This is a genomic window from Rhizobium rhizogenes NBRC 13257 (genome assembly GCF_000696095.1).
Lineage (GTDB): Bacteria > Pseudomonadota > Alphaproteobacteria > Rhizobiales > Rhizobiaceae > Rhizobium > Rhizobium rhizogenes.
In genome coordinates this window covers 1-55496 of sequence record NZ_BAYX01000009.1, presented here as the reverse complement: position 1 = coordinate 55496, position 55496 = coordinate 1, and the positions used below count along the sequence as shown (strand labels likewise).

Here is a 55496-nt window from a genome sequence, read left to right as displayed (position 1 = left end):
GCGAAAGCGGCTTTGCCCGCCTGATGACGCAGAAGGCTCGCGAAATCGGCATGCGCCGCACCGTTTTCATGAACGCTTCGGGCCTGCCGAACATGCAGCAGGTGACCACCGCCCGGGATATGTCGACGCTGGCCGTCGCGCTCATCAACAATTACCCCCAGGAATACCGGCTGTTCTCGCAGACCGGCTTCACTTACCGCGGCCAGCGCGTTCGCGGCCACAACAATTTAATGTATCGCTATGAAGGCATGGACGGCATCAAGACCGGCTACACCAATGCGTCCGGCTTCAACCTTGTCAGCGCCGTGCGCCACGGCAATCGCCGCGTCATCGGCGTTGTCATGGGTGGCGCGACGGCCCGTGGCCGCGACGCGCTGATGGCTTCGCTTCTCGATCGCTACGTGCCAAAGGCCGCATCCAGCTCGACATCGCGCCTTGTGGCGAGCATCGGCGGCGGCAAGGTCAAGCAGGTCGAAGTGGCTTCCGCCTCGAACGATGTTGCCATGGAGGTCGACACGCAGACCACGGCAACGACCCGCAAGCGTACGGACACCGCTCCGGTATCCGCACCGCTCGCCTATGCGGCCGTCCCGAACGTTACCGTGCCGATGGATCGCCCGGTGGCAATGGATGAGATCCTGAATGCCGGCAAGCCGGCGACTGGCCGCTGGCAGGTGCAGATCGCCGCGACCCCGACCGCGCAGGCGGCCAAGGACCTGCTCTCCGCGGCCCAATCCAAAGCCGGCAATGCGCTCGCCAATGCCTCGCCCTATACCGAAGCCGTAGGCAAGGGCAGCGGAACCGTCTACCGCGCCCGTTTCGTCGGTTTCGGCAGCCGTGACGATGCGAATTCCGCCTGCGCCGCGCTGAAGCGCAACGATTTCGACTGCCTGCTTCTGCCGCACAAGAGCTGATCGAAAATCAAAATCTGGAACGATCGAGACGGCGGGGCGCAAGCTCCGCCGTCTCGACATTTGGGGAAGAATCGTTCACTGATGTCTGGAACATACAGGGAACGATATCGATGCTTTCCGACCTGATCCAGCAATTCGAAAAAGCCTCCGCCACTTACGCCGCTGCCAATGGCGTCGAGCGCGACGACGATTGGTTCGTGCTCAAACTGCAGGAAGAGGTGGGCGAGCTTACCCAGATCTGGAACAAGAAGACCGGCCGTGGCAGGCGTAAGGGCATGACGGATGAGGAGCTGGCGACCGCGCTGGCGGACGAAACGGCCGACGTGCTCGGCCATATCCTGCTCTTCGCCCACCGCAACGGTCTGGATCTAGCCGCCGCCGTGGAGCGGAAATGGCGCTTTCGTCCGGAGGAGGGGTGAGCGGCAGACAGGTCTTACGTCTTCGTCCCGCCGACCGTGACCTGATCCATCCTGAGATGCGGCTGGCCGACGCCGACGGGGACCCATTGACCGGCCTTGCCGCAATTGCCGATGCCGGTGTCGAGTTTCATGTCGTTACCGATCATCGAGACCCGCTTCATGGCGTCCGGGCCGTTGCCGATCAGCATGGCGCCCTTGATCGGCGCGCCGACCTTGCCGTTCTCGATCAGATAGGCCTCCGTGCAACCGAAGACGAACTTGCCGGAGGTGATATCCACCTGGCCGCCGCCGAAGGAAACGGCATAGACGCCCTTCTTTACCGAAGCGATGATTTCTTCCGGCGTCTTGTCGCCGCCGAGCATATAGGTGTTGGTCATGCGCGGCATCGGTGTGTGGGCATAGCCTTGGCGGCGACCGTTGCCGGTCGCCTTCATGCCCATCAAGCGGGCATTCTGCCGGTCCTGCATGTAGCCGACCAGCTTGCCATTCTCGATCAGGACATTGTAGGCCGAAGGTGTGCCTTCGTCGTCGACCGTGATCGAGCCGCGGCGGTTTTCGATCGTGCCGTCATCGACGACGGTGACGCCGGGCGCGGCGACCATCTGGCCCAAAAGTCCGGCAAAGGCCGAGGTCTTCTTGCGGTTGAAATCGCCTTCCAGCCCGTGGCCGACGGCTTCGTGCAGCATGACGCCCGGCCAGCCGGAGCCGAGAACGACATCCATCGTGCCGGCCGGCGCATCGATCGCTTCGAGATTGACGAGCGCCTGGCGCAGCGCCTCGTCGGCACCACGGCGCCAGTTCTCTTCCGTGACGAAATCGCCGAAGCCGACGCGGCCGCCGGTGCCGAAGGAGCCGGATTCCTGCCGGTCGCCATCGCCGACCATGACGGAGATGTTGATGCGGGTCATCGGCCTGATGTCACGGACGCGATGGCCGTCGGCGCGAAGAATATCGACCACCTGCCAGCTCGCGGCGACGGAGGCCGTCACCTGACGCACCTTGCCGTCCTTGTCGCGCAGATAGCTGTCGATCTGCTGCAGGAGCTTCGCCTTGTCCTCGAAGCTCGGCGCTCCGATCGGGTTCTCGTCGCTATAGAGCACTTTATTGGTGCGCTGGGGCGCCGCTGCATAGGAGCCGGCATAACCGGAGGTAACCGCACGCACCGCGTCGGCGGCGCGCTTCAGTGCCGCTTCCGAAAGATCGCCCGCATGAGCATAACCGACCGCTTCGCCGGCGACGGCGCGCAGGCCAAAACCCTGTTCGGTGTTGAAGCTGCCGCCCTTCATCCGCCCGTTGTCGAAGGTCAGCGATTCCGCCTGGACATGCTCGACGAAAAGCTCGCCGTCGTCGGCGCCGGCAAGCGCCTCTGCGACGATGGCGCGCAGCTTGGTTTCGTCGGCATCGAACAGGGTAAGCAGATCGGTATTCATGGGTCAGGTGCTCCGTTCAGAGCCGATGTAGGCGTCGCACGACGAGAGGGCAAGCCCTGCCGACTTACGGAAGCGCGTCGTAGCCGTCGGCAAAGCCCTTGAGGTCGACGGGAATGCCGATGCCTTCTTCCGGCGATTGGAAGACGATGAAGGTCGCCGTGGCACCGCTGCGCAGCGTCTTCAGCAATTCGTCCTCAAGCACCACTTCGGCATAGCAGCCGTCGGAGAAGCAGCGGACGAAATAGGCGCGGCCGATATCCTTGCCATCAATGTTGAGGCCAAGGCCGTTCGGCAGCAGAACGCCGAGCGGGGCGAGCACGCGCAGGATCTTCGATTTGCGATCAGCGGTCTTCAGCACGACGACCGAGAGGCCGACTTCCGGCCGGTCCTCGGCGATGACATTCTGCATCAGCGCGCACTGCTCGGTGGCGGCACCCGCCGGCTTGTCGCAGACCACGGACCATGCGCCATGGCTCGAGCGCACCGTACCCGGCGGTTGTGGAACCTGGGTGGTGGGGACTTGCTGGGTATGCGTCGGCGGCTGCTGACCCTGCTGCGGTTGCAACTGTTGGGCCTGCGGCGCCGGCTGTGCCTGTTGCGCTGAAACGGGCACGGCAACCGCGACAGCGATGCTGGCGGTGGCAAACCAAAGCCGCGCGAGGGAACGAAAACCCATGGAAACCTCTAGATTCGAATCAGTGCCGCTATTGTTGAAGCCCAGCCCGGCAAATGAAAAGCCCCGCCTGCTGAATTCCAATCGAGTGCGGCGGAAATACGACCTCTATCCTATTTTGTCACGGCGATACGATGGACCGTCATGCAATTTTTCGTATGATGATGAAATGCTTGTCATGTTTAGACGGGTCGGGGGAGTATATTTCGCGCAAAAATGCCGCACGGACAAATGTTGTGAGTTGTTGCGGTGTGCCCCAAACTGTGGTTTGAAGCGCAGAGGACTGTAGGGATACTGCGTTTGAGGTTGATCTGGGATCAAACGCTGGAGGGAGAGACATCGTGATTAAGAGGGCTTACGCAGCTCTGGCGGCTATCGCCTGTCTGCTTTTTGCGACCGGCAGCTATGCCGATCAGCCAAAACCATGGGAAACCGGTCTGCAGGAGGCGGCGACCGGCAACATGCATGAAATTCGCTGGTTCGAAGCATACACGCTTTGGTTTATCATTCCGGTTACATTGCTGGTGCTCGTCCTTCTGATCGTCGTCATGGTCAAGTTCCGGGCCTCCAAGAATCCGGTGCCCTCCAAGACGAGCCACAACACGGTGATCGAGGTGATCTGGACGGTGGGTCCGGTTCTCGTTCTCCTGTTCCTGGCCGTTCCGTCCTTTGAACTTCTGACCAAGCAGCTCACCTTTCCGCAGAATCCCGACGTGACCGTCAAGGCGACGGCGACGCAGTGGCAGTGGAACTACGAGTATGAAAACAGTGGAAATAACCCGCTGGCTTTCGATTCCTTCATGCTGAAGGAGCCCGATCGCGCGGCGGCCGGCAAGGAAGACAAGTCTAAATATCCGCGGCTTCTCGCCGTCGACAACGAGCTGGTGCTGCCCGTCAACAAGGTCGTGCGCGTTCTCGTCACCGCGGCACCCACGGATGTCATCCACTCCTTCGGCATGCCGTCCTTCGGGCTTAAGATCGACGCCGTTCCGGGCCGTCTGAACGAGACCTGGTTCAAGGCCGACCGTGAAGGTCTGTACTACGGCCAGTGTTCCGAGCTCTGCGGCAAGGACCATGCGTTCATGCCGATCGCCATCCGCATCGTCTCCCAAGATCAATACCAGCAGTGGCTGACCACCGCCGCCGGTGATCTGACCAAGGCGAACAAGGCCCTGATGGCCGCCGTCGATCAGCCGGCTACCGTCAATGTCGCTGAAAACGTCGCGAAGTAAGAGGGATTAGGGACAATGGCTGGATCCACGGCACACGACGATCACTCGCACGATCATCACGACGCCCACGCGCATGACGATCACCACTCTCACAAGCCCAGTTTCGCAAACCGCTGGCTTTTCTCGACGAACCATAAGGACATCGGCACTCTCTACCTGATCTTCGCGATCTTCGCCGGCCTTATCGGCTTCCTGCTGTCACTTGCCATCCGCATGGAATTGCAGGAACCCGGCATCCAGATCTTCAGCGGCCTGGCCTCCATGGTTTATGGCTATTCGGGCGATGCTTCCATCGATGGCGGCAAGCAGATGTATAACGTCTTCGTCACCGCCCATGCGCTGATCATGATCTTCTTCATGGTCATGCCGGCGATGATCGGCGGTTTCGCCAACTGGATGGTGCCGATCATGATCGGCGCGCCGGACATGGCGTTTCCGCGCCTGAACAACATCTCCTTCTGGCTGATCGTTCCGGCCTTCCTGCTCCTGATCCTGTCGATGTTCGTCGAAGGCCCGGCCGGTGCTTATGGCGCGGGCGGCGGCTGGACCATGTATCCGCCATTGTCAGGCATAGGTGGGCATCCGGGACCAGCGGTCGACCTGGTGATCTTCGCGCTGCATATCGCCGGCGCATCCTCGATCCTCGGCGCGATCAACTTCATCACCACGATCCTCAACATGCGCGCTCCGGGCATGACGCTGCACAAGATGCCGCTCTTTGCCTGGTCGGTGCTGATCACTGCCTTCCTGCTGCTCCTGTCGCTGCCGGTTCTGGCGGGCGCCATTACCATGGTGCTGACCGACCGTAACTTCGGCACGACCTTCTTCGCGCCTGAAGGCGGCGGCGATCCGATCCTTTACCAGCACCTGTTCTGGTTCTTCGGTCACCCGGAAGTCTACATCCTGATCCTGCCCGGCTTCGGCATGGTCAGCCACATCATCTCGACCTTCTCGCGCAAGCCGATCTTCGGCTATCTCGGCATGGCCTACGCCATGGTCGCGATCGGCGCTGTCGGCTTTGTCGTCTGGGCCCACCACATGTACACGGTCGGCCTGTCGCTCGACACGCAGCGTTACTTTGTCTTCGCGACGATGGTCATCGCCGTTCCGACCGGCGTGAAGATCTTCTCCTGGATCGCAACGATGTGGGGTGGCTCGATCGAGTTCCGCACGCCGATGATCTGGGCGATTGGCTTCATCTTCCTGTTCACGGTTGGTGGCGTCACCGGCGTGCAGCTCGCCAATGCCGGCCTCGACCGCGTATGGCACGACACCTATTACGTCGTGGCACACTTCCATTACGTGCTGTCGCTCGGCGCCGTCTTCGCCATCTTCGCCGCCTGGTACTACTGGTTCCCGAAGATGACCGGCTACATGTACAATGAGAAGATTGGCAACCTGCATTTCTGGGTCACCTTCATCGGCGTCAACATGGTGTTCTTCCCGCAGCACTTCCTCGGTCGTGCCGGCATGCCACGCCGCTACATCGACTATCCGGATGCGTTCGCCGGCTGGAACTTCGTTTCCTCCATGGGCTCCTATGTCGCAGCCGTGGGTGTGGTCATCTTCCTTTATGGCGTTTATGACGCCTTCGCCAAGAAGCGCGTTGCCGGCGACAATCCTTGGGGCGAGGGCGCGACGACGCTCGAGTGGCAGCTGTCATCGCCGCCGCCGTTCCACCAGTGGGAAGAGCTGCCGCGCATCAAGTAGCCTATTTCCGGACGCCGTGATAAGCGGCGTCCGGCTCAACTGACATTGGAAGAAAGAATGACGGTCATCGACAATCACGAAGCGCTTGCGAAGGAAGGCGATAACGGCCTCTCGGAAGCGGGTGCGCGCGATTATTTCGAGCTTCTGAAGCCGCGTGTCATGTCGCTGGTCGTCTTCACCGCCTTTGCCGGTTTGGTTCTGGCGCCGGGGCATATCAACCCGGTTCTCGGCCTGATCGCCATTCTCTGCATTGCCGTCGGCGCCGGCGCGTCGGGTGCGCTGAACATGTGGTACGACGCCGATATCGACGCGATCATGACCCGCACGGCGAAACGTCCGATCCCGGCTGGCCGCGTGGCGCCTTCCGAGGCGCTGGCTTTCGGCCTGGTGCTGTCGGGCTTCTCGGTGACGATCCTCGGCCTCGCCGTCAATTGGCTGTCGGCCGCGATCCTCGCCTTCACCATTTTCTTTTATGCCGTCGTCTACACGATGTGGCTGAAGCGCTCGACGCCGCAGAACATCGTCATCGGTGGTGCCGCCGGTGCTTTCCCGCCGGTCATCGGCTGGGCCTGCGTGACCGGCAATGTGACGATCGAAAGCGTTGTGCTTTTCCTGATCATTTTCCTCTGGACACCGGCGCATTTCTGGGCGCTGGCGCTGTTCAAGATGGGTGACTACGAGGCCGTCGGCGTGCCGATGTTACCGAACGTGGCGGGCGTGCCCACCACGAAGAACCAGATCGTCGCCTATGCCGTGCTGACCGCGATCATCGGCGTCGTGCCGTCCTTCATGGGCTTTGCGAGCCTCGGTTACGGTGTTGTCGCCACCGTTCTCGGTGTGATCTTCGTTCACTGTTCCATCTCTGTCTGGCGCATGCCCGATGGCGATGTGAAGATGGTGCCGGCGAAGAAACTTTTCGCTTTTTCGATCTTCTATCTCTTCGCAATCTTTTCGGCGCTCTTGATCGACAGGCTCGTTGCCGTGCTGATGTCGGGCGGCGTGGGGGGCTGGCTATGATCGAACTTGTCAAGCTTACGGACAAGCAAAAGAAATCACGGCGAGGGCGCAATATCGCGCTCGGCCTGGTGCTCGCTGGCCTGGTGATCCTGTTCTACGCGATCACCATCATCAAGGTCGGCACCGGACACGTTTGAGGAGGCGTGATGGAGGAGGGGACAACGAACAAGGTGAGGACGGCAGGCCGCAACAACGGCCTGGTAGTCGCCATGTGCCTGAGCTTCGTCGTCGGCATGAGCGCCATGTGCGCCGCCGCCGTGCCGCTCTATCGCATCTTCTGCGAGGTCACGGGGTTTAACGGCACGACGCAGCGCGTCGACCAGGCATCCAGCATCATTCTCGACAAGCCGATCAAGGTCACCTTCGACGCCAATGTCGCTCCAGGCGTGCCCTGGGACTTCAAGCCGATGCAGAAGGAAGTCAATCCGAAGATCGGCGAGACGATCGAGATCAAGTTCGTGGCCGAAAACAAGTCCGATCAGCCGACGCGCGGACAGGCTATTTTCAATGTCTCGCCGGTGGAAGCAGGCGCCTATTTCAACAAGGTGCAGTGCTTCTGCTTCAACGAGACCGATCTCGCGCCGGGGGAAAAGCGCGAGATGCCGGTGGTCTTCTACGTCGATCCTGAGATCACCAAGGCGGAAGAGACGAAGACGATCACGGCGCTGACGCTGTCCTACACCTTCTACCCACGCGATGGTGCAAAGCCGGTCGCGTCGAACGAGGGCGCGGCGACGAAGGCGGCGGAAAAGAAACTTTGATGGAGAGTGCTTTTCGGCTCGGCCGGAAGCAATATGGGAAAAAGTCATTCGGGGATTGCTGACATGGCAGAGGCGCATCAGAAGAAACACGACTACCACATCATCGACCCGAGCCCGTGGCCGCTGCTGGCAGCCATTGGGGCCTTCATCATCACCTTTGGTGGCGTCGGCTTCATGCGCTATCTCAACGGCGGCTCGCTGCACCTGTTCGGCCTCGATTGGGCGCATCCATGGCTGTTCTTCATCGGTCTGGCTCTGATCCTCTACGTCATGTACGGCTGGTGGTCGGACACGGTGAAGGAAGCGCATGAGGGCGCACATACACGCGTCGTCTCGCTGCATCTGCGCTACGGCATGATCATGTTCATCGCCTCCGAGGTGATGTTCTTTGTCGCCTGGTTCTGGGCCTATTTCGACGTCAGCCTCTTCCCGAACGAGGCGATCCAGGCATCGCGTACGGCCTTCCTCGGCGGGCAATTTCCGCCCAAGGGCGTCGAAGTCCTCGATCCCTGGCATCTGCCGATCTACAACACCATCATCCTGCTGCTGTCGGGCACGACGGTCACCTGGGCGCACCATGCGCTGCTGCATAATGACCGCAAGAGCATGATCCAGGGCCTGACGCTCACGGTTCTGCTCGGCGCGTTCTTTTCCTGCGTGCAGGCCTATGAATACGCCCATGCGCCCTTCGAGTTCAAAAACTCGATCTACGGCGCGACCTTCTTCATGGCGACCGGTTTCCACGGCTTCCATGTATTGATCGGCACGATTTTTCTGCTGGTCTGCCTGATCCGCGCGATCAAGGGTGACTTCACGCCGAAGCAGCATTTCGGCTTCGAGGCGGCCGCCTGGTACTGGCATTTCGTCGACGTCGTCTGGCTGTTCCTGTTCTTCTGCATCTACATCTGGGGCAGCTGGGGCGCACCGATCGCACACGGCTGACCGACCGCTGCTCCGCGTTCGGCCTTTGGTCGAAACGAACAATGCTTGCCGCCGCAAAATCTGGCCTGGTCCGGAACGTTTGCGGCGGCATTTTTTCGACATGGCATGCAACATCATGTTTGCCCTCCACCTCCAGGATCGCCTGTCCGCTCATAAGGGATCGCTCCGTTGCCCATCTGGATTTGCAAGACATGTGGCGCGCATACCGCGTTAAGCGCCGTCCCGCCTCCGACTTGTTCCATTTGCGAAGATGAACGACAGTTCGTTCCCGAAGGCGGCCAGGAGTGGATCGCCCGGGAAGCGCTAATCTCCACCCACGCGAACGAATGGAGTGAGCTGGAACCGAACTTGATTGCCATCGGTGTTTCACCAGCAATCGGTATCGGCCAGCGGGCACTTCTGGTGCTTACTCCGCATGGAAATGTCCTGTGGGATTGCATCCCTGTTTTGGACGGCCAGACGCGGAGCCGCATTTTAGAGCTCGGCGGCATCAAGGCCATCTGCCTGTCCCATCCGCATTTCTATACCGGCATGGTGGAATGGAGCGAAGCCTTGGGCGGCGTGCCGATCCTGTTGCCTGAGGCCGATCTGGCCCATGTCCTGCGCCCGAGCGAGCATATCCAGCCTTGGCGGGGAGACCGCCGCGACGTGTTGCCCGGTATCGTCCTTCACCGGCTGGGCGGGCATTTCGAGGGGAGTAGTGTCCTGGAATGGCAGGCCGGCGCGGACGGAAATGGCGCGCTGCTCGTCGGCGACACCATGCAAGTGGTTCCGGCGAAGGGATGGGTTTCCTTCATGTATTCCTTCCCCAACCTGATCCCTCTGCCGGCGCGTGAAGTCCGGCGTATTGCGAATCGCGTTGCAGAGATAGGCTTCGATCGCATCTACGGCGCCTGGCGCGAAAAGTTCATTGCTAGCAAGGCCAAGGATAGCGTCGCCCGCTCCGCCGAACGCTATATCCGGCTGCTCGAATCGCAGCCGTAGGGTTCCACCGAAAAACCACGCTGAGATTTGTCGCAGGAGCCAGGTCGGATGAGGCATACCGCTCGACCATCCGGCGCGAGTGGGTGAAGGCTGGAAGATGGTCATTCACCGGGCTCAGGACCTATTAAACCGGATTGCGGATCAATTGATTCATTGCGGCGCGAGGCGGCATTGCAATCCATACCAATCAATTAGTATTGACTCATTAATTAGTATGGGCTATTGATTTCCCATGACCGAAGCCGCTCCCATCAATGCCGTCATGCGCGCACTTGCCGATCCCACACGGCGGGCCGTGTTTGAGAAGGTCGTCAGCTCCGACGAGATTACCGTCGTCGAACTGACGCGAGGAAGCGGAGTGACTCAGGGCGCCATTTCTCAACACCTCAAGGCTCTGAAACAGGCCGGCCTGGTCGCCGAGCGCCCCGAAGGCCGGAAAGTCTATTACCGTGCCCAGCCGGAAGGCCTCGATCCGCTGGTCGAGTGGATGAGCCATTATGGCGTCTTCTGGCGCGAACGTTTTGTAAATCTCAGGACGCTGCTGAAGGAGATTGATCCATGAACGACGCCGTATTGGAGCCCAACACGCAGGACATAGTGGTCGATGAGGTTTTTCCGCATACGCCGGAGGCGATTTGGAGAACGCTGACCACGGCCAGTTTGATGGGCCGGTGGTTGATGATGCCGGCTGGCTTCGAGCCCGTGGAAGGCAAACATTTCACCTACCAGACCACGCCGGCCGGCGCATGGGACGGCACCATTCATTGCCAGGTGCTGGAGGTGAAGCCGTACGAGCGTTTGGCTTATGCCTGGAAAGGCGGACACGCGAAAAATGTCGGATACGGCTCACAGCTCGACACTGTGGTCACGTTCATCCTTTCCAAGGTTGAAGCCGGCACGCGCCTCCGCCTCGTCCATTCCGGCTTCGTCGTGCCGAAAAACGATACCGCCTTCAACAAGATGAGCGAAGGTTGGAAGAAAGTAGTCCAGAACATTGGCGCTATCGTCGACGGGAAAGACTGACGCGACAGAAGCGTCGTGGCCGATGAAGCGCTTAACCAGGAGAGAGACATGAACAAGCCTTACACCGGCGGATGCGCCTGCGGTGCGATCCACTATGAAATCTCGGCTGAGCCGATCGCGATGAACGACTGCCAGTGCCGCGACTGCCAGAGTACGAGTGGCACCGGGCATGGATCCTATTTGACCTTCCCGAGCAGGGAGGCGGTGAAGCTCGAAGGCGAGGCGACGCATTGGGATATGGTCGGCGACAGCGGGAACGTGAAGACGCGTGGCTTCTGTCCCGCCTGCGGATCGCCCGTCTATCTGACCTTCGCGGCCATGCCGGACCTCTTCACCATTCACGCCGCGAGCCTCGACGATCCAGGCCGATACAAGCCGCAGATGGTGACGTACACGGTGCGCGGTCATGCTTGGGACCGGCTCGACCCGGCCGTGCCGAAATTCGAGAAGATGCCGCCGATGTGAAGCTAGGCTCAGGACTTATTGCTCAGCGCCGTGTCTCAGCGGTCCGCCGCAAGCCGCTCGAATGCCGTCGGGCGCGAAATGCCCCGGTCCATCAGCTGCCTGATCTCCTCGGCGCAGGCCTCAGCGCTCCTGACCGAAGTATCGACCTCCAGATCATAGATCCCCGGCTGGTGCACCTCTTGCTGCCAGGCAAGCACCGGTGCCGGGATCGGCTCGCCGGCGGCAACGCCGACATAGGTGCCGCTCCGTTCGGGGCCTTCCGCCAGACGCCGCTGCATGATGGTCTCGATCGGGCATCGCACGCCGATGAAAAGGACGGGCAGGCCGGCCAGTTGCCGGGCGCAGTCCTGCAAGATGCCCAGTGGGCGCGAATGGGCGTCATGATGACCGAACTCGGCGACGACGTTCAGCCCCAGCCGGCTATGGGCGGCGATGGAGGCATAGAGCGCGGCATAAAAGCGCGGCACAAGCGCTTCCATATCCGGTCGCTCGCCGCCGGGGCGCAGGCCGATGCCTGGCCAGTAGCGTTGCGGCGTGGCGTGGCGGACATAGGTGTCGACGCCGAGATTCATCCAGGGGCCGTCGAAACCGGCCTGAATAGCCTCGACAATGCTGGATTTTCCGGATCGCGGCGCACCGTTCAGGATGATGATCCGGCCGGCTTCGTGGTCTTGATCGAGTTCCATGGGCCTCCTCGGGGGCGTCTGTATTGTAGCAGGCCCGCCGCGCTTACCAAGCTTTTGGATTGGACGGACGGCCGCATCGCGGTTACTGATGATGCAGGGGACGAGAGGTGGAGCTCGTCCGGGATGATGGATCGATCGAGACCAAACTTTGAGCTCAGAGCAAGACAAAACCCCGCATGATGGGGCAAGCAGCGACAGCGCCCTGTTTCCGCCGGTCGATCCCTTCAAGGTCGGTATCCAGGGATGTTGCCCGCGTTGTGGAAATGGCAAGCTCTTCGATGGGCTTTTGTCGCTGAAACCGCGCTGTGCCGCCTGCGATCTCGACTATGCCTTTGCCGATGCCGGCGACGGGCCGGCGGTCTTTGTCATCCTCATCGTCGGCTTTATCGTCATCGGTGCGGTCCTGTGGCTGCAGGCCAATTACGGGCCGCCGATCTGGGTGCATATCCTCCTGTTTGCGCCGCTGACCATCATCCTGTCGCTTCTGTCGCTGCGCTGGTGCAAGGGCATTCTGATCGCTCTGCAATACCGCAACAATGCCAGCGAAGGGCGTATTCACCGTGACTGAGGCCGCTATCCCCGCTCGCCGGCCGAATGTTTTCTGGCAAATCTGCAAGGCGCTGATCCTGCTCGTTGCGCTGGGCATCCTGCTGGCGCTCGGCACTTGGCAGGTTCAGCGGCTGCACTGGAAGGAAGGCCTGCTGGCCGACATCGCCGAGCGTCAGGCCGCTGCTCCGCTGCCGCTGTCGGCGATCGAGACCATGGTCGCATCCGGCGGCGATATCGAATATCGCGTCGTCACGGCATCGGGCCATTATCTCAACGACAAGGAACGGCATTTCTTCACCACCTACGAAGGCGATGCCGGCTATCATGTCTATACGCCCTTGCAGCTTGCCGACGGGCGCTATCTCTTCGTCAACCGGGGTTTCGTGCCCGATGTCGACAAGGCGCCGGAAAAGCGCATGCAGGGGCAGTTGACGGGCGAGCAGACCGTCACCGGCCTTGCCCGCGCCAAGCTCGCCGGCCAGCCCTCCGGCATACCGGACAACGATCTCGCCAAGGATATCTTCTACTGGAAGGACCTCGACGCCATGGCGACGAGCGACGGGCTGCCGAAGGACAAGGTGTTGCCCTTCTTCGTCGATGCCGGCAAGGCTCCGAACCCCGGCGGCCTGCCGATCGGCGGCGTCACCATCGTCGACCTGCCCAACAGCCATCTGCAATATGCCGTGACATGGTACGGTTTGGCGGCGGCGCTCACCGCCATCGTTGCGATCTCCTGGTGGCGCAAACATCATCCGGGCGCGCCTCAGCAATAGAGGCATGCAATAGAATAGCTTCATTTCGATGGAATATTCGGCTAGAGCATGATCCCAAAAGTGCGCAGCGATTTTTGGATAAGATCATGCGGACGAGTGGGACAAGCGGCAAGGCGAACCTATCTATTGCTTTGCCATCGTCCCGGATTTCGGAAGAGACATGAACATAGCAGTTTCCAAACCTGACCTGACCATCCGGCTCTGCGGCCCGCGCGGCTTTTGCGCCGGCGTCGATCGCGCCATCCAGATTGTCGTGCTGGCGCTGAAATCCTATGGTGCGCCGGTCTATGTCCGCCATGAGATCGTGCACAATCGCTACGTGGTCGAAGGGCTGGAAGCCAAGGGCGCCATCTTCGTCGAGGAGCTGGATGAGATTCCGGCGGAACATCGCGCTCAGCCGGTGGTCTTCTCCGCCCATGGCGTGCCGAAGGCTGTGCCGGAGGATGCGGATGCCCGCAATCTCTTCTATCTCGACGCCACATGCCCGCTGGTTTCCAAGGTGCACAAGCAGGCCATGCGCCACAATCGCCTCGGCCGCCACGTCGTCCTCATCGGTCATGCCGGCCATCCGGAAGTGATCGGCACCATGGGCCAGCTTCCCGAAGGCACGGTGTCGCTGATCGAGACCGTCGAGGATGTCGACGTCTATGAGCCCGCCGATCCGGATAATCTCGGCTACGTTACGCAGACGACGCTCTCGGTCGACGACACCGCCGGGGTCATCGCGCGGCTGCAGGAGCGCTTCCCGAACCTGACAGCGCCATCAGCCGATTCGATCTGTTACGCCACCACCAACCGCCAGGAAGTGGTGAAGCAGGCGGCTCCCGGCTGCGATCTCTTCATCGTCGTCGGCGCACCGAATTCGTCCAATTCCAAGCGTCTCGTCGAAGTGGCGCTGAGGGCAGGGGCGACGAAATCCGTGCTGGTACAGCGCGCCGCCGAGATCGATTGGGACGATATCGGCGATATCAAGACCGTCGGCCTGTCTGCCGGTGCATCTGCGCCAGAGGTTATCGTCAACGAGATCATCGAAGCCTTCCGCGACCGCTATAGTGCGGTGGTGGAGCTGGCCGAGACGGTCAAGGAGACCGAGAATTTCCTCGTCAATCGCGAGCTGCGCAACATCGAATTGACGACGGCCGACATGGCTTTCGTCAACGGCGAATAATCAAATCCCTTAAAGCATTTTCCAGGAATAATTCGTGGCCGTTTATACCGATATTACCGAAGACGATCTGAAGTGGTTCCTGACGGAATATGATGTCGGCACATTGCTCTCCTACAAGGGCATTGCCGAGGGCGTCGAAAACTCCAATTTCCTGCTGCACACCTCGCGCGATCCGCTGATCCTGACGCTCTATGAAAAGCGCGTGGAAAAGAACGACCTGCCGTTCTTCCTCGGTCTGATGCAGCACTTAGCGAGCCGTGGCCTTTCCTGCCCGCTGCCGCTGCCGCGCAGGGATGGCGAGCTGCTCGGCCATCTCTCCGGCCGCCCGGCGGCGCTGATCTCCTTTCTCGAGGGCATGTGGCTGCGCAAGCCCGAGGCTAAGCATTGCCGTGAAGTCGGCAAGGCGCTGGCCGCCATGCATGTTGCGGGCGAAGGTTTCGATATCAAGCGGCCGAACGCGCTTTCGCTGGCGGGCTGGCAGGGGCTTTGGGAAAAGTCCGAGGCCCGCGCCGACGAGGTCGAGCCCGGCCTACAGGATGAAATCCGTGGCGAACTCGATTTCTTGGGCAGCCATTGGCCGAAGGACCTGCCGGATGGCGTCATTCATGCCGATCTCTTCCCGGACAACGTCTTCTTCCTCGGCGACGAGCTGTCCGGCCTGATCGACTTCTATTTCGCCTGCAACGACCAGCTCGCCTACGACGTCTCGATCTGCCTCAACGCCTGGTGCTTCGAGAAGGACGGCGCCTATAACATCACCAAGGGCATGGCGCTGCTGGAGGGCTACCAGAGTGTGCGTCCGCTGAGCGACGCCGAAATCGCCGCCCTGCCGACGCTGTCGCGCGGCTCGGCGCTGCGCTTCTTCCTGACCCGCCTCTACGACTGGCTGACGACGCCGGCCGGCGCCATGGTCACCAAGAAGGACCCGCTCGAATATCTGCGCAAGCTGCGCTTCCACCGCCAGATCGCCTCCAGCGACGAATACGGGCTGAAGGCATGAAACAGGTCGATATTTTTACCGACGGCGCTTGCTCCGGCAATCCCGGCCCAGGCGGCTGGGGTGCTGTGCTGCGCTATGGCGATAAGGAAAAGGAATTGTTCGGCGGCGAGGCCGAGACGACCAACAACCGCATGGAACTGATGGCGGCGATCTCGTCGCTCAACGCGCTGAAGAGCCCTTGCGAGGTCAACCTCTATACCGATTCCAAATATGTGATGGACGGCATCTCCAAGTGGATTTTCGGCTGGAAGAAAAACGGCTGGAAAACCGCCGACAAGAAGCCGGTGAAAAACGCCGAACTCTGGCAAGCGCTCGAAGAAGCCCGCAACCGCCATCAGGTGACGCTGCACTGGGTCAAGGGCCATGCCGGGCACCCGGAGAACGAGCGGGCCGATGAACTGGCGCGCAAGGGGATGGAGCCGTTTAAGCGGAAATGAGGGTTGGGGTGGGCCAATGTGCGGACATTGTCCTTTGGCAGGCAACAGGTCAGCCTCGGTCAGATTGGCGACAAGACGGCTTCGTGATAGCAAAGTAACCTATGATCCGTCCGCGTAGAGTTACGCGGCGTTAAGGTCTTGGGGACGTCGGAACTCGTATGAACGCAAGGGTTGCTCTTCTAAGGCGACGCAGGCATCTTATCGGTTGTCGGTAGTTCAACTTTTGCATTGAGGTCAGGCGTGAAGCACAAATCAATTGATCTCGCATCTGAAGTAAAGCGGGCGACGTTACCTGACGGCTTAGAGGGCTTCCTTTTTCCTCTTTACGAGGCTGTGTCTAATTCCTTCCACTCACTAGAGGGGCGATGACGTCGAAGAAAAAGGACACATCGAGATCGAATTCGATGTCGATGGCCAGGAAATCCTAATCGCCGATAATGGTGTCGGGTTCGACGACAAAAACTTGGGCGCCTTTCTCACTCCCCTTACCGGTAATAAATACGAGCGAGGGGGGAAGGGCTTCGGAAGATTTATCGCGTTCAAAATCTTCAAGGAGGTCTTCTACTCTTCTCGGCAGACCGGTTCAGACGGCTGGACTTCTAGCGGCTCTTATAGATATGAGCCGTTCGCAACCGATGATAATCTTATCGAGGTTTCCCCGGACGTAGGAGCCGGAGCCCATCGTTTCGACACGGGCTTGACCGCGCTAATGAAGTCGCCGCTGCCAGAGTCGCAAGACTTCTTTGACTTGGATGGAGAGCGGTATTTCGAAGATGGGCAGGAAGCAATAGCTTCAGCGCTGTTGGATCACTTCCTAATCGAATTCATCCAGAAGAAAGTACCGCAGAACTTTTTCCTTACAGTTCAAGGGCTTCGAGTCAACCTTCACGACTATTTCCACAAATCGCTTTCAATTGGGGGCTCCAAGGTCGAGAATCTTGAAATCGGGCAGGTCGATAGGCTATTTGAATTCAGCTACTTCAAGGTAGGTGAAGCGCAAGCGAAGAAGCACCGACTGTATTTTTACGCGAACAACCGGGCTGCCAGCGACCTCGAAAATATCTCTTCTGGCCTGAACGACAAGCCATTTTCCGAAATGGGAGAGGATGGCCTACGCCGGTATTTCTATCTTGTTGCGGTCTCAAGTGACTTCTTTGTATCTTCTCAATCGCGTGACAGGATCACAAATCTGCATGCAAAAATCGAGTATGACGGTAAGAGAAAGTCCATTAAAGATCACCTGATCGCCTTGGCAAAACAGCACATTTTGGAGATCGAGAACGCCTACACTGCCGAACGAAGAGCCAAGATGGCCGCAGATGTTGAACATCTTATTGCGATCGATCCTCTCTTGCGGCGCGGTCTAGGTGATAAGTCCGCCGCAGACTTTGTGCGAAAGCGCGCGATCACGGAAACGCGGGAGCAGCTCGCACAGGACCTATTTGTCGAGAGATTCCGCAAGAAGTTTGATTTCACAAAACTAGATGGTAACGCGAGCATCGATCAGCTCGTCCACCTTGTTAAGACGCAAATTCCTGAAGACGCGAAGGAAGCTCTGGCGGTTTATGTAGCATACAGAAACCATGTAATTCGGATTTTTCGCGAGTTGTTGAAAAAGGAAGAGGATGGCCTTGCAACGGAAGACAAGGTGCACCAGCTGATCTATCCGCGCTACAAAGACAGTGAGGAAGTAGATTATAGCTCGCATAACCTCTGGTTGCTAGATGACGATCTTGCTTACGCTCAGTATATCTCCAGTGATCGGACGCCGGACGGAAACTATCGGGCCAAAGGTCAGTACGCGCACGATCTCCTTATAAATAACGAAAACGAATTGATGGTCGTCGAGATGAAGCGGCCTCAGAAGACCGGGTACGCCGCTGACAGCGATAGCGCCACGAACGACCCCGTGGACCAGCTAAAAAAGCAGATTTCGGATATCCGTAAGAAGGGCAAGGTCAAAACCTCAAGCGGACGAGAGATCACCATCTCTCCCGACACGATGGTGCGGGGATATGTCCTGGCCGATTGGAACGATAACCTACAAAGCTATCTGGAGATGGAGGATTTCATGATCACCAACTACGGTGGCCGGATGGCATATCGGTATTACAAGACGTTGAACCTCATGCTCGAAGTTGTTGCGTTCGACCGGTTGGTGGATCGTGCTAGCAATCGGAATGAGGCCTTTGTTCAGATGCTCGAAGGTCGTTCAACATTTGATCGAAAGCCAAAAGGTACACTTTTGAGCCTTAGCGACGCGGCGAGCGTACCGCATCGTTAAGCTCCTGCTGACTGAGACATTGGTAATCACGGCAGGAACCACCTTAACCCGGGAAATTTCAACTACTGCTGCCTTTGAGGCACTTCGAAACTGGATAAGACTTTTGGGGTAAGCCATCAGGTTCTACGTCCGCAATAGAGCGAAAACGGTCATTGTAGGTGATCACCCAAAAGCCCAAACATCGCGACTCTGCATCTTGCCCCATCCCCCTTTCCCTCTATGCTGCCCCCAACATCCAGGGAGGCTGTATCCATGATCCTGCATTGCGTTTTCTTACGGCTCAAATCCGCCATGACACAGGATGAGAAGAAAGCGCTTTTCGAATCCGTGGCCGCGTTGCAGCAGGTCATTCCCGGCATCGTCGATATCAAATACGGGCCGAATGTCTCGCCGGAAGGGTTGCATGGCGGCTTTGTCGATGGGTTTGCGGTGACGTTTGAAAGTGCCGAGGCGCGGGATGCCTATCTGGTGCATCCGGAGCATGTTGCCGTTGGCGAGCGCATCGTCTCGTCGACCGATGGCGGGCTTGCCGGGCTGCTGGTCTTCGATCTCAATCTCTAAATAAAAGTAGGGCCGCGGGTGGGTGCCCGCGGCCCTCTCTGTCCTGATATCTCAGCTCGATTTCGCCATCGCGGCGGCGAGCTGGTCAACGTTATAACGGAACATTTTTTCATATGTCGGAGCCGGGCCGTTGGCCTTGGAGAGGGATTCGACATAGAGCTCGCCGCCCGGCTCGGCGCCGGTGGCCTTGGCAACCTGCTTGACCAGGCGCGGATCGTTCGAGTTCTCGAAGAAATAGGTCTTCACATGCTCGGTCTTGATCTGCTCGATCAGCTTGGCGACGTTGGCGGCCGAGGCTTCGGTCTCGGTGGAAACGCCGAGCGGCGACAGGAAGCTGACATTGTATTCGCGGCCGAAATAGCCGAAGGCGTCATGGCTGGTGAGCACCTTGCGGCGGTCGTCGGCAATCTTGTCGAACTTGCCGTGGGCATAGGCGTCAAGCTCGGTGAGCGTCTTGGTGTAGCGCTCGGCATTGGCCTTGAAATCGGCGGCGTCGGCCGGGTCGGCGGCGGACAGCGCCTTTTCGATGTTGGCGACCCAGATCTTCACATTGACCGGGCTGTTCCAGACATGAGGATCGGTAACCGTCTTGCCGTCGTCGACCATGGTGCGGGTGTTGATGCCTTCCGAGGCGACGACTGGCGTGCCCTTGTAGCCCGAGGCGCTGATCAGCCGGTCCATCCAGCCTTCCAGGCCTTCGCCGCTGACGAAGGTGACCTTGGCGGCATTCAGCTTCTTGGCGTCGGCCGGTGAGGGCTCGAATTCATGGGGGTCGCCGTTCGGGCCGACGAGACTCGACACCTTCACATGGTCGCCGCCAACCTGCTTGACGACGTCGGCAAGCACGGTGAAAGAGGCGACGACGTTTAGCGTTTCGGCGGATGCGGGAGCCGCGACGCCGAAGGCGACGAAGGCGGCCGCAGCCGTGGAGAGAAGCAGTCTGTGTTTGCTCATGAATGTCTCCTTGATGTATTGATGGAAATTAGCCCCTGAGATGGGAACGGGGGAGGAACCGGCGGGCAATGCCCGAGGGTGCGAAGAGAATGGAAAAGCCGTAGATGATGCTCGCCGTGATGATGATGGTCGGGCCGGAGGCGAATTCGAGATGGTAGGAGGCGATGAGGCCGATATAGCCCGAGGCCGCCGCCGTTGCCGTCGCGATCGCCATCATCGCCGGCAGGCTGCGCGACCAGAGCTGCGCGATCGCCGCCGGCAGCATCATCAGCCCCACGGCCATCAGCGTGCCGAGCGCCTGGAAGCTGGCGACGAGGTTGAGCACGACGAGCAGCAGAAACAGGAAATGATAGACCGGCCCGCGTCCGCCGACCGCGCGCAGGAAGCCGGGATCGAAGCACTCCATCACCAGCGGCCGGTAGATGACCGCGAGCATCAGCAGCGTCACTGTGGTGATCGCGCCGATCTGATAGAGGGCAGGGGCGTCGATGGCGAGGATCGTGCCGAACAACACATGCAGCAGATCGATATTCGACCCGCGCAGAGAGACGATGAGCACGCCGAGCGCCAGCGACGTCAGATAGAAGCTGGCGAAACTCGCATCCTCCTGCAGCACCGTCATGCGGCTGACGAGCCCGGAGAGCAGCGCCACGGAGAGCCCCGCCACCAGCCCGCCAAGCCCCATCGCCGTCAGCGACAGCGAGCCGGCGATCAGATAGCCGATGGCCGCACCGGGCAGCACCGCATGGCTCATAGCATCGCCCATCAGGCTCATGCGCCTCAGCATCAGGAAGACGCCGATCGGGCCGGAACCGAGGCCCAGGCAAAGGCAGGCGATCAGCGCGCGCCGCATGAAGCCGTAATCGGCAAAGGGCGCGAGGAAAATATCATAGGCCGTCATTCGGCCGGCTCCCGCTTCACCAGTTCGTGGCCGGCATGATCCGGCTCGGGCGAGCAGCTTTCGGCGTCTTCGTCCCAGCTTTCGGCCATGGCTCGCGCCCGGATGAGGTTGGCGGGGCTCATCACATCCTGCGTCCGGCCCCAGCCGACCAATTCGCGGGCTATCAGCAGCGTCTCGGGAAAATGCGCCCGCACCTGATCGAAATCATGCAGCACGGCAATGACCGTGCGCCCGTCGCCATGCCAGCGCAGCACGATGTCGAGCAGGTCGCGCGTCGTGCGCTGGTCGATGGCGGTAAAAGGTTCGTCGAGCAGGATGACGCGGGCGTCCTGCAGCAGCAGCCGGGCAAAGAGCACGCGCTGGAACTGTCCGGCCGAGAGCGAGCCGATATGCCGGCGCTCGAAACCGGAAAGGCCAACGGCGGCCAGCGCATCGCGCGCGCGCTCGGCGTCCTCGCGGGAAAAGCGGCCGAAGGCACCGGAATTCTTCCAGGCGCCGAGCATGATCGTATCGGCAACCGAAATCGGAAAGCGGCGGTTGACCTCCGCCGCCTGCGGCAGATAGCCGAAATCATTGCGCGTCAGCTGGCCGCGATCGATCGAGCCCTCAGCGACCCGGAGCTCGCCGATGATCGCCTTCAAAAGCGTCGATTTGCCCGCCCCGTTCGGCCCGGCAATCGCCGTCAAGCTGCCCGCCTGGAAGGCGCCGGAGACATGATGAACGGCCGGATGGCGCTCATAGGTGACGGTGAGATTGTCAAGGCGGATCAGAGCGCTCATGCCAAGGCCACCGCCCAGCCGATGGCCGCCCAGAGAGCCGCAATGCCGACCGCGACAAAGACCAGACGCGTCAACACGGAGCGCCCGATCAGGGATGAGGCGAAGGGATCGTTGCTGAAGGGCATGCGGCGTTCTCTTAATGTAATAACGTTACGTGTAGTAGCCGAGAGAATGCGGCGAAAAAGAGGCGGGGTGTGGATAGATGGGTGTTGCGGACTGAAATGTTGATGGGAAGATATTTCCGTGAGTGTCGCCGTGATTAGCCTCAAAGCAAAAGAGGGCGCCGTCTGGCGCCCTCTTTTGTTTATCGAAGCTCGGAAGCGCTCAAAGCTGCTCGATCATCGCAGCCGCTGCCGAGACCGTGGCCTGGCCGGGGCTTTCCTCGATGTTGAGTGTCTTTACCACGCCGTTTTCCACCAGCATGGAGTAGCGCTTGGAGCGCACACCGAGGCCGCCGGCGGAGAGGTCGACGTCAAGGCCGACGGCCTTGGCGAAGGAGCCGTCCCAGTCGGCGAGGAAGTGGATCTTGCCGAGGCCGCCGGAGGATTGCGCCCAGGCGCCCATGACGTGCCAGTCGTTGACGGAGATCACGGCGATGTCGTCGACGCCCTTGGCGAGGATAGCGTCGCGGTTTTCCAGGTAGCCCGGCAGGTGGTTCAGCGAGCAGGTGGGCGTGAAGGCGCCGGGAACGGCGAACAGCACGACGCGCTTGCCGGCAAAAAGCTGTTCCGTGGTGATTTCCACCGGGCCGTCGGCGGTCTTTTCCTTGAAGGTGGCGGCAGGCAGCTTGTCGCCGATAGCGATGGTCATGGCTCTCTCCTTGGGTCGCGATTGTGGGGCGGCTCAACCACCGCCCCGAATGAAGATGTCGGGCGAAACTATAGATCCGGCCTATTCGAACGCAAGCGTGGTTTCCATGGCATGCTCGCCGTCGATGACGAGAATGCCCCAGTTCTTGCCCTTGATATCGTAATTTTTCGGCAGCTTGCCGATGGCAATGTCGGTCGCAAAAGTCTTGCCGTCGCGCTTGCCGTTGGCCTGTTTGAAAAAGACGTAGCCGGTCGGTCCGGTCACATAGATCAGCGGCGCATCTCCGGTTTCCTCCGGCAGCGTCAGGCGCAGTGAAAGTGTCTTCGTATCCGTCGAAAGACTGTGGCTTTCGACCGTAAAATCCGGCGCCGGGCCTTGCGGCAGCGCCGCGTCGGCCGCATCGAGCAAGGCCTGTTCATGCGGGGTCGACTGACCGGCGGCCGACAGTGGCAGCGAAAGCGCAGCCTGGAACGGAATGCAGATATCCTTGCAGAGGCCGATGAAAGCCGTGAGCTGGAGGGTCGCCGGTTGCTTGCCCTCGACACGAAAATCCAGCGGAAATGTCACCGGCGCGTCATAGCCGATCTCCTGGATCGTGCCGACGGTGATCGGCTTGGGCACGGGAAAACCCATCTTCGTAAGCGTCACGCCACTGTCCGGCACCGGACTGACCTGCGGTGGAATTCCACTCTCGCCGGGCTCTCGCCAGTAGGTAATCCAGCCGGGTGCCGGCTCGATCTGCAACGCGGCGCGTATATGACCTTGCGCGTCCGGCGCCAGCGCCACCAACCGCATGCGGCCGCCCTGATTGTCGGCCCAGTCGCTCATGGCAGCATGGGCCGGGGAAGAGGCAAGTATCGCCGCCGCGAGCACGCCCATCGGCATTCCAAACAGGCGGGCTAAAGAGAGTTTTTCCAACATGGAGCAAGGGTTTACCGGATGGCGTCGTGCTGTGCCAGAACAGCGGGAAAAAGAAATGATCATTTTCAGTTGATTGATTTATGACATTGCCCCATCTTTCTTCTCAGGGGCGCAGTTACGGACTGCAGTCAGGAGGCACGATGTCCCTATCGACGTTGAAGAATAGACGCGAAAGAGGTTTGCTCGACGGCCAGTTCCTGATTGCCATGCCCGGCATGGAGGATCGGAATTTCAACCGTACGGTGATCTATATCTGTGCCCATTCCGATGCCGGCGCCATGGGTTTCGTCATCAACCGTGCGCAGAACCTGACCTTTACCGACGTGCTGCTGCATCTGGATATGATCAAGGACGACGATGCCATCGTCCTGCCGCCAGTCGCACGGGATTTCCCGATTCAGACCGGCGGACCGGTCGAAAGTGGCCGGGGCTTCGTCCTGCACTCCGACGACTATCTGAGCGACGGCAGCATCCCGGTCAGCGATGACATCAGCCTGACGGCGACGCTGGATATCGTGCGCGCCATTTCCAGGGGAAGCGGGCCGAAGCGCGCCACCATGTTGCTTGGCTACGCCGGCTGGGGAGCAGGCCAACTGGAGGCGGAGATCGGCAGCAACGGCTGGCTGAACTGCCCGGCCAATGAGGAGTTGATTTTCGACCGCAGCCTTGACGACAAGTATGAACGCGCTCTGGCTTTGATGGGCATCAACGCCGCCATGCTGTCGCCGCATGCGGGGCACGCGTAATCTATTTGCGCGGAACGAAACACTTCTCGTGACGTTTCCTCCTGACAGCACCGGCAACTCCGCTGGTGCCGAATGAGGAGGTGCTAGACATGGGCAGCATGAGTGACAAGATATCCGGCAAGGTCAATGAAGTGGCCGGCAAGGCCAAACAGGCCGTCGGCAAGGCCACCGATGACAAGCGCATGCGCGCCGAAGGGGCAGCCCAGGAAACTAAGGGCAAGGTGCAATCGGCTGTCGGCAAGGCCAAGGACAAGGTCAAGGGTGCGGTCGACCGGATGTGATCGGACTGGCGATTAAGCATTGGCTTATAAATCGCCGCGCCGTTTGATAGACTGCCAAAGCAAAGAGCCTGTCACGAACGCGCGACAGGCTCTTTTATGTCCGTCATGGCTTAATTGTGGGGGCTTTCCATGCGGCTTTTTGCCTGTGACCATTGCGGCCAGCCGGTGCATTTCGATAACAGGCAGTGCATACGATGCGGCCATCAGCTCGGCTTTGTTCCCGAGCTTTTGGCGATCTACGCGCTTGAGGCCGGCGATGGACAGAGTTGGTGCGTGCTCGCCGAGCCGGATCGCACGGTGCGTTTTTGCGCCAATGCCGAGCTCGATATCTGCAACTGGCTTGTGGATGCGGCGGATCCGGAACCTTTCTGCCTGGCGTGTCGCCATAATCGCCTAGTACCGAACACCGATACGCAACAGGGCATCGACCGTTGGCGGCGGATCGGCCAGGCGGAGCGGCATCTGTTTTATTCGCTGTTGCGCTGGAACCTGCCGCATCCCGATCGCAAGCAGGATCCGCAGGGCGGTCTGGTCTTCGATTTCCTCGAGGACGAGGTGCAGGGCGGTTATGTCGTACCGGCCAGGACCGGGCATGAGGAAGGACTGATCGCCATTCGCGCCGCCGAGGCCGATGACGTGACGCGCGAACAGGCGCGTGCCTCGATGAACGAGCCTTACCGCACCTTGCTCGGCCATTTCCGCCACGAGACCGGCCATTTCATCTGGAACAAGCTGATCCGCGACCGCAACCAGTTCGACACCTTCCGCGCCGTCTTCGGCGACGAGCGGGTGGATTACGGAGTTGCCCTGCAGCAACACTATGACAACGGCCCGCCGCCGAACTGGCGGGACAATTTCATCAGTGCCTATGCCAGCGCCCACCCCTGGGAAGATTTCGCCGAATGTTTCGCGCATTATCTCCATATCGTCGACACGCTGGAGACCGCCCGCTCTTTCGGCCTGGCGGTTGATCCCTTCGGCTATCACGAGATGGCGGCCGAGGTGGATTTCAATCCCTATAGGGCCGAAAGCGCCGCGCAGCTGGTCAGCGCCTGGATCCCCTTGAGCGTCGCCATCAATGCCATCCAGCGCAGCATGGGCCAGCCGGATGCGTACCCATTCATCCTGTCGTCGCCGGTGGTGACGAAGCTGGAATATATCCGGCAGGTGATTGGCGGGGTGTGATTTTCACCCTTCCCTTGAGGGGTAGGGTCGGAGCGAAGCTCCGGGGTAGGGTGATGTCTCCTCGCATTCAGGGTCACCCCCACCCGCGCGTTCCGCGCGACCTCCCCCATCAAAGGGGGAGGTGGATATTATATCAAGCCCGCTTCGTCAGCGGAAAGCGTTCCTTCAGCAGCCGCAGCACCGAGTCCGTGCCCATCGGCGGTCCGAAGATGAAGCTCTGGCCGTAGGCGCAGCCCATCTTGGCGAGTTCGAGCGCGTCTTCTTCCGATTCGATACCTTCGGCGACGACGCGCATGTTGAGTTCGCGGGCCATGGAGATGACGGAGCGCAGAAGTATGGCCTTCTTGTCGCTTTCGTCACAGACCATCGTCTTGTCGAGCTTGATCGTGTCGAAGGGGAAACGGGTGAGGTAGGAGAGCGAGGAATAGCCGGTGCCGAAATCGTCAAGCGCCAGGCCGATGCCGGCATCGCGCAGCTTGCCGAGCACGAGGCGGGCCTGTTCCGGGTTCTCCATCACCTGCGATTCCGTCAATTCGAGCTTGATGCGGTGCGGTTCGCAATGGGTTTTCGCGAGCAGGGCTCGGATATCGTCGTAAAGCTCGTTGTTGAGGAGCTGCACGCTGGAGAGGTTGATGGATACGAAGAGCGGCAGGTCGCCCGTCTGGCGCTGCCAGGCCATCAGGTCGTTGGTCGCCTGTTCCAGCGCGAACATGCCGAGCGGGCCGATAATATCGGAGGCTTCGGCGATCGGGATGAATTCCGACGGCGGAATATTGCCGCGCTTGGGATGTTCCCAGCGCATCAGCGCCTCGAAACCGGCAACCTCAGCGTCTTCCAGTCGAACAATCGGCTGGTAGACCAGCGACAGTTCCTTGCGCTCGACGGCGCGGCGCAGATCCGTTTCAAGCTGTAGGCGGTCGGTGCCGAAGCTGCGGAAGGCGGGCTGGAAAGGCTCGACGCGATTGCCGCCGGCGCGCTTGGCGCGGTACATCGCAAGCTCGGCATCGCTCAATAGGCCCGAGGCATTTTCCTGCTGGTCGACCCAGGATGTCAGGCCGATCGATGCCGTCAGAATGATCTCGCGATTGGCAAAGTTGATAGGCACCATGATCGCCTTGCTGATCGCATCGGCGAAATCGGCGACCTTGGCCGGATCGCGCTCTGACACCAGGATGAGGCCGAACTGGTCGCCGGAGAGCCGTGCCAGCGTATCCTGCGGCTTCATAAGGCGGCGCAGGCGCCGGGTCAGGGCAATCAGGATATTATCGCCCGCCGCAACGCCGAGCGTATCGTTGACCAGCTTGTAGCGGTCGATGTCGATCACCATCACCGTCGGGCGAAGCTGATTGCCTTCCGGCGCCAAAGTGAGCACGGCCTGCAGGCGGTCGAGGAAGACCTGACGGTTCGGAAGGCCGGTCAGATTGTCGTGCAACGCATCGTGCAGCAGCCGCTCGATCGAGTTCTTCTGCTCGGTGACATCGACGATGGTGCCGACGCAGCGGATAATTTCGCCGTTCGAACCGAGTACCGGCCGTGCGCGGATCGACAGCCAATGGAAATGCCCGTCTTCGGCACGAATGCGGAATTCATGATTCAGCCGGCCGCGGCGATGTTCGAGAAGCACATCGAGCGTGGCACGGAAACGGTCGCGATCGTCGGGATGCAGCCGCGGCAGCCAGTTGCGCGCCGCGCCATGCATGGTTCCGGGCGACAGGCCAAGCTTCGTCGAGATATCCGGTGTCGTTACGACGCGGTCGCGCGCCACATCCCAGTCCCAGACGGTGTCGCCGGAGCCGGTCAGCGCCAGCGATTGCCGCTCGAGATCGGAGAACAGGCCCTGCTGGAACGCGCCGCCGGCAAAGGCATGCTGCATCACGGTGAAGCCGATCAGGAGCACGATCAGCACGAGGCCGCCGCCGAGCGCCGGCTGAATGATGTCGTTGTCGAGCTTGCCGGTGATCGTCATCCAGCCGCCGAACAGCCAAACCAGGATCAGAGCCCAGGCGGGCACCAGCAGAATGGCGCGATCGTAACGGCTGAAGCCGAGATAGATGATCAGCAGCAGGCCCGCCGTCGCCGTCAGCGCCAGCGACAGGCGCGCGATGCCGGACGCGATCGACGGATCGTAGATCGCCACGCCGAAAAGCAAGGCGAGACCGAGAATCCAAGCGAGCGTCACGTAGCCCAGATGGGCATGCCAACGATTGAGGTTCAGATAGGTGAACAGGAAGATCACCAGGCTCGACGCGAGCGCCACCTCCGCACAGGCGCGCCATATTCGCTGATCGCTGGAGGTAATGCTGATGAGTTTGCCGAGGAAGCCGAAGTCGACGCAGATATACCCGAGCACCGCCCACGCAAGTGCGGCCGTCGCCGGCAGCATCGAGGTGCCCTTGACGACGAAGAGAATGGTCAGGAACACCGCCAGCAGGCCGGCAATGCCGAGCACGATGCCGCGATAGAGCGTGAAGGCGTTGACCGTATCCTTGTAGGCGTTCGGCTCCCAGAGATAGAGCTGCGGCAGGTTCGGCGAGGAAAGCTCGGCGACGAAGGTGACGACAGCGCCCGGGTTCAGCGTGATGCGGAAGACATCGGCCTCGTCGCTCGGCTGACGGTCCAGCGCGAAGCCTTCGCTCGGTGTGATCGCGACGATGCGTTGCGAGCCGAGATCCGGCCAGAACATCTTCGAATTTACCAGACGGAAGTGGGGGGCGACGATGACGCGCTCAAGCTGCTCTTCCGAGACATTGGCGAGCGCGAAGACGGCCCAGTCGCCCTGATGGTTGGGTGAAGAGGAGCGTACCTCGATTCGGCGACGAATACCGTCGGCGCCGGCGGCCGTGGAGACCTGAAAGGCCTCGCCCTGGTTGGTGTAGATCTCCGTCGTCGCGGTGAGGTCCAGCGCGGTGTCGTCGCGCGAAATCTTCACAGGCTCGGCCGCCTGCGCCATGCCGGCCAGGAAAAACAGAATAGTAGCCGCAAGGGCCGCGAGGATCGCGGACGGCCATTTGGTCACCGGCAAGGATGGCTTGAGCGCGGCGGTCATCGCTTGACGGAGTTTCCGTTCAAGTCGGTGTCGGACACCAACCGGGAAAACATCACGTGATCACGCCACTGACCGTTGATTTTGAGATAACCGCGCAAATGACCTTCCCGTTGGAAACCGGCCTTTTCTAAAAGCCGTATGCTACGCTCGTTATCCGGAATACAGGCTGCTTCAATACGGTGCAACTCAAGTCCGGAAAAGATATAGGGTATAACCAACCGAAGTGCGGCGAACATATGGCCCTGACCGGAATGACGCTCGCCCATCCAATATCCGATCATGCAGCTTTGCGCGGCACCCCGGCGAATATAGCCAATCGTGATGCCGCCAAGTAATGTGCTGTTTTCCTTAAGGAAAACGAAAAGAGGAATGGCCTGGCCGGAGCTGTATTCCTGTTTTCCCCGAATGACTCTGGCCCGATAAGCGCCTTCAGTCAGCTCATCGTGGCGCCAGGTCGGCTCCCAGGGCTCCAGAAAACGGCGGCTCTCGGCTCTCAGCCTGTGCCATTGGTTAAAATCAGAATAACGCGGCAGGCGCAGCACATAGGTCGCGTCTTCAAGTTCAACCGCGTCCGGATGACGTGACAGAAACCGAAAGACCGATTTTTGCATTCCGCCCAACACTCCCCCGAGAATTGATCCGATCGGCACGCGAAGCGGGTTTTAGCCGCTCGCGCTTTTGGAGGCGGGGGTCGATGAAGACAGCGACGTGACGATGTCTTCCATCGGCGCCAGCTGCTCCAGCGGTCCGATCGCCGACAGCGTCGGCACAGTATCGAAGAACAGGCGGCCGGCAAGGTCCGTCAGGCGTTCGATGGTAATGCCCTGCAGACGCTCCTGCATCTCCTGGTTCGGGATCGGCCGGCCATAGAGCATCATCTGCCGGGCGACCTGACCTGCGCGGGCTGCCGGGCTTTCCTGACCCATCAGCAACTGCGCGCGGATCTGGGCGCGGGCGCGCTCGATTTCCTGCTGCTCGATCTTGTGGGAGGCTTTGTGCAGTTCGTCGACGATGACCGGCACCAGTTCCGGCAGGTTTTCGCCGCCGGTGGCGGCATGGATGCCGAAGATGCCGGTGTCGGAAAAGCCCCAATGGAAGGCATAGACGGAATAGCAGAGACCGCGAAGCTCGCGCACTTCCTGGAACAGCCGCGAGGACATGCCGCCGCCAAGCACATTGGCAAGGATCTGCGAACAGTAGAAATCGCGCGTGTGGTAAGCGCGGCCCTCGAAGCCGAGCAGGATCTGCGCATCCATCAGGTCGCGCGTCTCGCGGATATTGCCGCCGATATAGCGGGCCGGCTCAATGATGGGCGGAGCGGACGGTTTGGTCGGCAGGCTGGAAAAACGCTCCTCGACCTGGCGCACGAAGCTGTCATGGTCCACGGCACCGGCGGCCACCACGAACATGCGGTCGGTCGTGTAGTTGCGGTCGAGATAGCCGCGAATCTGTGCGGGCGAGAAGGAAACGACGGTTTCCGGCGTGCCGAGGATGGCGCGTCCAAGCGTCTGGCCACGATAAGCGACTTCGGAAAACTTGTCGAAGACCACGTCGTCGGGCGTGTCGTTCGCCGCGTTGATTTCCTGAAGAATGACCTGTTTTTCGCGGGCCAGTTCCTCTTCGTCGAAGGCGGACTCGGTCAGAATATCGGCAAGGATATCGACGGCGAGCGGCACATCGTCCCGCAACACGCGGGCATAATAGGAGGTCGTCTCGGTGGAGGTGGCGGCGTTGACTTCGCCGCCGACATTCTCGATTTCCTCGGCGATCTGCCGCGCGGAGCGGCGGGCAGTGCCCTTGAACGCCATGTGTTCGAGCAGATGGGCGATGCCGTGCTCCGCCTCGGTTTCGTTACGCGAACCCGATTTGATCCAAACGCCAAGCGCCACGCTTTCCAGATGTGGCATCGTTTGGGTCGCTACTGTCAACCCGGACGCAAGCCGGGTGCACTCCACTGTCATCGCTTGTCTTTCTGCGTTTATCATTCCCCGGCCCGAGTATGGTTGCCGATGAAAGTTTCAACGGCTTTAAGCTCCGGATCGAGGACGTCGAAACGCTCCTCCCTGTTCATCAGTCCAGCAAGCCACGTCGGAAGCGCCGGGTCAATACCACATGCCGATTTTACTGCGGCGGGGAATTTTGCCGGGTGCGCGGTTGCAAGCGTCACCATGGGACTCGTTGGTTTCTCATTCTTTTCCGCCACGAAGACGCCAATGGCGGTGTGCGGGTCGATGAGATATCCGGTGTCGTCGAGGGTTTTGCGGATTGTCGCGGCCACCTGCTTTTCGCTGGCACGGCCGGCCCGGAAGTCCTTCTTGATGAACTTCAGTGCGTCTTCGCCGATCGCGAAACCGTTCGATTGTTTCAGGCTTTCCATCGCGGCGCGCACCTTCGATGCATCGCGGCCATGGGCTTCGAACAATAGCCGTTCGAAATTGGAGGAGATTTGGATGTCCATCGACGGCGCCGTGGTCGACTTGACCGCGCGCATCTCGTAGCGCCCGGTCTTCAGCGTGCGGGCGAGGATATCGTTTTCATTGGTCGCGATCACCAGCCGGTCGATCGGCAGACCCATGCGCTTGGCGACATAGCCGGCGAAGATATCGCCGAAATTACCTGTGGGGACAGTGAAGGAAATCTTCCGGTCCGGCCCGCCGAGCGCGACGGCGGTGGTGAAGTAATAGACCACCTGCGCCATGATGCGTGCCCAGTTGATCGAATTGACGCCGGACAGCCTGACGCCGTCGCGGAAAGCCTTGTCGTTGAACATCGCTTTGACAAGGTTCTGGCAATCGTCGAAATTGCCGTTGATCGCCAGCGCATGCACGTTGGCGGCCGTCGAGGTCGTCATCTGCCGCTGCTGCACCGGCGAGACCTTGCCGTTGGGGAAGAGAATGAAGATGTCCGTGCGGTCGCGTCCGGCAAAGGCATCGATCGCAGCGCCGCCCGTGTCGCCCGAGGTCGCACCGACGATGGTCGCCCGTTGCCCGCGCTTTTCCAGCGCATAGTCCATCAGTCGCGCGAGCAGCTGCATGGCGACATCCTTGAAGGCGAGCGTCGTGCCGTGGAACAGCTCCATGACGAAGCTGTTCGGACCGGTCTGCACCAGCGGGGCGACGGCCGGGTGACGGAAGGTGGCATAGGCCTCATCGATCATGCCGCGGAAGACGTCATCGGGGATTTCGCCATTGGTGAAGGGCGACAGCACCGCGAAGGCGACCTCCTGGTAGCTCTTGCCGCGGAAGGCGCGAATCTCTTTTTTCGTCAGGCTCGGCCATTGCCGGGGAACATAGAGCCCGCCATCACGAGCAAGGCCGGCCAGAAGAGCGTCGCAGAAGCCAAGGGCAGGGGCTTCTCCCCGCGTTGAGATATAGTCCACGGTATAGAATTCCTTTGGTCGCAAAATTGCCTGAGTGATGGGTTGAGAGAGTAGAAGAACGAAGCGATGGCCGTCCGTCTTTTTGCGTCGGATCAGCCGCGTGGTTTTCGCGTTTGCGCAATGTCCGTCCGGTGGCTTCCGGAGGGCGGCGGCTTTCGCCAATCTGTCGACGTCGAAAAGTGAGCCAAAACGGTGTCTACCCAATCGATTTTTCGCTGCGTCGCTGGTATAGACCATCGCCAAGTGTCATAAAAGGCCCGTCGAACAGGCTGCAGGCCGATAATGTAAATTATATGCAGAGGGTGGAATTATAGTGTTTGGCAGGGTTTCGCGTCGTCTTTTCTCCGCTTCGCTTCTGGCATTGCTGGCAGGTTGCAGTTCTCTCGGTTTCGGCGGTGGCGGCGACAAGCAGCCCGCGACGGATGTGACGGTGGCGCCTGCGGCGGGAGCTGCTGGCTCTGCCCAGCCGGTCACCGGCGGTCAGGCCTATATCGCCGGCAAATGCCCGCAAGTGGTGATCCGCGACGAGGCATCCACCTATCGCACCTATGCCAAGGGCGCCAAGGACGATCCGAACCAGTTGACCTATCAGGCATCGCTCGCCCAGGCGACGCGCCAGTGCACGAGCGATGGCACCAGCCTTGGCATCAACATTGCCGCCCAAGGGCGTCTTGTCGCCGGCCCGATGGGTAGTTCCGGCACGGTCACCCTGCCGGTGCATGTCGCCGTCATGGACAACAACACGGCGCTCTACGACAAGACCATTAACTTCACCGCCGAAATCCCGCCGGGCGAGACGACCACGCAATTCCTGTTCACCGCAAACGACATCAAGGTCGCCGGTGGTTCGGGCGGCTTCACCATTGTCCAGCTCAGCTTCGATCAAGGTCCGCAGAAGCCAGCAAAGGCCGAGAAGCCGGCTCGCAGGAAGCACGCAGCGACAAACTAAGCGTTCAAGCAGCAAGGCAGTAGGCTGAAACTATTGCCTGCTGCCTTACAGAACTCCGTCCCATTCCGCCAAAGCCATTACCACGCCCGGAAGGTCAACCATCCGGGCGATGACCGTTTCGGCGCCCGCATCCGTCAGCTTGTCGGCGTGCGACGGGTAGGTGTGTGATGCCCCGGTAAAGCCGATGACGCGCATGCCGGCGGCCCGCGCCGCCTGGACGCCGTGAACGGAATCTTCGACGACGATTGTGTTGGCCGGCGAGACATTCATTTGCTTGGCGCCATGCAGGAAGATATCCGGCTTCGGCTTGACGCGATCGGCGCCGAGATCCTTGGCGGAATAGATGTGCGGCGCGAACAGCTCCTTGTAGCCGACCTTGGTGAGCATCATGTTGAGGCGCGCCGAGCTGGAATTCGAGCAGATGCAGCGCGGCATCGGCAGGCGCGACAGGGCAAGCGGTACGCCGGGGATAGCCTTGACGTCGCTGGCGAGCTTCAGATCGAGCAGCTTCTCGGACTTATCGAGGAGCGATGCGGAGAGCGGGATGCTCGCCTCGCGCTCAACCTGGAACAGGATGTTCTGCCAGGTCATGCCGGCGAAGCGCTCGCCCATTTCCTCGGTGCTGATTGGATAGCCGGCGTCCGTCAGCAGCTTGGATTCGACTTCCGCCGCGATGATTTCCGAATCGACCAGAACGCCGTCGCAGTCGAAGATGATGAGGTCGAAGCCATTGCTCATGAGGATATTCTGCCTTTGAAGAGGGCGCTGGATCGGGCATCGCCTTGTCCGAAAGCCGTCCACGGCCTTCGGGGCATGCTCTGAAATGGGATCGTGCGGCTTTACACGATGCGCCGGCAAAGCTCAACCGTTCGGCGGGCATGGCTGGACTGCGCTGGCGGAAAGGGTCCTTGAGTGCTCGACAATCGGCAATCCCGCCTTTAAGGATCAGCCATGGCCAAAGAGCGCGACGACACGATTGCCAGCCGTATCAGCCGGGTGCTTGCCGACCGCATCATCCGCGGCGAGATCGCGCCCGATGCGCGGCTGCGGCAGGATCATATCGCCGAGGAGTTCGGCGCTAGCCATGTGCCAGTGCGTGAGGCGTTCCGGCGCCTGGAGGCGCAGGGTTTGGCGATCAGTGAGCCCCGTCGCGGCGTTCGCGTCGCTTCTTTCGATCTCAAGGAAGTCCGTGAAGTCGCCGAAATGCGGGCGGCGCTCGAAAGCCTGGCGCTCAAGCACGCGGCGCAGCATCTAACGCCGGCCATTCTTGATGCCGCCGAGGAGGCGACGCGGGAAGGGGATGCCGCCGCCGATGTTCGCGCCTGGGAAGAAGCGAATCGCCGTTTCCACCGTTTGATCCTGGCTCCCTGTGATATGGCGCGGCTACTCGCCTCGATCGATGATCTGCATGCCGCCAGCGCCCGCTTCCTCTTTTCCGCATGGCAATCGGGCTGGGAAAAGCGCACCGACCATGACCATCGCGCTATCCTTTTTGCCCTGCGCCAGGGGCGGACGGAGGAGGCTGCGTCTATCCTGCAGAAACATGTGCAGTGGATCGGCCGGGCACCGGTTCGGACACCTTCCGGGGTGACGCGCGAAGCATTTGCGATTGTCGGATAGCTCTCCGCGCAAATTATAGATAATTCAGCAGTGGCCTTTCGCCTACCTTTGCGGTGGAAAGGAGGATTGCACCCGGCTGCCTCTTGCATCGCGCTCCAATTTTCTTCATAAAAATAGATGAGACTCAAAAATTATCTATAGTTTTAAAAGGAGAGCCATATGTCCCTGTTGCATCATCATGAAGAGACCACCTTCGATCCGCTGCGCCTCGGCGGTCGGTCGCTGATCGTCAAGGCAATTTTCGTTCTTGCGGGCACGCTGATGCTGACGCTTGCTTCGTGGATCTCGGTGCCGATGGTGCCGGTGCCGATCACCATGCAGACCTTTGCGGTCACCATGATCGGCGCACTCTATGGCTGGCGTCTTGGCACGCTCACCATTCTTGCCTGGCTGGGCGAGGCGATGATCGGTTTCCCAGTTCTCGCCGGCGGCGCCGGCGGCATTGCCCCCTTCATGGGGCCGACGGCCGGCTATCTCGTCTCCTTTCCGATCATGGGCGCGCTGGTTGGCTGGCTTGCCGAGCGTGGCTGGAGCGGTGATCGCGTCGTGCGCAGCTTTACAGCGCATCTTGCCGGCAACGCCCTTGGCCTGGCGATCGGTGGCGCCTGGCTCGCCATGCTGATCGGCGCGGAAAAGGGCTGGCTCCTCGGTATTGCCCCCTTCATTCTCGGTGCCGTCCTGAAGTCAGCGCTGGCTGCCGCCGTACTCAAGGGTGTGAAGCTCTATGGCGGCAAGGCGCGCCTGAATTGACCATCCGGCTTCGTGCCCATCATCTGCTCTGCATGCTGACCTTCGTCGGTGAAGGCTATACGCCGGCCTTCACCGCCAACTATCGCCGCATAGCCGAGCGTTTGACGGCCGGAGAAGAGATCAAACTCGTCTCCGGCCCAGACGACATCTGCGCGCCGCTTCTCGACGAGAAGGAGCCGCATTGTTTCAAGGATTCCGTGATCGAGCGCGACGCCGCCGCCCTGGCGGATGTGGTCGCGCTGCTGGGCGAAGAACTCGCGCCCGGCTCGGTCGTCGTTCCCGATGCCAGTCTTCTCGCCAAACTGCGACGGAATTTTGCCAGCGGAGACATTCGCCATGCCTGTCTCGGCTGCGAATGGACGGGGCTTTGCAGCCGTATCGCCGCGGACAGTTTCAAAGGCGTGCTGGTGGGTCAAACTACGTGAAGCCATAAGCCCAACGGGCGTTTCCTTCTCAATAGCCGAAGAGGATTTCCACGACCTTGTGCGCCCGTATCCGTGGGCCTGGAACGCCCATGTGGTTGGTTAGGACGATGATCGTGCGCTGGGTATCAAGAAGGCGGATTATGTAGTTGTTGTAGGCGACGCAACTGCCTCCGTGCGCGACGTGGCGAAGATCAGTTCCGCCAAGTGCCAGCAGTTGTTCGCGCTCGGAGGCGTTACAGTATGGAAGGACATTCGTGATCCAGCCGAAGCCGTAGCCAACCGGTGCGCCGTCATTGGTTGCGCCGGAGGTAAAGGCTTGCTCCAGTACCGCTTTCGGGACGAGACATTCGGTATTCAAGGCCTGATCCCAGAGAAACAGATCATCGAGCGTGGAGAAGAGACCGCCGTCGCCCGCTGTCAGCAGGGGGTAGTCCCACCGCTGGAATTGACCCTCGTCTTTCCAATAGCCATGCGCCAGCTTGTGACGCGTGGGACGGGACGCATCGTAGACGACGGTATGCTTCATGCCAAGCGGATCGAAAACCTTGGCTTGCAGGAATTCGGCAAAGGATTGACCGGAGACAATCGCTACGATCATCGCCAGCAGCGTATAGCCCACGCCGCTATAGGCGTACTGCGTGCCGACGGGGAACTCCAGTCCTGCTAGGCCGATGGTTCGTTCGAGTACGGCCTCATTGGTGACGCCGGTGACATCGCGGGTCCATTCGGGGATCCCTGCGTTGGAGCTGAAGAACTCCATATATCCCGGCAGCCCCGCCGTGTGATTCAGCAAATGGCGAATGGAGATTTCCGCGCTCCATAATGGAAGCTGCGGGAAATAGGCTGGCAGGCAATCTTCGTAGTTTAGTCTCCCGTCCTCAGCCAGCAGCATGATCGCCATGGCGGTGAACTGTTTGGAGATCGAGCCCAGATAAAACGACGTGTCCGTTGTAATCGGCCGCTGGGTTTCCAGATCGGCAAGGCCATAACACTTGCTGTAGGTGATCTCGTCATGATCGATAACGAGGAGTGCTGCGCCCGGATGCTGCGGCACGTCCATATCGGCAAAGACCGCATCAATCTTGCCGGCGAGCCTGTCCATCGATCTCTCCCTTCGAGCGAGGGGATGATACACCGCTGCTTTGCACCGTGGAACCCGAAGCTGGCCAATGTCGGCTCTCAGTCATTCACGATTTTGGTATGTTCACGCCCTAGCGCCGGACGGTTTGCCGATAGTTTTAATCCGCGCTTTCCAGTTCCCTGGCGTTGCGCCCGGTTTCAAGGGGAAACAGCGCCAGGAAGCGCCGCTCGCCTTCCGAGGTGAACAGGATTGAGCGGCTGTCTTCCATTCGGTGCGCCCAACCCTTGTCGAAGAAGCTGGATAGCAGCGCCTTGCCGAGGCTGCCGGCAAGATGGGCGCGGCGCTCGCTCCAGTCGAGACAGAAGCGGCAGAGCGGGCGGCGTGTCGAACGCAATCCCGTCACATCTATGCCGATCGAGGTGAGATGCGTTTCGCCGCGTTCCGTCAGCCTCAAGCTCTCATCGACCGCCGAGATCGCGCCGGCCGCAATCAGGCTGTCGAGCATGCGTACGCCGTAATCGCCGGCCAGATGATCGTAGCAGATGCGCGCCTTGCGCAGTGCCGGTTCCTTCGGGCCGGGGCGATAGCGCAGGTGCCCTCGCGTGGCGGCAAAGCCCATGATACTCTCGAGAAGCTTGCCGACGCTGTCGTCGGCCAGTGCGAAATAGCGGTGCCGGCCCTGCTTGCGCTGCGCCAGCAGCCCGCCGGCTTCGAGCTTCGACAGATGCGTGCTCGCTGTCTGCACCGTAATACCGCCGGCCGCCGCCAACTCCGTTGCCGTCAGCGCGCGGCCATCCATCAGCGCGGTGAGCATATTCGCCCGCGCCGGGTCGCCGATGAGTGCGCCAATCTGCGCTATGTCAGGACCTTCCTTCATACTTCGATCGTAACCGAAGCATCGACGTCAGGCAATGTGCGAAAACATCTCCGTTAACGAAGGAGAAAACCATGATCACCTGTTTCATCCGCTACGAAATCGACCCGTTCAAAAAAGATGCCTTCGCCGAATATGCCCGGGCCTGGGGCCAGGTTATACCGCGCAACGGTGTCGATCTCATCGGCTATTTCGCTCCGCACGAGGGGTCTGCGACGACGGCTTACGGCGTCTACAATATCGAGAGCCTGGCCGCCTATGAGGCCTATCGCACCCGTCTCGCTGCCGACCCGCTCGGTCAGGCGAACTTCGATTTTGCGCGCCGTGAACGTCTCTTCGTCAAGGAAGACCGTGTCTTCCTGAAAAACGTATCGTTGCCGCATGGTCCGAAGGTGGCGCCGTGATCGCCGTCATCTTCGAGGTCGTTCCCTATCTCGGCGAACGTCATCACTATCTCGATCTTGCCGGCAAGCTACGCGCCGAACTCGAGACGATCGACGGTTTCATCTCCATCGAACGCTTCGAGAGCCTTAGTTCGCGCGGCAAGATCCTGTCGCTGTCCTTCTGGCGCGACGAGGCGGCGGTGAAGGAATGGCGCAATCGTGAAGCCCATCGCGCCGCGCAAAAGGCCGGGCGAGGGACGGTCTTCGCCGATTACCGCCTGCGCATCGCGCATGTGGTGCGCGATTACGGGATGAACGAACGGGACGAGGCGCCGGCCGATAGCCTGATGGTGCATGATGGATCCAGAACGGTGGAGCCTGGCGACGACTGAAGACAGACTTATTTCCGGGAAATCGTGAAATGTGAGACCCGCTTTAGCCTTTGGTAACCAAGTTAGGTAACCATAACACTCAGTTAAGCGTAACGATTCAGTGTAACAGCGAGTATCACATGGCGTCAGTTTTCCCGCTTGCCGACCTTAGAACTTCCGCAACGCCGGGCTCTTGGGTCGACACGATCATCAAGGGCGATTGCGTGGCGGCTCTTGAAGCACTGCCCACGCATTCCGTCGATGTTATCTTCGCCGACCCACCCTACAATCTCCAGCTTGGCGGCACATTGCACCGTCCCGACCAGTCGCTGGTCGACGCCGTCGATGACGAGTGGGATCAGTTCGCTTCCTTCGAAGCCTATGATGCCTTCACCCGCGCCTGGCTGCTGGCCTGCCGCCGCGTTTTGAAGCCGACTGGCACCATCTGGGTCATCGGCTCCTATCACAACATTTTCCGCGTCGGCGCGACGATGCAGGATCTGAACTTCTGGATCCTGAACGACATCGTTTGGCGCAAGACCAACCCGATGCCGAATTTCAAGGGCCGTCGTTTCCAGAACGCCCATGAGACGATGATCTGGGCGAGCCCGAACGCCAAGACCAAGGGCTACACCTTCAACTACGACGCCATGAAGGCCGCCAATGACGATGTGCAGATGCGCTCGGATTGGCTGTTCCCGATCTGCAACGGCGGCGAGCGCCTGAAGGGTGACGACGGCAAGAAAGTACATCCGACGCAGAAGCCGGAAGCCCTGCTGGCGCGTGTCATCATGGCCTCGTCCAAGCCGGGCGACATCATTCTCGATCCGTTCTTCGGCTCCGGCACCACCGGCGCCGTCGCCAAGCGTCTCGGCCGTCACTTCGTTGGTATCGAGCGCGAGCAGGATTACATCGATGCGGCCAGCGCCCGCATTGCCTCCGTCGAACCGCTCGGCAAGGCGGAGCTGACGGTGATGACCGGCAAGAAGGCTGAAGCCCGCGTTGCCTTCAATGTGCTCGTTGAAAGCGGTCTGATCAAGCCCGGCCAGGTGCTGACGGATGCACGGCGCCGCCATAGCGCCATCGTTCGCGCCGATGGCACGGTTGCTGCCGGCGGCGAGGCCGGCTCCATTCATCGCCTCGGCGCGAAAGTCCAGGGCCTTGATGCATGCAACGGATGGACATTCTGGCACTTCGACGACGGGCAGTCCCTGCGCCCGATCGACGAACTCCGGGCGATCATCCGCAATGATATAGGGAAGGTGGGGTAATCCCACTCATCTGACCGGCACGATCCCGTTCCAAAACCGCCCCACGGTTTTCGGGATCGCACTGCTGCCCATTCCGCACACTCGCCTTTCTCTGTCTTGTACCTCCAGTTAGGGAGGAAGGCGAAACGCCCAGGGCCAAAACCCTGGGCGTTATTTTTTGAGGTTGGCGGCTCAGAATTCCTGATAATCCGTCACATCGACCCGGACGACACGGCCATCCTCGTCGAAGGTGATCGTCTCTTCGCCCTCGCGAATAAGCGGCTTGCCGGTCTTGCTGTTTGTCGCTCGCACGGACCAGACGGAGCGACCGGACAGCGGCGTCAGCGTTTCCACCAATGAATTGGAGGCTGTCTGATCGGGATAGGTGTCGAAATAGCCGCGGAAGGCCTCCATGATCGCCTCGCGGCCGGCAAGGCTGCCGACGCCGTTCGAGACGTAGGTGGCGTTTTCCGCGAAGAAATTCTCGATCGTCGCGTAGTCGAGCCTGTTGATGGCGTCGTGAAACAGGGTGATGCGTTCTGCCGGGTCGAAAATCATGGGCTCAAACCTTAATGCCGTAGGCGGCGAGATCGCTGCGCAGCTTCGCAGCGCCGGTGAAATGAACTGCATGCCAGCCGGCCGCCTTGGCGCCTTCGACGTTGGCGAGCGAATCGTCAATGAAGATCGTCGACGCGGGATCGAGGCCGAAACTCTTCACATGCCTCTCATAGATCGCGACATCCGGCTTGATCAGACCGATATCGCCGGACACGGTAACGCCGCGCGGCTTGTTGAGGAAATCGAAGCGCGCCTGCGCCTCCCGAAACGTGTCGGATGCGAAATTGGTCAGCATGGTGACATCGCGGCCTTCCGCGATCAATCCTTCGAAGATCGCAATGCTGTCATCATAGGCATGCGGCACCATCTCGTGCCAATGCTTGCGGAAGGCGCGGATCTGCTCTTCGCGCTCCGGATGCTCGGCAATTAGCAGCGCCTCTGCCTCTTCCCAGGTGCGGCCGCGATCCTGCTCGATGTTCCATTCGTGGGTGCAGACATTGGTGAGGAACCAGTCACGCTCCGTCTTGTCGGGAATGATACGGCTGTAGGGAATATTCGGATCGTAGTGAATGAGAACCTTGCCGATATCGAAGACAATGTGCCGGATTTCCGTCGTCATGAATGATTTCCTGATGGTTAGGCGCTGGCTTTGCTAAACGCGAGAGGAATAGCCTGGGTGATCGCTTTTTTCATGACGGTCGGCAGGGCCTGCGCTTCAAGATTTGTAACCGGTTCCCACCATCCGTCATTGCGGTTGGCGCCCGCCGCCACTTGAGCGCGATAGATCGACAGCCGCAGTTCGAAGTGGGTGAAGACATGCGTCACGGTCCCCGCTGCCTGCCAATCGGCCGGGAAGGGGGCAGCATCGGTACTGGTTTCGCCGTCGATCCGCGCCGTCCAGCCGGTGGTCGGCACTTCGGTCATGCCGCCGAGCAGGCCGCTGGCAATGCGCCGGCGCAGATAGATCTCACCGTCGCCATTGACCGCCACGAAAGCGGCTCCCTGCCGCACAGGTTTTTCCTTCTTCGCCGCCTTCACCGGAAAATGTTCCGGATCATGCGAGGCCAGCGCCTCGCAGGCGTTGTTGAAAGGACAGAGCGCACAGGCCGGCCGCTTCGGCGTACAGATCGTCGCACCCAGATCCATCATCGCCTGCGCGAAGTCGCCTGGGCGGTCGGCGGGAGTCAGCAACGCCACCTTCTGCTTCATCAGGGGCTTGCCGGCGGGTAGGGGTGTCGAGATGGCATAGAGCCTGGAGATGACGCGCTCGACATTGCCGTCCATGACCGCCGCCTGCCGGTTAAAAGCGATGGCCGCGACTGCTGCGGCTGTGTAATCGCCGATCCCCGGCAAGGCCCGCAGCCCGTCCTCGGTGTCGGGAAATCGCCCACCATGCTCCGCCGCCACGGCTTCCGCGCATTTCTTCAGGTTACGGGCGCGGGCGTAATAGCCAAGGCCAGCCCAGGCGGCCATGACATCGTCGGTGGGCGCTGCTGCCAGATCGCCGACTGTCGGCCAGCGCTCGAGGAACTTGGCGAAATAGGCTTTGACCGCCGGCACGGTGGTCTGCTGCAGCATCACCTCAGACAGCCAGATATGATAGGGATCGGGCCGGATGCCCCGCGCCGCCATCGGCGGCGAGATCCGCCAGGGCAGGTCACGGTGATGGCGGTCGTACCAGGCAAGCAGGGATGCGGCCGTCGGGAATTGAGAAGTCATCGTCATGATTTGCCGCATCGAGGGGAAGTGCTCTATACTTGGCCAAGCTGCGTCGGACGATCAAGGTCCCGATCGCGCAAACGAGGTTCCGGACCGCTAATCATATGAGTTATCCCCGAAAAGGCGAAAAGCAGATTTCCGAGCTGACCAACGGCATCATCGATCCGGTGCTGGCGAAGCGTGCCGGTATCAATACGGCGCTGCTCGGATCCTGGGATGAGATCGCCGGCGAGGATTTCGCCGAATGCACGCGGCCTGAAAAGATTGCCTGGGCCAAGCGTGTAGGCTCGGGCGAGGAGGGCCGCTATCAGCCCGGCGTGCTGACCATCGCCTGCGAAGGCGCCCGCGCCCTGTTCCTGACCCATGCCCAGGGTGAACTCATCCAGCGCATCAACGGCTTCTTCGGCTTCCACGCCGTCAGCCAGATCCGTATCGTCCAGAAGCCTGTCTCGGTTGCCTCAAGACGCTCCCGCACTCCGCCACCGCTGAAGGGCGAGGCGGCCCGCAAGCTGGAGGGAATGATGGATGGTATCGAGGACGACAAGCTGCGGGCTGCAATCCAGAGACTAGGCACGGCGATGGTCTGGAAGCGAGGAAGATAAACCGCTTCAATCGCCATCCCCATGCAATTCTGACGATAATTTAATCTCTCCGTCTTCTCCAGGTCACAATTCTTTGAAGAAAGTTGGTCAACCGTGCCTTGTTAGCGGCAACCAGCCGTTATATCGCAATGGACCATTCACAGACCTCCTAAACGACGGGTGACTCTATGCCGATGTCCGACATGCTCTTGACCAAACGCCACCTGCTGGGCGGCAGTGCCGTTGCGGCCCTCTCGGTAGCGTTCGCTGCCTTTGCCGACACCGCATCCGCCGCCAACGCCACGACGGCTGGTGGCGCGCAGGAGACGACCAGCACGGCCTCCACGCCAGAGGATGAAATTCCCACGGCCGATGGCAGCGTCGACATGAACGAAGTGCTGAAGCCCGGCTCCCTGCCGGAAATCGCGCTCGGCAAGGAAGATGCTCCAGTCAAGATCGTCGAATACATGTCGCTGACCTGCCCGCACTGCGCGCATTTCGCCGTCACCACCTTCGACGCCATCAAGCAGAAGTACATCGATACCGGCAAGGTTCGCTTCGTCATCCGCGAATTCCCGTTCGATCCGCGCGCTGCTGCCGCCTTCATGCTGGCCCGTTGCGCGCCGCAGGAACAGTACATGCCGATGGTCGAAATGCTGTTCAAACAGCAGATCGCCTGGGCTTCGCCTGACGTCGATGGCCGTGCCGCACTGCTGCAAATGTCGAAACTTGCAGGTTTTACTGAGGATAGCTTTACGAAGTGCTTGACGAACCAGAAGCTTCTGGATGATGTCAACTCAGTTAGGGAACGTGCAGCCAAGGATTTCGGCGTCAATGCGACACCGACCTTCCTGATCAACGGCAAGCGTTACGCAGGAGACATGTCGGTTGGTGCCATGTCGAAGCTTATCGACAGCCTTCTCTGACCCGCGCATTTTGCAAATGGCGGGCGGTGGGGAAACCTGCGCGCCCGCTTTTTTGCGCCTCCTCCTTGCGGAGGATGATCTCTGGGGTGCACACATGATCACCCCACCCCGGACCTTTGGTCCGACCCTCCCCCTCAAGGGGAGGGTGGAGATCGGCCCATGAAGTTCAATAGGCTTCGTCTCGTCGGCTTCAAATCCTTCGTGGAACCAGCGGAATTCGTCATCGAGCGCGGTTTGACCGGCGTTGTCGGCCCGAACGGCTGCGGCAAGTCGAATCTTGTCGAGGCGCTGCGCTGGGTGATGGGCGAGAATTCCTACAAGAACATGCGCGCCTCTGGCATGGACGACGTGATCTTCTCCGGCTCCGGCAACCGGCCGGCGCGCAACACCGCGGAAGTCGGCCTCTATCTCGACAATAGCGATCGCACCGCGCCCGCCGCCTTCAACGACAGCGATGAAATCCAGGTCACGCGCCGTATCGAGCGCGAGCAGGGTTCGCTCTATCGCATCAACGGCAAGGAGGCCCGCGCCAAGGATGTGCAGCTGCTGTTTGCCGATGCGTCGACCGGCGCGCGCTCGCCGTCCATGGTCGGCCAGGGGCGTATCGGCGAGCTGATCCAGGCGAAGCCCCAGGCCCGCCGCCAGCTTCTCGAAGAGGCGGCCGGCATTTCCGGCCTGCATTCGCGCCGGCATGAAGCGGAGCTGCGCCTGCGCGCCGCCGAAGGCAATCTCGAGCGTCTCGACGACGTGACCTCGCAGCTCGAAAGCCAGATCGAGAGCCTGAAACGTCAGGCCCGTCAGGCCAACCGTTTCAAGACACTGTCCGCCGATATCCGCGCCCGCGAGGCCATGCTGCTGCATATCCATTGGGTGCAGGCCAAGGAGGCGGAAGCGGAGGCCGACAGCGGCCTCAACCAAGCAACCGTCCTGGTCGCCGAAAAGGCGCAGCTGCAGATGGAGGCGGCGAAGGCGCAAGGTATTGCCAGCTTCAAGCTGCCGGAGCTGCGTGACGACGAGGCAAAGGCCGCAGCCGCGCTGCAACGGCTGCAGTTTGCCCGCAATCAATTGGAAGAAGATGCCAATCGCATCCTGCGCCGTCGCGACGAGCTGACCCGCCGGCTGGCGCAACTGGGCGAGGATATCCGTCGTGAGGAGCGTCTTGTCGCCGACAACGCCGCGATCCTGGCCAAGCTCGACGCAGAAGAAGCCGATATTGCCGATATCCTTGCGGATTCCGGCCGGCTTGCCGAGGAGACGCGCGAGGCTTTCGAGGAGGCCGCGTCCAAGCTTGCAGATAGCGAAGGCATCTTCACCGCGCTGACGGCCGAACGCGCCGAGGCCGCCGCCGCGCGCAACCAGCTCGAACGCGCCATTCGCGATCTTGCCGATCGCAAGCTGCGGCTGGAACGCCAGATGGACGAGGCGAACCGTGAGCTGTCCGCCATCGACGAGAAGATGGCCGTACTGCCGGACCCCGGCGAAAAGCGCGATATGGTCGAAACCGCCGAGGGCGTCGTTGCCGATGCCGATGCGGCAATCCAGCGCGTCGAGACGGCTCTTGCCAAGGCTCGCGAAACCGAAGCTCTATCGCGCGCCCCGGCCGATCAGGCCCGCTCGCGGCTGAATGCCCTGGAAACGGAAGCGCGCACGATCTCGAAGATGCTGGCAGCGGGCGCCGCCTCCGGCACCTTCGCGCCGGTTGCCGAAGAGCTGCGTGTCGATCGCGGCTTCGAGACCGCGATTGGCGCGGCGCTCGGTGATGATCTGGAATCGCCGCTGGATCCGCAGGCACCCGCGTACTGGTCGGACAATGGCAGCGGCACCGCCGATCCCGTCTTGCCGGAAGGCGTAAAGCCGCTGATTTCCCATGTCGGCGCACCGGCTGCCCTGACGCGTCGCTTGCGCCAGATCGGCCTTGTCGCGGCCGGGGATGCCCTGCGTCTCATGCCGGCGTTGAAGCCGGGACAGCGGCTCGTGACCAAGGAAGGCGCCGTCTATCGTTGGGACGGGCATGTGACCGGGGCGGATGCGCCCAGTGCCGCGGCCCTGCGGCTGGCGCAGAAAAATCGCCTTGCCGAGCTTGAGGCCGAGGCCGAACTTGCGCGCGATGTGTTGCATGAGGCTGAAGAGCGTCTGGCTGCAGCCGGTGAGGCAATCCGGGCAGAGGAAGGCCGCCTGGCTGTTGCCCGTGATGCCAGCCGCCTTGCGGCTCGCCATCTCGCTGAAGCCCGTGAAGCCCTGGTTGCGGCCGAACGCGCCTCCGGCGATCTGATCCGCCGCCGGGATATCATCACCGAGGCTGTCAGCCAGCTGCAGGCGCAGATGGAAGAAGTGACGGTGCAGGATGAAAATACCCGCATTGAACTGGAAGACGCGCCCGATCTGACGGCTATCGATATCAAGCTGCGCGACCAGCAGGCGGAAGTTGCGACCGATCGCGGCGTGCTGGCCGAGGCCCGCGCCCGACATGAGGGATTGAACCGGGAAAATGAGGCCCGGCAGCGCCGTATCCTGGCGATCCAGCAGGAGCGCGACGGCTGGCACCAACGTGCCGCCAGCGCCGAGGAGCATATCCAGACCCTGCGCGACCGCGAGGAAGAGGCGCGCGATGAAGCCGCCGAGCTTGACCTCGCCCCGGACGAATTCGACGACAAGCGCCGCGCGCTGATGAATGAGTTGCAAAAGGCCGAGGAGGCCCGTCGCGCCGCGGCCGACCGCCTGGCCGAAGCGGAAATCGTGCAGCGCGACGCCGACCGGCAAGCGACGACGGCCCTGTCCGAACTGGCGGAAAGCCGTGAAAAGCGCGGTCGTGTCGAGGAGCGGCTGGTGTCGGCTCGCGAGCGCCGGCAGGAGAGCGAGCTGCGTATCCGCCAGGCGCTCAATGTCGAACCGCACGAGGCGCTGCGGCTCGCCGGGCTGGCGGTGATGCAGGATATTCCCGATCCTCGCGAGATCGAGCGTGAGCTGGAGCGGCTGAGGATCGAGCGCGAGCGCCTGGGCGCTGTCAACTTACGGGCCGAGGAGGAAAGCAAGGAGTTGACCGAACGGCTACAGGCCTTGATCAAGGAGCGCGATGACGTTATCGACGCCATCCGTAAGCTGCGCGGCGCGATCCAGAGCCTCAACCGCGAAGGCCGTGAACGGCTGATTGCCGCTTTCGATGTCGTCAACGCGCAATTCCAGCGGCTGTTCACTCATCTCTTCGGCGGCGGCACGGCCGAACTGCAACTGATCGAATCCGACGATCCGCTGGAAGCGGGCCTCGAAATCTTAGCCCGCCCGCCGGGCAAGAAGCCGCAGACCATGACGCTGCTTTCCGGCGGTGAGCAGGCGTTGACGGCCATGGCGCTGATCTTCGCCGTGTTCCTCACCAATCCCGCGCCGATCTGCGTGCTGGACGAGGTGGACGCGCCGCTCGACGACCACAATGTCGAGCGCTATTGCAATCTGATGGATGAGATGTCCGCCTCGACCGAGACACGCTTCGTGGTCATCACCCATAATCCCATCACCATGGCGCGCATGGATCGCCTTTTCGGCGTCACCATGGCCGAGCAGGGCGTTTCCCAGCTCGTCTCCGTCGACCTGCAGACCGCCGAGCGGCTGCGAGAAATAGCCTAAGCGCATTCTCCCGACTGGAAAGAGAGAAAACTGTTTCCATATCGACAAGAAATTGCCGCTTCGGCTGCCGTACAGCTACAAAGCGTGATAGTTTTGTTTTCGATCAATAATACGTGGCGCTGAACCGCCCGGAAGGGAAGCATGTCTGGGTCTGATGGCAGTATTTTCGATATCCTCGGAATACTCGCCGTATTGTTTCTTGTGGCAGCCAATGGATTTTTCGTCGCCGCCGAGTTTTCTCTCGTGTCCGTGCGACGCAGCCGCGTGACAGAGCTGGTCGCCGAAGGGCGGATGAACTCCAAGGCGCTGCAAAAGGCGGTCGACAATCTCGACGCCAATCTTGCGGCCACGCAGCTTGGCATCACCATCTCCTCGCTTGCGCTTGGCTGGGTCGGTGAACCCGCACTCGCCCATCTCCTTGAGCCGCTTCTCGCTTTTCTGCCCGGCTCCTGGGCCGCTGCCGGATCGCATGCCGTCGCGGTTGCGATTTCCTTCATCATCATCACCGCCTTGCATATCGTGCTTGGCGAACTCGCGCCGAAGAGCCTGGCATTGCAGCGCAGCGAAGGTACGGCGCTGAGTGTCGTGCGGCCGCTCGGCCTCTTCCTCTTCCTGCTTCGCCCGGCGATCACGGTGCTGAATGGCCTCGGCAATCTGGTTCTTCGGCTTTTCGGTCTGCGGCCGGGCACCGGCGAAGGCTCGCTGCATTCGCCGGCGGAAATCAAGCTTCTGGTCGCCCAAAGCCAGGAAGCCGGTCTTTTGGAGCAGGCGCAGCAGGAACTGGTCGAACGCGTTTTCAACATCGGCGACCGGGACGTCTCCGACATCATGACGCCCCGGCTGGAAATCGATTGGATCGATGCCGACGACACGCCCGAGGAGATACAAAAAACCATTCGGGAGAGCCGTTTCGAACAGCTTCTCGTCAGCCGCGGATCGATAGACGAGCCGATCGGCATGGTCTTGAAGAAGGATCTCCTCGATCAGCTTCTGAACGGCAAGCCGCTCGATCCGATGGCGGTCATTCGCCAGCCGCTGATCGTCCACGAAGCAACCGCCGTCTTCAAGGTGCTGGAAAGCTTCAAGCGCGCGCCTGTCCGCCTTGCCATGGTCATCGATGAATATGGCAGCCTGGAGGGGATCGTCACGCAGACGGACCTCTTGGAGGCCATCGCCGGCGATCTGCCTGACATGGAAAACGAGAGCCCGGATGTCGTCGAGCGCGCGGATGGTTCGCTGCTGATGGAAGGCATGATGCCGGCCTACGACGCTTTCGAGCGGCTCGGCCTGCGCGATCGCTCAGAAGACAGCAACTTCCACACGCTCGCGGGCTTTGCGCTCTATCATCTGGGCCATCTGCCGGACGTCGGCGAAAGCTTCACATTCGACGGCTGGCATTTCGAGATCATCGATCTCGACGGCATGCGGATCGACAAGATATTGGCGCGGCGGGAGCCGGGGGCTTAGCGGTCTTTGAGACCTACTCCTCGGTGGTCAATCGTATTTCTCTTCCGCCGTGGAATATTCGCATGATGGTGACGGTGTCGTCCTTGGTCCGAAAGGCGATGGTTGCCCTATGGCGATATCCCACCGTGCGAAGGCCAGGGCTGATGTCCTCGTGGCGCGTGCCGCGTTCCGGAAAAGTCTCGAATGCGGCGCAGTAGTCAATCAGGCGATCGATATAGTCGCGGGCGACGCGTTCGCCCGCTTCGGGCAGCAGATATTCATAGAGTTCAGCTAGATCGGCTCGTGCATCTACGTCGAAAACGACCGTATATTTCATGCGCGAGAGGTCTTTTGTCCGCTTCGCGCATCAATATGTGCATGGAGCTGTTTCCGGGTCTCCTCGACAGAAAGGCCGCGACCGGGGTCGGTGTCATGTGCCTGGATGGTTGGCACGACCTCTTCGCGCAGCCATTTTTCGACAGCGGCGTCGCGTGCGGCGAGCGCACGCAGACCATCGCGGATCACTTCGCTTTCGCTGGCATATTCGCCGGACGAAACCTTGCTTTTCACCATCTGCGCCATTTCCAACGGAAGTGTGATGCTAAGGGCTTGGGTCGTTCTCATAGCGATCTCCTTATCGAGCTTTTCTAGCACAGAGTAGGATTTAATCCTATCGGATCCTTGAGAAAGTGCGGATAAACCAGACTACAACCGATATTTATTGTGCAGCGCAACAATTTGCCGCATTTGTCGATTTTCTTTTCCGTCTCAATGAATTAAGTTCAGCTTAAGGAGTTGGACGGGGGAAAATGACCAAGTGGGTTTATACATTCGGCGATGGCAAGGCCGAGGGTCGCGCTAGGGATTATGAGCGGCTCGGGGGGAAGGGCGCCAATCTTGCCGAGATGTGCAGCCTTGGCCTGCCGGTTCCGCCCGGCCTGACGATCGTGAGCGATGCCTGCGCTTTCTATTACAAGAACGGCCGCAACGTTTCGGATGAGCTGAAACCGCAGGTCATGCAGGGGCTGAAGCAGATGGAAGCGATCACCGGGCGCAAGTTCGGCGATACCGCGCAGCCGCTGCTCGTCTCCGTGCGCTCTGGCGGGCGCGCCTCCATGCCCGGCATGATGGATACCGTCCTCAATCTCGGCCTCAACGATGCCACGGTGCAGGCGCTCGGCCACGATGCCGGCGATGCCCGCTTTGCCTGGGACAGCTACCGCCGCTTCATCCAGATGTATGCCGATGTCGTCATGGGTCTCGACAACGAGGTTTTCGAGGAGATCCTCGAGGACGAGAAGGCCCGTCTCGGCCATGAGTTCGATACCGATCTGTCCGCCGTCGAATGGCAGCATGTGGTCTCGCTCTACAAGACCGTTATCGAAGAGGAACTCGGCGAGGCCTTTCCGCAGGAACCGGAAGTGCAGCTTTGGGGGGCGGTCAGCGCCGTCTTTTCCAGCTGGATGAACCCGCGTGCGGTCACCTATCGCCATCTGCACAATATTCCCGAAGCCTGGGGCACGGCGGTCAATATCCAGGCCATGGTTTTCGGCAATCTCGGCAATTCGTCGGCGACCGGCGTCGCCTTCACCCGCAATCCATCGACCGGCGAGAAGGAGCTTTACGGCGAATTCCTCGTCAATGCACAAGGCGAAGATGTCGTCGCCGGCATTCGCACGCCGCAGAGCATCACCGAGGCTGCCCGCATCGCTTCCGGCTATGATCGGCCGTCGATGGAAAAGCTGATGCCGGAGGCCTTTGCCGAATTCCGCCGCATCTGTACCCAGCTTGAAACGCATTACCGCGACATGCAGGATCTGGAGTTCACCATCGAGCGCGGCAAGCTCTGGATGCTGCAGACCCGCGCCGGCAAACGCACCACCAAGGCGGCGATGAAGGTGGCGGTCGACATGGTCGACGAGGGCGTGATCACCGAGGATGAGGCCGTCTCGCGCATCGAGCCCTCGACGCTTGACCAGCTCCTGCATCCAACCATCGACCCGCGCGTCCATCGCGAAGTCATCGGCTCCGGCCTTCCAGCTTCGCCGGGGGCGGCCACGGGCGAAATCGTCTTTACTGCCGAGGAGGCGATCGCTGCCGAGGAGGAGGGCCGCAAGGTCATCCTCGTGCGTATCGAGACCAGCCCGGAGGATATTCACGGCATGCATGCCGCCGAGGGGATACTCACCACGCGCGGCGGCATGACCAGCCATGCGGCGGTCGTCGCCCGCGGCATGGGTCTGCCCTGCGTCGTCGGCGCCGGCACCATGCGCCTTGACATGCGCAACGAAAAGCTAATCGGCATCGGCATTACCCTGAAGAAGGGTGACATCATCACCATCGACGGTTCCGCCGGCCAGGTGCTGAAGGGCGAGGTGCAGATGATCCAGCCGGAACTCTCCGGCGATTTCGGCCGCATTATGGAGTGGGCCGACCGCTCGCGACGCATGACGGTGCGGACCAATGCCGATACGCCGGCGGATGCACGCGCCGCCCGCGCCTTCGGCGCCGAGGGCATCGGTCTTTGCCGCACCGAGCATATGTTCTTCGAAGGCGATCGTATCCATGTGATGCGCGAGATGATCCTTGCGGAAGGCGAGGAAGGGCGCCGCGCCGCCCTCGACAAGCTCCTGCCGATGCAGCGGCTCGATTTCACAGGCCTATTCACCATCATGCACGGCCTGCCGGTGACCATCCGTCTGCTCGACCCGCCCTTGCACGAATTCCTGCCGAAGACGGACGAGGAGATCGCCGAGGTCGCCGGCATCATGGGCATGGAGCCCGCCATCCTGCGCCAGCGGGTCGACGCACTGCATGAGTTCAACCCCATGCTCGGCCATCGCGGCTGCCGGCTGGCGATTTCCTATCCCGAAATCGTCGAGATGCAGGCCCGTGCCATCTTCGAGGCGGCGGTTGCCGCCGCGAAGGAGACGGGTGCGGCGGTGGTTCCGGAAATCATGGTGCCGCTGGTCGGTCTGCGTTCCGAGCTCGATTACGTCAAGGCGCGGATCGACGAGGTCGCCGGTGCCGTCATGACCGAAGCCGGCATGAAGATCGACTATCTCGTCGGCACCATGATCGAGCTGCCACGCGCAGCACTTCGCGCCCATATCATCGCCGAAGCGGCCGAGTTCTTCTCCTTCGGCACCAACGATTTGACGCAGACGACTTTCGGCATGTCGCGCGACGATGCTGCCGCTTTCATCCCGACCTACCAGCGCAAGGGCATCATCGAGCATGATCCCTTCATCTCGCTGGATTTCGATGGCGTGGGGGAACTGATCCGCATCGCCACCGAACGTGGCCGCCGCACCCGCAACGACATGAAGCTCGGAATCTGCGGCGAGCATGGCGGCGATCCCGCCTCGATCCATTTCTGCGAGGAGATCGGGCTGGATTATGTGTCCTGCTCACCCTTCCGCGTGCCGATCGCCAGGCTCGCGGCGGCACAGGCGGCCATCAAGGCCAGGATCTGACACTCACGCGAGTGGCGGCGCGATCAACGCCGCCAGTAGCCGCGATGATGATAATAGCGCGGCCCGATGACATAGGGCGGTCCCCAGAAGAAATCGTCATTGCTTTCCATGAAGGCACGCTGGTCGGCGCGGCGGCTCAAATCCTGATTCATCATGCAATTCGCAAAATTCTGCGTGCCGGGCCTGAAGCCGTAGCCGCTGCATCTCGACTGGTCCGCCGCTCGGATCTCTTCCGCCGTCTGGCAACCGGATAGGAGCAAGCCTGTGGCTATGAGGAGGAGTGCCGGAGAAATACGCATGGCCTGATGTCCTGGATTGAGATGTGCAGGCAGAGATCATAATGCCGTGCGGCAGGGCGCGAAAGGCCTGTCGCACGGCTAAAAACGTTCAGGCGGCGTCGTCCAGCCTTTCCGGCAGGCGTTGCAGCAGATCGACGAAGGCATCGGTGAAGCTGAGCAGATGCTCGGTTTCTTCACTCGGCTCCAGCACGCGAATTTCCGCTCCGTCCAGGTCGAGCGCCGCGAAGATGATCCGCATGTTCTCTCCGCCCTCCGGTATCCACAGAACGGCCAGCCGGCGGTATTCCGATATCAGTCCGGTGGCCGGAAGATCGAACAGGAGTTCGCCGCCCACAGCTCTGGCGGCGGTTCGCACCGCTTCGCAAAATCCCGCTTCCCCACCGGAAAAACCATCGAGCGAAAGCTCGAGTTCCAGCAGTTCGAGCGGCAGGGCAGGCTCGCTGGCATCGGCAGCCACGCCGGTCGATGCAGGCGATGGCTTGGCGGCGATGTCGGGCGATTTCTTCGTTCCCATCTCCTCAAGTCCTTTCATAGCCACGGTAAAACACGAAAATCATGGCCTTTTTTCGGAATTTAAGCAAGTACTCACGTTTTTGTGCTAGGCGATACCAAATCGGCTCGCAGTCGAAGCTTGTTTATCCGTGCCGCGACATCCGATTTATTTTCGCCGTTTCTTGCTCTAAACATGGGATCAGCCCCAGGGATTCGGTTCATCCGCTTTCCGATCCGACGCGCCGACGAGCCCTTGATGACCATTCGTTTCGACCGTCCCGTTTCGCATGCCGCCCGCGCCGCGCGCCTGATTGCTTCCTTTGCGCTGGTGCTGTGCGGGGTGATCTTGATCGGCCATCGGTTTGGGCCGCTGGAAACACCTTATTTCGTTCTGCTGCTGCTGGTTTCGGCCGGATTCGCCGCGTTTGCGGTACTGCTTGCGGTCATTGGCCTCACGCAGCTCTGGCGGATGGCTGCGCTCGGCGGCGTTTCGGCCGTCAAAGCGCTGATCTATGCCGCGCTGCCGCTGGCGATCGTCGGCGTTGGTGTCGAGCGCTACTGGAGCCGGCCGGCGATCTATGATGTGTCCACCGATGTCACTGACGCTCCGGAATGGCTGGCGACGCCGGAGGCCAAGCAACTCTGGCTGCCGGCCAGGCGGCTTGTGACATCAGGGGATCGCGAGGCGCAGAATGTCGCCTATCCCGCGCTCACCAGTCGCCGTTATGAGGGGGCGTCCGACCGCGTGCTTGAAGCCGTGCGCAAGGTCGCCAGTGACAATCACATCACCATCGTCAAGGTTGAAGGCACCGATTTGGTCGATCCGAACGGCGATCAAAGACCGCGCCGTCGCACGCCCCGGCAGCGCCCGAGCCCGACGGCGGATGACAGCGCCGTCACCGATATGCCCGATATCATCCCGGTGCCGACGCCGCGCCCCTATCGCGACGGCGTAGCCGATCTCATCCGCCAGAATACCGATGTCGTCTTGCAGGGGCAGACCCGCACCCGCATTTTCGGCCTGCCTTTCGATGTGCTGATCCGACTGCGCGAGGAGGCGGAGACGACATTGGTCGATGTCCGCGTCGCCTCGCGCTACGGTCAGGATGATCTCGGTATCAGCGCCGATATCGCCGAAAGCTATTTGAAGGCGCTGGACGCCGAGCTCCTGGGCATTGCCGGAAGTTGACCTGGTTTAGGCGGGCCTGTAAGCCCCGAGCAGCGCCGGCGGCCCGTCCGTCAGCACCTGACCCTTTTCCACCAGATCCTCCAGATGCGCCAGCACCGACAGGGCGGCGGCGCCATGCAGGCGCGGGTCCGTGTCGCGGTAGATGGCCTTGACCATGTCGGGGATCAGCCGGTCGCCGGCCTTGATGCGCTCCAGCACGGCGCGCTCGCGCATGCGCCGGTGGGTTCGCAGGCCACGCATGAAGGAAGCGGGCTCCTTCACCGGGCCGCCATGGCCGGGCAGAAACAGGCGGTCGTCACGGGCAAGCAGTCGCTCGAGCGAGGCCATATAGTCGGCCATGGAGCCGTCCGGCGGCGCGACGATCGTCGTTGCCCAGGCCATGACATGGTCGGCGGAAAAGACGACGCCGCTGCCCTCTAGCGCGAAACAGGCATGATTGGCCGTATGGCCGGGCGTCAGAAGCGCGGTCAGCTGCCAACCGTCCCCCGAGACGCTTTCTCCATCGCCAAGCGTGATATCCGGCCGAAAATCCGTGTCCGAACTCTCGGCGAAAGGATTGACCTCACCCTCATGCAGGGGCCGCGCCGCCCGGTGCGGCCCCTGGCCGACCGTCAGCGCCCCCGTCGCCTCCTTCAGCCGCTTGGCGAGCGGCGAGTGGTCGCGATGGGTGTGGCTGACGAAGATATGCGTGACCTCGCGCCCCTTCAGCGCCGCCATCAGCGCGGCAAAATGCTCTTCATTCTCCGGACCGGGATCGATGACTGCGACCGACGAGCCGCCGACGATATAGCTGTTGGTGCCGTGAAAGGTGAAGGCGCTGGGATTGTTGACCGTCATCCGTTCGATGCCGGGCGCAACCGGCACGGCGCGGCCGTAGGCGGCCTCGAAGGCAAGATCGAAGTCTGGATTGCTCATGATCGCTTGTATTCGACCTCTATGAAGGACATCGGCTCGGAGCCGGCATTGACCACATTATGCTCGACGCCGGCTTCCCGCCGATAGGCCGCGCCCTTGGCAATGTCGACGCGCCTGTCTCCGCTCGGCTCCTCCAGCAGGAACTGGCAGTCGGTCATCGGCACCACGACATAGCCGAGGCCATGGACATGGTGGCCGGTATCGGCGCCCGGCTCGAAATCCCAGCGGGTAATCCGCACGACATCATCGTCGACAAGCACGGTGGGGACAGCGGGCGGGCGGGCACGATACTGGCTCATTGGGTCTCCTGATGGGATTTGGGGATGACAAGACCTAGCATAGCCACTTGGGAAGCGGATAAAAATATGCGCTCACCTATAACTTAATGATTGTGAGCGGATGCGACCTTTGCTAATCAGGCGGTGATTTGGCGCGGATCGTCGCCATGTCACTCTGGTGGGGCGTAGCCAAGCGGTAAGGCAGTGGTTTTTGGTACCGCCATCCCTGGTTCGAATCCAGGCGCCCCAGCCATTGCAATTTT

At 60.9% G+C, this 55496-nt stretch carries 60 protein-coding genes and 1 tRNA gene (1 of these 61 running past the window's edge); 36 read left to right on the top strand and 25 right to left on the bottom strand.

From position 1 onward, the window contains the following. Positions 1-914, top strand: partial view of a D-alanyl-D-alanine carboxypeptidase family protein gene (locus RRH01S_RS21055; protein ID WP_007703638.1) — the 3' portion only. The gene continues 376 nt to the left of window position 1, outside the view; the window shows 914 of its 1290 coding nt (coding positions 377-1290); its start codon lies beyond the left edge, outside the window; the stop codon is at positions 912-914. 110 nt (positions 915-1024) lie between these two features. Continuing rightward, positions 1025-1333, top strand: coding sequence for a nucleoside triphosphate pyrophosphohydrolase family protein (locus tag RRH01S_RS21050; RefSeq protein ID WP_007703634.1), 309 nt, complete (start codon positions 1025-1027; stop codon positions 1331-1333). 14 nt (positions 1334-1347) lie between these two features. Here RRH01S_RS21050 and tldD read toward each other — a convergent pair whose 3' ends face one another. After that, on the bottom strand, positions 1348-2763 hold the full coding sequence (tldD, locus tag RRH01S_RS21045; RefSeq protein ID WP_007703631.1) for a metalloprotease TldD: 1416 nt from the start codon (positions 2761-2763) through the stop codon (positions 1348-1350). 64 nt (positions 2764-2827) lie between these two features. Further along, positions 2828-3439 (bottom strand): invasion associated locus B family protein, encoded by a 612-nt coding sequence (locus RRH01S_RS21040; RefSeq protein ID WP_007703628.1) that lies wholly within the window; start codon positions 3437-3439, stop codon positions 2828-2830. A gap of 338 nt (positions 3440-3777) precedes the next feature. Between RRH01S_RS21040 and coxB the strand changes: the two genes are divergently transcribed. The 10 genes from coxB (at position 3778) to RRH01S_RS20990 (ending at position 11570) form a co-directional block, all read left to right on the top strand. Next, positions 3778-4668 carry a cytochrome c oxidase subunit II gene (gene coxB / locus RRH01S_RS21035; protein ID WP_007703623.1) on the top strand — a complete coding sequence of 297 codons (891 nt, stop codon included), beginning with the start codon at positions 3778-3780 and terminating at the stop codon, positions 4666-4668. 15 nt (positions 4669-4683) lie between these two features. Continuing rightward, positions 4684-6378 (top strand): cytochrome c oxidase subunit I, encoded by a 1695-nt coding sequence (gene ctaD, locus RRH01S_RS21030; RefSeq protein ID WP_012651057.1) that lies wholly within the window; start codon positions 4684-4686, stop codon positions 6376-6378. 57 nt (positions 6379-6435) lie between these two features. Further along, positions 6436-7395, top strand: coding sequence for a heme o synthase (locus tag RRH01S_RS21025; protein WP_007693935.1), 960 nt, complete (start codon positions 6436-6438; stop codon positions 7393-7395). Next, complete coding sequence (locus tag RRH01S_RS34465) at positions 7395-7532, top strand: cytochrome c oxidase system small membrane protein (RefSeq protein ID WP_488663942.1); 138 nt, start codon at positions 7395-7397, stop codon at positions 7530-7532. The genes RRH01S_RS21025 and RRH01S_RS34465 overlap by 1 nt, the downstream gene beginning before the upstream one ends. 9 nt (positions 7533-7541) lie before the next feature. Then, positions 7542-8156 carry a cytochrome c oxidase assembly protein gene (locus tag RRH01S_RS21015; RefSeq protein WP_007693932.1) on the top strand — a complete coding sequence of 205 codons (615 nt, stop codon included), beginning with the start codon at positions 7542-7544 and terminating at the stop codon, positions 8154-8156. A 63-nt stretch (positions 8157-8219) separates the two neighbouring features. Further along, positions 8220-9098 (top strand): cytochrome c oxidase subunit 3, encoded by an 879-nt coding sequence (locus tag RRH01S_RS21010; RefSeq protein ID WP_007693929.1) that lies wholly within the window; start codon positions 8220-8222, stop codon positions 9096-9098. 348 nt (positions 9099-9446) lie between these two features. Then, positions 9447-10082, top strand: coding sequence for an MBL fold metallo-hydrolase (locus RRH01S_RS21005; RefSeq protein ID WP_229202572.1), 636 nt, complete (start codon positions 9447-9449; stop codon positions 10080-10082). 232 nt (positions 10083-10314) lie between these two features. Further along, positions 10315-10644: an ArsR/SmtB family transcription factor gene (locus tag RRH01S_RS21000; RefSeq protein WP_007693925.1), complete on the top strand. Its 330-nt coding sequence runs from the start codon at positions 10315-10317 to the stop codon at positions 10642-10644. Next, complete coding sequence (locus tag RRH01S_RS20995) at positions 10641-11105, top strand: SRPBCC family protein (protein WP_007693923.1); 465 nt, start codon at positions 10641-10643, stop codon at positions 11103-11105. Before RRH01S_RS21000 ends, RRH01S_RS20995 begins: the two co-directional genes overlap by 4 nt. A 48-nt stretch (positions 11106-11153) precedes the next feature. Then, the gene (locus RRH01S_RS20990; RefSeq protein ID WP_007693921.1) at positions 11154-11570 is read left to right on the top strand and encodes a GFA family protein; all 417 of its coding nucleotides are present in this window, start codon (positions 11154-11156) and stop codon (positions 11568-11570) included. 35 nt (positions 11571-11605) lie between these two features. Here RRH01S_RS20990 and RRH01S_RS20985 read toward each other — a convergent pair whose 3' ends face one another. Beyond that, a complete protein-coding gene (locus RRH01S_RS20985; RefSeq protein ID WP_007693919.1) occupies positions 11606-12256 on the bottom strand; it encodes a chloramphenicol phosphotransferase CPT family protein in 651 nt (216 codons plus the stop codon). 148 nt (positions 12257-12404) lie between these two features. Here RRH01S_RS20985 and RRH01S_RS20980 point away from each other — a divergent pair, with 148 nt between their 5' ends. From RRH01S_RS20980 to RRH01S_RS20950, 7 genes are all read left to right on the top strand, one after another. Beyond that, the gene (locus tag RRH01S_RS20980) at positions 12405-12824 is read left to right on the top strand and encodes a DUF983 domain-containing protein (RefSeq protein WP_007693905.1); all 420 of its coding nucleotides are present in this window, start codon (positions 12405-12407) and stop codon (positions 12822-12824) included. Continuing rightward, positions 12793-13578 carry an SURF1 family protein gene (locus RRH01S_RS20975; RefSeq protein WP_007693903.1) on the top strand — a complete coding sequence of 262 codons (786 nt, stop codon included), beginning with the start codon at positions 12793-12795 and terminating at the stop codon, positions 13576-13578. Before RRH01S_RS20980 ends, RRH01S_RS20975 begins: the two co-directional genes overlap by 32 nt. Positions 13579-13738: 160 nt before the next feature. After that, positions 13739-14746 carry a 4-hydroxy-3-methylbut-2-enyl diphosphate reductase gene (ispH, locus tag RRH01S_RS20970; RefSeq protein ID WP_007693901.1) on the top strand — a complete coding sequence of 336 codons (1008 nt, stop codon included), beginning with the start codon at positions 13739-13741 and terminating at the stop codon, positions 14744-14746. A 34-nt stretch (positions 14747-14780) separates the two neighbouring features. Next, positions 14781-15746: a homoserine kinase gene (locus RRH01S_RS20965; RefSeq protein ID WP_042474105.1), complete on the top strand. Its 966-nt coding sequence runs from the start codon at positions 14781-14783 to the stop codon at positions 15744-15746. Then, positions 15743-16183, top strand: a complete 441-nt coding sequence (gene rnhA, locus RRH01S_RS20960; protein WP_007693897.1) for a ribonuclease HI — start codon at positions 15743-15745, stop codon at positions 16181-16183. The genes RRH01S_RS20965 and rnhA overlap by 4 nt, the downstream gene beginning before the upstream one ends. A gap of 463 nt (positions 16184-16646) precedes the next feature. Next, the gene (locus tag RRH01S_RS20955; protein WP_012651060.1) at positions 16647-18467 is read left to right on the top strand and encodes a hypothetical protein; all 1821 of its coding nucleotides are present in this window, start codon (positions 16647-16649) and stop codon (positions 18465-18467) included. 252 nt (positions 18468-18719) lie between these two features. Next, positions 18720-19028, top strand: a complete 309-nt coding sequence (locus tag RRH01S_RS20950) for a Dabb family protein (RefSeq protein WP_007693893.1) — start codon at positions 18720-18722, stop codon at positions 19026-19028. A gap of 51 nt (positions 19029-19079) precedes the next feature. On the opposite strand, the gene RRH01S_RS20945 is transcribed toward RRH01S_RS20950, so the two are convergent. The 6 genes from RRH01S_RS20945 to RRH01S_RS20925 all read right to left on the bottom strand — a co-directional run bounded on the left by RRH01S_RS20945 (position 19080) and on the right by RRH01S_RS20925 (position 23351). Then, positions 19080-19982, bottom strand: a complete 903-nt coding sequence (locus RRH01S_RS20945) for a metal ABC transporter solute-binding protein, Zn/Mn family (protein WP_007693892.1) — start codon at positions 19980-19982, stop codon at positions 19080-19082. Between the two features lie 28 nt (positions 19983-20010). Then, on the bottom strand, positions 20011-20883 hold the full coding sequence (locus RRH01S_RS20940) for a metal ABC transporter permease (RefSeq protein WP_007693890.1): 873 nt from the start codon (positions 20881-20883) through the stop codon (positions 20011-20013). Beyond that, on the bottom strand, positions 20880-21662 hold the full coding sequence (locus RRH01S_RS20935; RefSeq protein ID WP_007693888.1) for a metal ABC transporter ATP-binding protein: 783 nt from the start codon (positions 21660-21662) through the stop codon (positions 20880-20882). The genes RRH01S_RS20940 and RRH01S_RS20935 overlap by 4 nt, the downstream gene beginning before the upstream one ends. Next, positions 21659-21787: a hypothetical protein gene (locus RRH01S_RS35110; protein WP_007693885.1), complete on the bottom strand. Its 129-nt coding sequence runs from the start codon at positions 21785-21787 to the stop codon at positions 21659-21661. Before RRH01S_RS35110 ends, RRH01S_RS20935 begins: the two co-directional genes overlap by 4 nt. A 199-nt stretch (positions 21788-21986) precedes the next feature. Further along, entirely contained in the window at positions 21987-22472 is a 486-nt protein-coding gene (locus RRH01S_RS20930) for a peroxiredoxin (protein WP_012651061.1), read from the bottom strand. A gap of 81 nt (positions 22473-22553) precedes the next feature. Further along, positions 22554-23351 (bottom strand): protein-disulfide reductase DsbD domain-containing protein, encoded by a 798-nt coding sequence (locus tag RRH01S_RS20925; protein WP_080515877.1) that lies wholly within the window; start codon positions 23349-23351, stop codon positions 22554-22556. A gap of 182 nt (positions 23352-23533) precedes the next feature. On the opposite strand from RRH01S_RS20925, the gene RRH01S_RS20920 reads away from it, so the two are divergent. The 3 genes from RRH01S_RS20920 (at position 23534) to RRH01S_RS20910 (ending at position 25605) form a co-directional block, all read left to right on the top strand. Further along, positions 23534-24139, top strand: a complete 606-nt coding sequence (locus RRH01S_RS20920) for a YqgE/AlgH family protein (RefSeq protein ID WP_007693879.1) — start codon at positions 23534-23536, stop codon at positions 24137-24139. Positions 24140-24228: 89 nt separating this feature from the next. Further along, positions 24229-24420, top strand: coding sequence for a CsbD family protein (locus tag RRH01S_RS20915; protein ID WP_007693878.1), 192 nt, complete (start codon positions 24229-24231; stop codon positions 24418-24420). Between the two features lie 129 nt (positions 24421-24549). Further along, a complete protein-coding gene (locus RRH01S_RS20910; RefSeq protein WP_007693877.1) occupies positions 24550-25605 on the top strand; it encodes a zinc-binding metallopeptidase family protein in 1056 nt (351 codons plus the stop codon). A 133-nt stretch (positions 25606-25738) separates the two neighbouring features. Here the strand turns inward: RRH01S_RS20910 and RRH01S_RS20905 are convergent, their stop codons facing one another. Genes RRH01S_RS20905 through thrC form a run of 4 tightly spaced genes read right to left on the bottom strand, consistent with a single transcriptional unit; the run spans position 25739 to position 32030 of the window. Beyond that, the gene (locus tag RRH01S_RS20905; protein WP_007693876.1) at positions 25739-28651 is read right to left on the bottom strand and encodes a sensor domain-containing phosphodiesterase; all 2913 of its coding nucleotides are present in this window, start codon (positions 28649-28651) and stop codon (positions 25739-25741) included. Beyond that, positions 28648-29262, bottom strand: coding sequence for a GNAT family N-acetyltransferase (locus RRH01S_RS20900; protein ID WP_007693874.1), 615 nt, complete (start codon positions 29260-29262; stop codon positions 28648-28650). The genes RRH01S_RS20905 and RRH01S_RS20900 overlap by 4 nt, the downstream gene beginning before the upstream one ends. A 51-nt stretch (positions 29263-29313) precedes the next feature. After that, entirely contained in the window at positions 29314-30612 is a 1299-nt protein-coding gene (locus RRH01S_RS20895; protein ID WP_012651063.1) for a M16 family metallopeptidase, read from the bottom strand. A 20-nt stretch (positions 30613-30632) separates the two neighbouring features. Further along, a complete protein-coding gene (gene thrC, locus RRH01S_RS20890; protein WP_007693869.1) occupies positions 30633-32030 on the bottom strand; it encodes a threonine synthase in 1398 nt (465 codons plus the stop codon). 313 nt (positions 32031-32343) lie between these two features. Between thrC and RRH01S_RS20885 the strand changes: the two genes are divergently transcribed. After that, positions 32344-32979 carry a hypothetical protein gene (locus RRH01S_RS20885; RefSeq protein WP_007693867.1) on the top strand — a complete coding sequence of 212 codons (636 nt, stop codon included), beginning with the start codon at positions 32344-32346 and terminating at the stop codon, positions 32977-32979. Between the two features lie 45 nt (positions 32980-33024). On the opposite strand, the gene RRH01S_RS20880 is transcribed toward RRH01S_RS20885, so the two are convergent. Next, positions 33025-33717, bottom strand: a complete 693-nt coding sequence (locus RRH01S_RS20880; protein WP_007693865.1) for an HAD family hydrolase — start codon at positions 33715-33717, stop codon at positions 33025-33027. Between the two features lie 213 nt (positions 33718-33930). Here RRH01S_RS20880 and RRH01S_RS20875 point away from each other — a divergent pair, with 213 nt between their 5' ends. The 3 genes from RRH01S_RS20875 to RRH01S_RS20865 all read left to right on the top strand — a co-directional run bounded on the left by RRH01S_RS20875 (position 33931) and on the right by RRH01S_RS20865 (position 35774). After that, positions 33931-34599, top strand: coding sequence for a GntR family transcriptional regulator (locus RRH01S_RS20875; RefSeq protein ID WP_007693863.1), 669 nt, complete (start codon positions 33931-33933; stop codon positions 34597-34599). 159 nt (positions 34600-34758) lie between these two features. Beyond that, on the top strand, positions 34759-35349 hold the full coding sequence (locus tag RRH01S_RS20870) for a biotin transporter BioY (protein ID WP_042474099.1): 591 nt from the start codon (positions 34759-34761) through the stop codon (positions 35347-35349). Further along, positions 35346-35774: a DUF1284 domain-containing protein gene (locus RRH01S_RS20865; RefSeq protein ID WP_042474096.1), complete on the top strand. Its 429-nt coding sequence runs from the start codon at positions 35346-35348 to the stop codon at positions 35772-35774. The genes RRH01S_RS20870 and RRH01S_RS20865 overlap by 4 nt, the downstream gene beginning before the upstream one ends. 28 nt (positions 35775-35802) lie before the next feature. On the opposite strand, the gene RRH01S_RS20860 is transcribed toward RRH01S_RS20865, so the two are convergent. Then, positions 35803-36876, bottom strand: a complete 1074-nt coding sequence (locus RRH01S_RS20860; RefSeq protein WP_042474092.1) for a serine hydrolase domain-containing protein — start codon at positions 36874-36876, stop codon at positions 35803-35805. A gap of 136 nt (positions 36877-37012) precedes the next feature. Further along, the gene (locus RRH01S_RS20855; protein ID WP_042474089.1) at positions 37013-37732 is read right to left on the bottom strand and encodes an ArsR/SmtB family transcription factor; all 720 of its coding nucleotides are present in this window, start codon (positions 37730-37732) and stop codon (positions 37013-37015) included. Positions 37733-37803: 71 nt separating this feature from the next. Here RRH01S_RS20855 and RRH01S_RS20850 point away from each other — a divergent pair, with 71 nt between their 5' ends. From RRH01S_RS20850 to RRH01S_RS20840, 3 genes are all read left to right on the top strand, one after another. Beyond that, a complete protein-coding gene (locus RRH01S_RS20850; protein ID WP_007693855.1) occupies positions 37804-38133 on the top strand; it encodes an NIPSNAP family protein in 330 nt (109 codons plus the stop codon). Further along, a complete protein-coding gene (locus RRH01S_RS20845) occupies positions 38130-38504 on the top strand; it encodes an antibiotic biosynthesis monooxygenase family protein (RefSeq protein WP_042474086.1) in 375 nt (124 codons plus the stop codon). Before RRH01S_RS20850 ends, RRH01S_RS20845 begins: the two co-directional genes overlap by 4 nt. A gap of 119 nt (positions 38505-38623) precedes the next feature. Further along, a complete protein-coding gene (locus RRH01S_RS20840) occupies positions 38624-39754 on the top strand; it encodes a site-specific DNA-methyltransferase (protein WP_042474083.1) in 1131 nt (376 codons plus the stop codon). A gap of 171 nt (positions 39755-39925) precedes the next feature. Here the strand turns inward: RRH01S_RS20840 and RRH01S_RS20835 are convergent, their stop codons facing one another. The 3 genes from RRH01S_RS20835 to mutY are packed head-to-tail and all read right to left on the bottom strand — an operon-like array spanning position 39926 to position 42016. Continuing rightward, positions 39926-40291, bottom strand: a complete 366-nt coding sequence (locus tag RRH01S_RS20835) for a YybH family protein (protein WP_007693849.1) — start codon at positions 40289-40291, stop codon at positions 39926-39928. Positions 40292-40295: 4 nt separating this feature from the next. Continuing rightward, positions 40296-40910: an HAD family hydrolase gene (locus RRH01S_RS20830; RefSeq protein ID WP_037223287.1), complete on the bottom strand. Its 615-nt coding sequence runs from the start codon at positions 40908-40910 to the stop codon at positions 40296-40298. A 17-nt stretch (positions 40911-40927) separates the two neighbouring features. Next, positions 40928-42016 (bottom strand): A/G-specific adenine glycosylase, encoded by a 1089-nt coding sequence (gene mutY / locus RRH01S_RS20825; RefSeq protein ID WP_042474080.1) that lies wholly within the window; start codon positions 42014-42016, stop codon positions 40928-40930. A 98-nt stretch (positions 42017-42114) separates the two neighbouring features. Between mutY and RRH01S_RS20820 the strand changes: the two genes are divergently transcribed. From RRH01S_RS20820 to RRH01S_RS20805, 4 genes are all read left to right on the top strand, one after another. Beyond that, positions 42115-42612: a DUF721 domain-containing protein gene (locus RRH01S_RS20820; protein WP_037223296.1), complete on the top strand. Its 498-nt coding sequence runs from the start codon at positions 42115-42117 to the stop codon at positions 42610-42612. A 167-nt stretch (positions 42613-42779) separates the two neighbouring features. Further along, positions 42780-43517: a DsbA family protein gene (locus RRH01S_RS20815; RefSeq protein ID WP_037223285.1), complete on the top strand. Its 738-nt coding sequence runs from the start codon at positions 42780-42782 to the stop codon at positions 43515-43517. A gap of 159 nt (positions 43518-43676) precedes the next feature. After that, entirely contained in the window at positions 43677-47138 is a 3462-nt protein-coding gene (locus tag RRH01S_RS20810) for a chromosome segregation SMC family protein (protein WP_042474076.1), read from the top strand. Between the two features lie 141 nt (positions 47139-47279). Next, positions 47280-48605: a hemolysin family protein gene (locus tag RRH01S_RS20805; RefSeq protein WP_007693837.1), complete on the top strand. Its 1326-nt coding sequence runs from the start codon at positions 47280-47282 to the stop codon at positions 48603-48605. 13 nt (positions 48606-48618) lie between these two features. Here RRH01S_RS20805 and RRH01S_RS20800 read toward each other — a convergent pair whose 3' ends face one another. Beyond that, complete coding sequence (locus RRH01S_RS20800; protein ID WP_042474073.1) at positions 48619-48921, bottom strand: type II toxin-antitoxin system RelE/ParE family toxin; 303 nt, start codon at positions 48919-48921, stop codon at positions 48619-48621. Then, positions 48918-49208: a type II toxin-antitoxin system ParD family antitoxin gene (locus tag RRH01S_RS20795; RefSeq protein ID WP_042474071.1), complete on the bottom strand. Its 291-nt coding sequence runs from the start codon at positions 49206-49208 to the stop codon at positions 48918-48920. Before RRH01S_RS20795 ends, RRH01S_RS20800 begins: the two co-directional genes overlap by 4 nt. A gap of 185 nt (positions 49209-49393) precedes the next feature. On the opposite strand from RRH01S_RS20795, the gene ppdK reads away from it, so the two are divergent. Next, on the top strand, positions 49394-52060 hold the full coding sequence (ppdK, locus tag RRH01S_RS20790) for a pyruvate, phosphate dikinase (protein ID WP_042474067.1): 2667 nt from the start codon (positions 49394-49396) through the stop codon (positions 52058-52060). Between the two features lie 23 nt (positions 52061-52083). Here the strand turns inward: ppdK and RRH01S_RS20785 are convergent, their stop codons facing one another. Together RRH01S_RS20785 and RRH01S_RS20780 are read right to left on the bottom strand one after the other, a co-directional pair. Continuing rightward, positions 52084-52359, bottom strand: a complete 276-nt coding sequence (locus RRH01S_RS20785; protein WP_007693831.1) for a hypothetical protein — start codon at positions 52357-52359, stop codon at positions 52084-52086. Positions 52360-52447: 88 nt separating this feature from the next. Further along, entirely contained in the window at positions 52448-52873 is a 426-nt protein-coding gene (locus RRH01S_RS20780) for a hypothetical protein (RefSeq protein WP_007693830.1), read from the bottom strand. A 234-nt stretch (positions 52874-53107) separates the two neighbouring features. Between RRH01S_RS20780 and RRH01S_RS20775 the strand changes: the two genes are divergently transcribed. Next, positions 53108-54040: a DUF1499 domain-containing protein gene (locus tag RRH01S_RS20775; protein ID WP_042474064.1), complete on the top strand. Its 933-nt coding sequence runs from the start codon at positions 53108-53110 to the stop codon at positions 54038-54040. Between the two features lie 6 nt (positions 54041-54046). Here RRH01S_RS20775 and RRH01S_RS20770 read toward each other — a convergent pair whose 3' ends face one another. Both RRH01S_RS20770 and RRH01S_RS20765 read right to left on the bottom strand, forming a co-directional pair. After that, positions 54047-54955: an MBL fold metallo-hydrolase gene (locus tag RRH01S_RS20770; protein WP_042474061.1), complete on the bottom strand. Its 909-nt coding sequence runs from the start codon at positions 54953-54955 to the stop codon at positions 54047-54049. After that, positions 54952-55254, bottom strand: coding sequence for a cupin domain-containing protein (locus RRH01S_RS20765; protein WP_007693827.1), 303 nt, complete (start codon positions 55252-55254; stop codon positions 54952-54954). The genes RRH01S_RS20770 and RRH01S_RS20765 overlap by 4 nt, the downstream gene beginning before the upstream one ends. 158 nt (positions 55255-55412) lie before the next feature. On the opposite strand from RRH01S_RS20765, the gene RRH01S_RS20760 reads away from it, so the two are divergent. After that, positions 55413-55486, top strand: a tRNA-Gln gene (locus RRH01S_RS20760). The last annotated feature ends 10 nt before the right edge of the window (positions 55487-55496 follow it).

Bases quoted from the DNA above. Each gene is read 5' to 3' on its own strand.
- RRH01S_RS21040 (WP_007703628.1), bottom strand. From the start codon at position 3,439: ATGGGTTTTCGTTCCCTCGCGCGGCTTTGGTTTGCCACCGCCAGCATC.
- RRH01S_RS20910 (WP_007693877.1), top strand. From the start codon at position 24,550: ATGCGGCTTTTTGCCTGTGACCATTGCGGCCAGCCGGTGCATTTCGAT.
- RRH01S_RS20810 (WP_042474076.1), top strand. From the start codon at position 43,677: ATGAAGTTCAATAGGCTTCGTCTCGTCGGCTTCAAATCCTTCGTGGAA.
- RRH01S_RS20925 (WP_080515877.1), bottom strand. From the start codon at position 23,351: ATGGGCGTGCTCGCGGCGGCGATACTTGCCTCTTCCCCGGCCCATGCT.
- RRH01S_RS20975 (WP_007693903.1), top strand. From the start codon at position 12,793: ATGCCAGCGAAGGGCGTATTCACCGTGACTGAGGCCGCTATCCCCGCT.
- RRH01S_RS20765 (WP_007693827.1), bottom strand. From the start codon at position 55,254: ATGAGCCAGTATCGTGCCCGCCCGCCCGCTGTCCCCACCGTGCTTGTC.
- RRH01S_RS21025 (WP_007693935.1), top strand. From the start codon at position 6,436: ATGACGGTCATCGACAATCACGAAGCGCTTGCGAAGGAAGGCGATAAC.
- RRH01S_RS21015 (WP_007693932.1), top strand. From the start codon at position 7,542: ATGGAGGAGGGGACAACGAACAAGGTGAGGACGGCAGGCCGCAACAAC.
- RRH01S_RS20850 (WP_007693855.1), top strand. From the start codon at position 37,804: ATGATCACCTGTTTCATCCGCTACGAAATCGACCCGTTCAAAAAAGAT.
- RRH01S_RS20780 (WP_007693830.1), bottom strand. From the start codon at position 52,873: ATGGGAACGAAGAAATCGCCCGACATCGCCGCCAAGCCATCGCCTGCA.
- RRH01S_RS20940 (WP_007693890.1), bottom strand. From the start codon at position 20,883: ATGACGGCCTATGATATTTTCCTCGCGCCCTTTGCCGATTACGGCTTC.
- mutY (WP_042474080.1), bottom strand. From the start codon at position 42,016: ATGACGATGACTTCTCAATTCCCGACGGCCGCATCCCTGCTTGCCTGG.
- RRH01S_RS20905 (WP_007693876.1), bottom strand. From the start codon at position 28,651: ATGACCGCCGCGCTCAAGCCATCCTTGCCGGTGACCAAATGGCCGTCC.
- RRH01S_RS20915 (WP_007693878.1), top strand. From the start codon at position 24,229: ATGGGCAGCATGAGTGACAAGATATCCGGCAAGGTCAATGAAGTGGCC.
- RRH01S_RS20935 (WP_007693888.1), bottom strand. From the start codon at position 21,662: ATGAGCGCTCTGATCCGCCTTGACAATCTCACCGTCACCTATGAGCGC.
- RRH01S_RS20840 (WP_042474083.1), top strand. From the start codon at position 38,624: ATGGCGTCAGTTTTCCCGCTTGCCGACCTTAGAACTTCCGCAACGCCG.
- ctaD (WP_012651057.1), top strand. From the start codon at position 4,684: ATGGCTGGATCCACGGCACACGACGATCACTCGCACGATCATCACGAC.
- RRH01S_RS20800 (WP_042474073.1), bottom strand. From the start codon at position 48,921: ATGAAATATACGGTCGTTTTCGACGTAGATGCACGAGCCGATCTAGCT.
- RRH01S_RS20860 (WP_042474092.1), bottom strand. From the start codon at position 36,876: ATGGACAGGCTCGCCGGCAAGATTGATGCGGTCTTTGCCGATATGGAC.
- RRH01S_RS20830 (WP_037223287.1), bottom strand. From the start codon at position 40,910: ATGACGACGGAAATCCGGCACATTGTCTTCGATATCGGCAAGGTTCTC.
- RRH01S_RS20870 (WP_042474099.1), top strand. From the start codon at position 34,759: ATGTCCCTGTTGCATCATCATGAAGAGACCACCTTCGATCCGCTGCGC.
- ppdK (WP_042474067.1), top strand. From the start codon at position 49,394: ATGACCAAGTGGGTTTATACATTCGGCGATGGCAAGGCCGAGGGTCGC.
- RRH01S_RS20805 (WP_007693837.1), top strand. From the start codon at position 47,280: ATGTCTGGGTCTGATGGCAGTATTTTCGATATCCTCGGAATACTCGCC.
- ispH (WP_007693901.1), top strand. From the start codon at position 13,739: ATGAACATAGCAGTTTCCAAACCTGACCTGACCATCCGGCTCTGCGGC.
- rnhA (WP_007693897.1), top strand. From the start codon at position 15,743: ATGAAACAGGTCGATATTTTTACCGACGGCGCTTGCTCCGGCAATCCC.
- RRH01S_RS20770 (WP_042474061.1), bottom strand. From the start codon at position 54,955: ATGAGCAATCCAGACTTCGATCTTGCCTTCGAGGCCGCCTACGGCCGC.
- RRH01S_RS20855 (WP_042474089.1), bottom strand. From the start codon at position 37,732: ATGAAGGAAGGTCCTGACATAGCGCAGATTGGCGCACTCATCGGCGAC.
- RRH01S_RS35110 (WP_007693885.1), bottom strand. From the start codon at position 21,787: ATGCCCTTCAGCAACGATCCCTTCGCCTCATCCCTGATCGGGCGCTCC.
- RRH01S_RS20945 (WP_007693892.1), bottom strand. From the start codon at position 19,982: ATGAGCAAACACAGACTGCTTCTCTCCACGGCTGCGGCCGCCTTCGTC.
- RRH01S_RS20815 (WP_037223285.1), top strand. From the start codon at position 42,780: ATGCCGATGTCCGACATGCTCTTGACCAAACGCCACCTGCTGGGCGGC.
- RRH01S_RS21010 (WP_007693929.1), top strand. From the start codon at position 8,220: ATGGCAGAGGCGCATCAGAAGAAACACGACTACCACATCATCGACCCG.
- RRH01S_RS20930 (WP_012651061.1), bottom strand. From the start codon at position 22,472: ATGACCATCGCTATCGGCGACAAGCTGCCTGCCGCCACCTTCAAGGAA.
- RRH01S_RS20875 (WP_007693863.1), top strand. From the start codon at position 33,931: ATGGCCAAAGAGCGCGACGACACGATTGCCAGCCGTATCAGCCGGGTG.
- RRH01S_RS20990 (WP_007693921.1), top strand. From the start codon at position 11,154: ATGAACAAGCCTTACACCGGCGGATGCGCCTGCGGTGCGATCCACTAT.
- RRH01S_RS20900 (WP_007693874.1), bottom strand. From the start codon at position 29,262: ATGCAAAAATCGGTCTTTCGGTTTCTGTCACGTCATCCGGACGCGGTT.
- RRH01S_RS20775 (WP_042474064.1), top strand. From the start codon at position 53,108: ATGACCATTCGTTTCGACCGTCCCGTTTCGCATGCCGCCCGCGCCGCG.
- RRH01S_RS20995 (WP_007693923.1), top strand. From the start codon at position 10,641: ATGAACGACGCCGTATTGGAGCCCAACACGCAGGACATAGTGGTCGAT.
- RRH01S_RS21000 (WP_007693925.1), top strand. From the start codon at position 10,315: ATGACCGAAGCCGCTCCCATCAATGCCGTCATGCGCGCACTTGCCGAT.
- RRH01S_RS21050 (WP_007703634.1), top strand. From the start codon at position 1,025: ATGCTTTCCGACCTGATCCAGCAATTCGAAAAAGCCTCCGCCACTTAC.
- RRH01S_RS20950 (WP_007693893.1), top strand. From the start codon at position 18,720: ATGATCCTGCATTGCGTTTTCTTACGGCTCAAATCCGCCATGACACAG.
- RRH01S_RS20820 (WP_037223296.1), top strand. From the start codon at position 42,115: ATGAGTTATCCCCGAAAAGGCGAAAAGCAGATTTCCGAGCTGACCAAC.
- RRH01S_RS20835 (WP_007693849.1), bottom strand. From the start codon at position 40,291: ATGATTTTCGACCCGGCAGAACGCATCACCCTGTTTCACGACGCCATC.
- tldD (WP_007703631.1), bottom strand. From the start codon at position 2,763: ATGAATACCGATCTGCTTACCCTGTTCGATGCCGACGAAACCAAGCTG.
- RRH01S_RS20895 (WP_012651063.1), bottom strand. From the start codon at position 30,612: ATGACAGTGGAGTGCACCCGGCTTGCGTCCGGGTTGACAGTAGCGACC.
- RRH01S_RS20795 (WP_042474071.1), bottom strand. From the start codon at position 49,208: ATGAGAACGACCCAAGCCCTTAGCATCACACTTCCGTTGGAAATGGCG.
- RRH01S_RS20785 (WP_007693831.1), bottom strand. From the start codon at position 52,359: ATGCGTATTTCTCCGGCACTCCTCCTCATAGCCACAGGCTTGCTCCTA.
- RRH01S_RS20920 (WP_007693879.1), top strand. From the start codon at position 23,534: ATGTCCCTATCGACGTTGAAGAATAGACGCGAAAGAGGTTTGCTCGAC.
- RRH01S_RS20880 (WP_007693865.1), bottom strand. From the start codon at position 33,717: ATGAGCAATGGCTTCGACCTCATCATCTTCGACTGCGACGGCGTTCTG.
- RRH01S_RS20985 (WP_007693919.1), bottom strand. From the start codon at position 12,256: ATGGAACTCGATCAAGACCACGAAGCCGGCCGGATCATCATCCTGAAC.